This window comes from Roseovarius halotolerans, from assembly GCF_900172255.1.
Classification (GTDB): Bacteria; Pseudomonadota; Alphaproteobacteria; order Rhodobacterales; family Rhodobacteraceae; genus Roseovarius; species Roseovarius halotolerans.
Genome location: NZ_FWFU01000002.1, coordinates 549,994 through 605,732, shown reverse-complemented (window position 1 = coordinate 605,732; position 55,739 = coordinate 549,994). Strand labels below are relative to the sequence as shown.

53 protein-coding genes, 1 tRNA gene and 1 pseudogene (1 of these 55 running past the window's edge) are annotated in these 55,739 nt (G+C 62.9%); 30 read left to right on the top strand and 25 right to left on the bottom strand.

The window, feature by feature from the left end; translation table 11 throughout:
* Positions 1-475: 475 nt before the first annotated feature.
* A complete protein-coding gene (locus ROH8110_RS10005) occupies positions 476-1,168 on the top strand; it encodes a sugar transferase (RefSeq protein WP_085817598.1) in 693 nt (230 codons plus the stop codon).
* 237 nt (positions 1,169-1,405) lie between these two features.
* A complete protein-coding gene (locus tag ROH8110_RS10000) occupies positions 1,406-3,748 on the top strand; it encodes a tetratricopeptide repeat protein (protein WP_170156483.1) in 2,343 nt (780 codons plus the stop codon).
* A gap of 307 nt (positions 3,749-4,055) precedes the next feature.
* On the opposite strand, the gene ROH8110_RS09995 is transcribed toward ROH8110_RS10000, so the two are convergent.
* Both ROH8110_RS09995 and ROH8110_RS09990 read right to left on the bottom strand, forming a co-directional pair.
* Complete coding sequence (locus ROH8110_RS09995; protein ID WP_085817596.1) at positions 4,056-4,709, bottom strand: VPLPA-CTERM sorting domain-containing protein; 654 nt, start codon at positions 4,707-4,709, stop codon at positions 4,056-4,058.
* 345 nt (positions 4,710-5,054) lie between these two features.
* Complete coding sequence (locus ROH8110_RS09990; protein ID WP_176236591.1) at positions 5,055-5,279, bottom strand: hypothetical protein; 225 nt, start codon at positions 5,277-5,279, stop codon at positions 5,055-5,057.
* Positions 5,280-5,593: 314 nt separating this feature from the next.
* Between ROH8110_RS09990 and ROH8110_RS09985 the strand changes: the two genes are divergently transcribed.
* From ROH8110_RS09985 to ROH8110_RS09975, 3 genes are all read left to right on the top strand, one after another.
* Positions 5,594-6,208 (top strand): polysaccharide biosynthesis/export family protein, encoded by a 615-nt coding sequence (locus tag ROH8110_RS09985; RefSeq protein ID WP_085817594.1) that lies wholly within the window; start codon positions 5,594-5,596, stop codon positions 6,206-6,208.
* Between the two features lie 49 nt (positions 6,209-6,257).
* A complete protein-coding gene (locus ROH8110_RS09980) occupies positions 6,258-7,625 on the top strand; it encodes a porin family protein (RefSeq protein WP_085817593.1) in 1,368 nt (455 codons plus the stop codon).
* Positions 7,626-7,712: 87 nt separating this feature from the next.
* Positions 7,713-8,378: a rhomboid family intramembrane serine protease gene (locus ROH8110_RS09975; RefSeq protein ID WP_085817592.1), complete on the top strand. Its 666-nt coding sequence runs from the start codon at positions 7,713-7,715 to the stop codon at positions 8,376-8,378.
* Between the two features lie 21 nt (positions 8,379-8,399).
* Here the strand turns inward: ROH8110_RS09975 and ROH8110_RS09970 are convergent, their stop codons facing one another.
* The 3 genes from ROH8110_RS09970 to ROH8110_RS09960 all read right to left on the bottom strand — a co-directional run bounded on the left by ROH8110_RS09970 (position 8,400) and on the right by ROH8110_RS09960 (position 13,024).
* Positions 8,400-9,803, bottom strand: coding sequence for an efflux transporter outer membrane subunit (locus tag ROH8110_RS09970; RefSeq protein WP_085817591.1), 1,404 nt, complete (start codon positions 9,801-9,803; stop codon positions 8,400-8,402).
* Positions 9,804-9,974: 171 nt separating this feature from the next.
* On the bottom strand, positions 9,975-11,288 hold the full coding sequence (locus tag ROH8110_RS09965) for an HlyD family type I secretion periplasmic adaptor subunit (RefSeq protein ID WP_085817590.1): 1,314 nt from the start codon (positions 11,286-11,288) through the stop codon (positions 9,975-9,977).
* Positions 11,285-13,024 carry a type I secretion system permease/ATPase gene (locus tag ROH8110_RS09960; RefSeq protein ID WP_085817589.1) on the bottom strand — a complete coding sequence of 580 codons (1,740 nt, stop codon included), beginning with the start codon at positions 13,022-13,024 and terminating at the stop codon, positions 11,285-11,287. The genes ROH8110_RS09965 and ROH8110_RS09960 overlap by 4 nt, the downstream gene beginning before the upstream one ends.
* A gap of 201 nt (positions 13,025-13,225) precedes the next feature.
* Between ROH8110_RS09960 and ROH8110_RS09955 the strand changes: the two genes are divergently transcribed.
* Complete coding sequence (locus ROH8110_RS09955; protein ID WP_085817588.1) at positions 13,226-13,972, top strand: metallophosphoesterase; 747 nt, start codon at positions 13,226-13,228, stop codon at positions 13,970-13,972.
* A 15-nt stretch (positions 13,973-13,987) separates the two neighbouring features.
* Here ROH8110_RS09955 and ROH8110_RS09950 read toward each other — a convergent pair whose 3' ends face one another.
* Positions 13,988-14,581: an HD domain-containing protein gene (locus tag ROH8110_RS09950; RefSeq protein WP_085817587.1), complete on the bottom strand. Its 594-nt coding sequence runs from the start codon at positions 14,579-14,581 to the stop codon at positions 13,988-13,990.
* A 106-nt stretch (positions 14,582-14,687) separates the two neighbouring features.
* Here ROH8110_RS09950 and ahcY point away from each other — a divergent pair, with 106 nt between their 5' ends.
* Together ahcY and ROH8110_RS09940 are read left to right on the top strand one after the other, a co-directional pair.
* Positions 14,688-16,082 carry an adenosylhomocysteinase gene (gene ahcY, locus ROH8110_RS09945; RefSeq protein WP_085817586.1) on the top strand — a complete coding sequence of 465 codons (1,395 nt, stop codon included), beginning with the start codon at positions 14,688-14,690 and terminating at the stop codon, positions 16,080-16,082.
* Positions 16,083-16,294: 212 nt separating this feature from the next.
* Positions 16,295-16,636 (top strand): DUF2853 family protein, encoded by a 342-nt coding sequence (locus ROH8110_RS09940; RefSeq protein WP_085817585.1) that lies wholly within the window; start codon positions 16,295-16,297, stop codon positions 16,634-16,636.
* A 226-nt stretch (positions 16,637-16,862) separates the two neighbouring features.
* Here ROH8110_RS09940 and ROH8110_RS09935 read toward each other — a convergent pair whose 3' ends face one another.
* Genes ROH8110_RS09935 through tsaD form a run of 4 tightly spaced genes read right to left on the bottom strand, consistent with a single transcriptional unit; the run spans position 16,863 to position 19,605 of the window.
* On the bottom strand, positions 16,863-17,282 hold the full coding sequence (locus ROH8110_RS09935) for an EVE domain-containing protein (RefSeq protein ID WP_085817584.1): 420 nt from the start codon (positions 17,280-17,282) through the stop codon (positions 16,863-16,865).
* Positions 17,283-17,285: 3 nt separating this feature from the next.
* Positions 17,286-17,555 carry a YciI family protein gene (locus ROH8110_RS09930; RefSeq protein WP_085817838.1) on the bottom strand — a complete coding sequence of 90 codons (270 nt, stop codon included), beginning with the start codon at positions 17,553-17,555 and terminating at the stop codon, positions 17,286-17,288.
* Positions 17,555-18,514, bottom strand: coding sequence for an NAD(P)H-dependent glycerol-3-phosphate dehydrogenase (locus ROH8110_RS09925; protein WP_085817583.1), 960 nt, complete (start codon positions 18,512-18,514; stop codon positions 17,555-17,557). The genes ROH8110_RS09930 and ROH8110_RS09925 overlap by 1 nt, the downstream gene beginning before the upstream one ends.
* Positions 18,511-19,605: a tRNA (adenosine(37)-N6)-threonylcarbamoyltransferase complex transferase subunit TsaD gene (gene tsaD / locus ROH8110_RS09920; RefSeq protein WP_085817582.1), complete on the bottom strand. Its 1,095-nt coding sequence runs from the start codon at positions 19,603-19,605 to the stop codon at positions 18,511-18,513. Before tsaD ends, ROH8110_RS09925 begins: the two co-directional genes overlap by 4 nt.
* A 71-nt stretch (positions 19,606-19,676) precedes the next feature.
* Here tsaD and ROH8110_RS09915 point away from each other — a divergent pair, with 71 nt between their 5' ends.
* From ROH8110_RS09915 to ROH8110_RS09900, 4 genes are all read left to right on the top strand, one after another.
* The gene (locus ROH8110_RS09915; RefSeq protein ID WP_085817581.1) at positions 19,677-20,408 is read left to right on the top strand and encodes a uroporphyrinogen-III synthase; all 732 of its coding nucleotides are present in this window, start codon (positions 19,677-19,679) and stop codon (positions 20,406-20,408) included.
* Between the two features lie 49 nt (positions 20,409-20,457).
* Positions 20,458-21,750: a COG4223 family protein gene (locus ROH8110_RS09910; RefSeq protein WP_139837399.1), complete on the top strand. Its 1,293-nt coding sequence runs from the start codon at positions 20,458-20,460 to the stop codon at positions 21,748-21,750.
* 19 nt (positions 21,751-21,769) lie between these two features.
* Entirely contained in the window at positions 21,770-23,272 is a 1,503-nt protein-coding gene (locus tag ROH8110_RS09905; RefSeq protein WP_085817837.1) for a heme biosynthesis protein HemY, read from the top strand.
* Between the two features lie 45 nt (positions 23,273-23,317).
* A tRNA-Thr gene (locus tag ROH8110_RS09900) sits at positions 23,318-23,393 on the top strand.
* Between the two features lie 51 nt (positions 23,394-23,444).
* Here the strand turns inward: ROH8110_RS09900 and ROH8110_RS09895 are convergent.
* Positions 23,445-24,221 carry a class I SAM-dependent methyltransferase gene (locus ROH8110_RS09895; RefSeq protein WP_139837398.1) on the bottom strand — a complete coding sequence of 259 codons (777 nt, stop codon included), beginning with the start codon at positions 24,219-24,221 and terminating at the stop codon, positions 23,445-23,447.
* A 205-nt stretch (positions 24,222-24,426) separates the two neighbouring features.
* Between ROH8110_RS09895 and ROH8110_RS18915 the strand changes: the two are divergent.
* Positions 24,427-24,528: pseudogene (locus ROH8110_RS18915) on the top strand (chemotaxis protein MotB); the annotation flags it as partial.
* Between the two features lie 207 nt (positions 24,529-24,735).
* On the opposite strand, the gene flgN reads toward ROH8110_RS18915, so the two are convergent.
* Positions 24,736-25,095, bottom strand: a complete 360-nt coding sequence (flgN, locus tag ROH8110_RS09885; RefSeq protein WP_085817577.1) for a flagellar export chaperone FlgN — start codon at positions 25,093-25,095, stop codon at positions 24,736-24,738.
* The gene (locus tag ROH8110_RS09880) at positions 25,082-25,312 is read right to left on the bottom strand and encodes a rod-binding protein (RefSeq protein WP_306372207.1); all 231 of its coding nucleotides are present in this window, start codon (positions 25,310-25,312) and stop codon (positions 25,082-25,084) included. Before ROH8110_RS09880 ends, flgN begins: the two co-directional genes overlap by 14 nt.
* 182 nt (positions 25,313-25,494) lie before the next feature.
* On the opposite strand from ROH8110_RS09880, the gene fliK reads away from it, so the two are divergent.
* From fliK to ROH8110_RS09865, 3 genes are all read left to right on the top strand, one after another.
* A complete protein-coding gene (fliK, locus tag ROH8110_RS09875) occupies positions 25,495-26,961 on the top strand; it encodes a flagellar hook-length control protein FliK (protein ID WP_085817575.1) in 1,467 nt (488 codons plus the stop codon).
* A 12-nt stretch (positions 26,962-26,973) separates the two neighbouring features.
* On the top strand, positions 26,974-27,654 hold the full coding sequence (locus tag ROH8110_RS09870; protein ID WP_085817574.1) for a flagellar hook capping FlgD N-terminal domain-containing protein: 681 nt from the start codon (positions 26,974-26,976) through the stop codon (positions 27,652-27,654).
* Between the two features lie 74 nt (positions 27,655-27,728).
* Positions 27,729-28,610, top strand: coding sequence for a phosphotransferase family protein (locus ROH8110_RS09865; protein ID WP_085817573.1), 882 nt, complete (start codon positions 27,729-27,731; stop codon positions 28,608-28,610).
* A gap of 33 nt (positions 28,611-28,643) precedes the next feature.
* Here ROH8110_RS09865 and ubiB read toward each other — a convergent pair whose 3' ends face one another.
* Together ubiB and ubiE are read right to left on the bottom strand one after the other, a co-directional pair.
* Positions 28,644-30,176, bottom strand: coding sequence for a 2-polyprenylphenol 6-hydroxylase (gene ubiB / locus ROH8110_RS09860; RefSeq protein ID WP_085817572.1), 1,533 nt, complete (start codon positions 30,174-30,176; stop codon positions 28,644-28,646).
* Positions 30,177-30,920, bottom strand: coding sequence for a bifunctional demethylmenaquinone methyltransferase/2-methoxy-6-polyprenyl-1,4-benzoquinol methylase UbiE (gene ubiE / locus ROH8110_RS09855; protein ID WP_085817571.1), 744 nt, complete (start codon positions 30,918-30,920; stop codon positions 30,177-30,179).
* Positions 30,921-31,018: 98 nt separating this feature from the next.
* Here ubiE and mutM point away from each other — a divergent pair, with 98 nt between their 5' ends.
* The 9 genes from mutM (at position 31,019) to gyrB (ending at position 41,422) form a co-directional block, all read left to right on the top strand.
* Complete coding sequence (gene mutM / locus ROH8110_RS09850) at positions 31,019-31,870, top strand: bifunctional DNA-formamidopyrimidine glycosylase/DNA-(apurinic or apyrimidinic site) lyase (protein ID WP_085817570.1); 852 nt, start codon at positions 31,019-31,021, stop codon at positions 31,868-31,870.
* 65 nt (positions 31,871-31,935) lie between these two features.
* Positions 31,936-32,712, top strand: coding sequence for an enoyl-CoA hydratase (locus ROH8110_RS09845; RefSeq protein WP_085817569.1), 777 nt, complete (start codon positions 31,936-31,938; stop codon positions 32,710-32,712).
* Positions 32,713-33,199: 487 nt separating this feature from the next.
* Positions 33,200-33,463, top strand: coding sequence for a 30S ribosomal protein S20 (rpsT, locus tag ROH8110_RS09840; RefSeq protein ID WP_085817568.1), 264 nt, complete (start codon positions 33,200-33,202; stop codon positions 33,461-33,463).
* Positions 33,464-33,957: 494 nt separating this feature from the next.
* Positions 33,958-35,325 (top strand): chromosomal replication initiator protein DnaA, encoded by a 1,368-nt coding sequence (gene dnaA, locus ROH8110_RS09835; protein WP_085817567.1) that lies wholly within the window; start codon positions 33,958-33,960, stop codon positions 35,323-35,325.
* A gap of 164 nt (positions 35,326-35,489) precedes the next feature.
* On the top strand, positions 35,490-36,608 hold the full coding sequence (dnaN, locus tag ROH8110_RS09830) for a DNA polymerase III subunit beta (RefSeq protein ID WP_085817566.1): 1,119 nt from the start codon (positions 35,490-35,492) through the stop codon (positions 36,606-36,608).
* Between the two features lie 70 nt (positions 36,609-36,678).
* On the top strand, positions 36,679-37,791 hold the full coding sequence (gene recF, locus ROH8110_RS09825) for a DNA replication/repair protein RecF (protein ID WP_085817565.1): 1,113 nt from the start codon (positions 36,679-36,681) through the stop codon (positions 37,789-37,791).
* Positions 37,788-38,219 carry a VOC family protein gene (locus ROH8110_RS09820; RefSeq protein WP_085817564.1) on the top strand — a complete coding sequence of 144 codons (432 nt, stop codon included), beginning with the start codon at positions 37,788-37,790 and terminating at the stop codon, positions 38,217-38,219. Before recF ends, ROH8110_RS09820 begins: the two co-directional genes overlap by 4 nt.
* Positions 38,216-38,836: a LysE family translocator gene (locus ROH8110_RS09815; RefSeq protein WP_085817563.1), complete on the top strand. Its 621-nt coding sequence runs from the start codon at positions 38,216-38,218 to the stop codon at positions 38,834-38,836. Before ROH8110_RS09820 ends, ROH8110_RS09815 begins: the two co-directional genes overlap by 4 nt.
* Positions 38,837-39,004: 168 nt before the next feature.
* A complete protein-coding gene (gene gyrB, locus ROH8110_RS09810; protein WP_085817562.1) occupies positions 39,005-41,422 on the top strand; it encodes a DNA topoisomerase (ATP-hydrolyzing) subunit B in 2,418 nt (805 codons plus the stop codon).
* An 89-nt stretch (positions 41,423-41,511) separates the two neighbouring features.
* Here gyrB and ROH8110_RS09805 read toward each other — a convergent pair whose 3' ends face one another.
* The 7 genes from ROH8110_RS09805 to ROH8110_RS09775 form a co-directional block, all read right to left on the bottom strand.
* Positions 41,512-42,825 carry a M16 family metallopeptidase gene (locus tag ROH8110_RS09805; RefSeq protein WP_176236590.1) on the bottom strand — a complete coding sequence of 438 codons (1,314 nt, stop codon included), beginning with the start codon at positions 42,823-42,825 and terminating at the stop codon, positions 41,512-41,514.
* Positions 42,822-44,156 carry a M16 family metallopeptidase gene (locus ROH8110_RS09800; RefSeq protein ID WP_085817561.1) on the bottom strand — a complete coding sequence of 445 codons (1,335 nt, stop codon included), beginning with the start codon at positions 44,154-44,156 and terminating at the stop codon, positions 42,822-42,824. The genes ROH8110_RS09805 and ROH8110_RS09800 overlap by 4 nt, the downstream gene beginning before the upstream one ends.
* Positions 44,157-44,246: 90 nt before the next feature.
* Positions 44,247-44,771 carry a DUF3035 domain-containing protein gene (locus ROH8110_RS09795; RefSeq protein WP_085817560.1) on the bottom strand — a complete coding sequence of 175 codons (525 nt, stop codon included), beginning with the start codon at positions 44,769-44,771 and terminating at the stop codon, positions 44,247-44,249.
* A 52-nt stretch (positions 44,772-44,823) separates the two neighbouring features.
* Entirely contained in the window at positions 44,824-45,297 is a 474-nt protein-coding gene (gene lspA / locus ROH8110_RS09790) for a signal peptidase II (RefSeq protein ID WP_085817559.1), read from the bottom strand.
* 10 nt (positions 45,298-45,307) lie between these two features.
* Entirely contained in the window at positions 45,308-46,897 is a 1,590-nt protein-coding gene (gene purH / locus ROH8110_RS09785) for a bifunctional phosphoribosylaminoimidazolecarboxamide formyltransferase/IMP cyclohydrolase (protein ID WP_085817558.1), read from the bottom strand.
* 27 nt (positions 46,898-46,924) lie between these two features.
* Positions 46,925-48,685, bottom strand: a complete 1,761-nt coding sequence (locus tag ROH8110_RS09780) for a heparinase II/III family protein (protein WP_085817557.1) — start codon at positions 48,683-48,685, stop codon at positions 46,925-46,927.
* 112 nt (positions 48,686-48,797) lie between these two features.
* On the bottom strand, positions 48,798-50,081 hold the full coding sequence (locus ROH8110_RS09775) for an RsmB/NOP family class I SAM-dependent RNA methyltransferase (protein WP_085817556.1): 1,284 nt from the start codon (positions 50,079-50,081) through the stop codon (positions 48,798-48,800).
* A 67-nt stretch (positions 50,082-50,148) separates the two neighbouring features.
* Here ROH8110_RS09775 and ROH8110_RS09770 point away from each other — a divergent pair, with 67 nt between their 5' ends.
* Positions 50,149-50,328, top strand: a complete 180-nt coding sequence (locus ROH8110_RS09770; protein ID WP_085817555.1) for a DUF1674 domain-containing protein — start codon at positions 50,149-50,151, stop codon at positions 50,326-50,328.
* A 9-nt stretch (positions 50,329-50,337) separates the two neighbouring features.
* Here the strand turns inward: ROH8110_RS09770 and dapB are convergent, their stop codons facing one another.
* Entirely contained in the window at positions 50,338-51,156 is an 819-nt protein-coding gene (dapB, locus tag ROH8110_RS09765; protein ID WP_085817554.1) for a 4-hydroxy-tetrahydrodipicolinate reductase, read from the bottom strand.
* Between the two features lie 115 nt (positions 51,157-51,271).
* Between dapB and rbfA the strand changes: the two genes are divergently transcribed.
* From rbfA to ROH8110_RS09745, 4 genes are read left to right on the top strand one after another with little or no spacing between them, the layout of a single operon-like run.
* Positions 51,272-51,667: a 30S ribosome-binding factor RbfA gene (gene rbfA, locus ROH8110_RS09760; protein WP_085817835.1), complete on the top strand. Its 396-nt coding sequence runs from the start codon at positions 51,272-51,274 to the stop codon at positions 51,665-51,667.
* Entirely contained in the window at positions 51,654-52,415 is a 762-nt protein-coding gene (locus tag ROH8110_RS09755) for a phosphodiester glycosidase family protein (protein WP_085817553.1), read from the top strand. Before rbfA ends, ROH8110_RS09755 begins: the two co-directional genes overlap by 14 nt.
* A gap of 55 nt (positions 52,416-52,470) precedes the next feature.
* On the top strand, positions 52,471-53,376 hold the full coding sequence (gene truB, locus ROH8110_RS09750) for a tRNA pseudouridine(55) synthase TruB (RefSeq protein WP_085817834.1): 906 nt from the start codon (positions 52,471-52,473) through the stop codon (positions 53,374-53,376).
* The gene (locus ROH8110_RS09745) at positions 53,373-53,933 is read left to right on the top strand and encodes a DUF1643 domain-containing protein (RefSeq protein WP_085817552.1); all 561 of its coding nucleotides are present in this window, start codon (positions 53,373-53,375) and stop codon (positions 53,931-53,933) included. The genes truB and ROH8110_RS09745 overlap by 4 nt, the downstream gene beginning before the upstream one ends.
* An 86-nt stretch (positions 53,934-54,019) precedes the next feature.
* On the opposite strand, the gene ROH8110_RS09740 is transcribed toward ROH8110_RS09745, so the two are convergent.
* Both ROH8110_RS09740 and ROH8110_RS09735 read right to left on the bottom strand, forming a co-directional pair.
* Entirely contained in the window at positions 54,020-55,423 is a 1,404-nt protein-coding gene (locus ROH8110_RS09740) for a Do family serine endopeptidase (RefSeq protein WP_245962833.1), read from the bottom strand.
* 226 nt (positions 55,424-55,649) lie between these two features.
* Positions 55,650-55,739 carry the 3' end of a DUF2065 domain-containing protein gene (locus ROH8110_RS09735; protein WP_085817550.1) on the bottom strand. 108 nt of this gene lie beyond the right edge of the window, so only the last 90 of its 198 coding nucleotides appear in the window; its start codon lies off the right edge, out of view; the stop codon is at positions 55,650-55,652.

Sequence of the window (55,739 nt, the reverse complement as noted above, 5' to 3'; positions counted from 1 at the left end):
AGAAAACTTACAAATTCCCATTCAACTCCTAGATCACCGCTTTGTCCACAAAAGGCCGGCTCTGCGGTGATTTCATGTCGCCGTCGGGGACGCATGCGGTTGGTTCGTGGAAATACTGACATGATTCGGATCTGCGCGCCTGAATTTGGCCATATTGATGTTCGCAACTTGCCACATTCGCGACACAATCCCCGCTCATGCTAGTATTTGTCACAAGTGTTGAACAATAATACACTTGAAGTTGTCAGGGCGGGTGCAATACTCAGCCTTGAGGACGTATTTCTCCGTTAATCCTTTGCGCGACTCTTCCTCGGGTGCTAGCCTGTGTTCATTCACGAGTGCTGCCCCGTTTTCAAATATTTAATTCTCGGTCTGTCTGCCCCCCGAGCAAAAATTTCTAGTTCGAGCAGGCTATTGAACCTTTCGCCAAGGATCGCGTTTGAGGTCCGAAGCTATTTTGAGGAAGCGTATTGTTATGACTATTCAGGAAAAGAACTTTTCCACGGATCTGAGCGTTATCAGAATTCGCCCTCGCATTGCCGGCTCTCAAAAAGGCCAATCCAATCTCTATCGTCGATTTCTGAAAAGCGCTCTCGATATTGCGTTCGTCATTGCGGCGGCTCCGATTGTCGTTCCCTTTGTTGCAATTCTGGCTCTGGCAATTTCGCTGGATGGTCGGAACCCGTTCTACAAGCAGGCGCGGATCGGCAAAGATGGACGCCTGTTCTACATGTGGAAGCTGCGCAGCATGGTGCATGATGCCGATGCGCGGCTCAACGCGCATCTCGAAGCCGATGCCGAGGCCCGTGCCGAGTGGGATCATAAGCAAAAGCTGACCGAAGACCCCCGTGTAACGCGCCTTGGGCGCCTCCTGCGGAAGACTTCCTTGGACGAGTTGCCGCAGCTGTGGAACGTATTTGTCGGTGATATGAGCCTGGTGGGGCCGCGCCCGATGATGCCCGACCAGAAGGCCCTTTATCCCGGGGTTGCCTATTACGCCATGCGACCGGGTATTACCGGCTACTGGCAGATTTCGGACCGCAACCAGTCCACGTTCGCGGCGCGCGCTGACTTCGACGACCGCTACTTCGAGGATGTAAGCCTTGGTACCGATATGTCGGTCCTCGCATCGACCGTAGCGGTGGTGTTGCGTGGGACCGGATGCTGACAATCTCCTGGCGAAAGCCGGAGGGCCGCTTGCGAAACCGTCGTGGGCGGCCTTATCCTGTTCTACGCCTCGAAAATGCCAATTTGAGTTGGCAGTAACCAGAAAACACTTTTGAACATGGAACCCCCAATGCGTCGACGTTCCGCTACATTGACAGCCCTTGTATTGACATCCGCGCTCGTGCTTTCCGGGTGCGAGACCTCGGAAGAGCGCGCGCAGCGGCATTTTGAAACGGCAATGGAACTTCTTTCCGAAGGTGACTTCAGTCGCGCCTTTGTCGAATTCCGCAATGTCTTCAAGCTTGATCCGCAGCACAAGGATGCGCGCATGGCCTATGCGCGGACCCAGATGGAGCGGGGGAATCCCTCCGAGGCCTATGGTCAGTTCCTGCGTGTGGTAGAACAGTATCCCGACACGGTCGAAGCCAGGATTGCACTGGCTGAGATGGCCATCAACGGTCGCAACTGGGAAGAGGCCCGCCGCCATGGCGACGCCGCGATCAAATTGGCGCCCGATGACCCGCGGGTGAAGGTGATCGAAACCGCCTTGGCTTATGGCGATGCGACCCGCAGCGAGAATGCCGACGCCCGCGCCGACGCCGCAGAGGACGCGCGTAACCGGCTTGATGAAGCGCCGGACAATTTCATCGCCCGGATGGTTGTCATTGATTACCTGGCCAACAGCGGCAAGATCGAAGAAGCGCTTCCCGTTATAGACGAGGGCCTCGACCAGCGACCCGAAAGCTACGAACTGCACCGGATCAAGCTGAGCGCGAATGTGCAGGCTGGCGATATGGATGCGGTCGGGGAAACCCTCGAAAAGATGGTCGAGGCCTTCCCCGACGATGAAGAAGCCCGCCGGATGCTGATCACCTGGTATATCAAACGGGGTGACATGGAGGGTGCCGAGCGATTCCTGCGTGAACTCGCACAGCGGCCCGACGCCGAAGACGGCGCGAAGCTAGCCGTCGTGCAATTCCTGCGTCGCACAAAGGGGAATGACGCCGCGCGCGACGAGCTGGAGAACTTGATCGAAAGCGAAGAAGATCCGACCACCTATATCGCCGTTCTCGCATCCATGGATTTCGACGACGGCAAGCGCGACGAGGCGATCGCGACGCTTGAAGAGCTGTTGGACGGGATCGAGGAAGCGACCGGTGACAGCAACAGAGCGAAATTTGTGCTGGCACAGATGTTGGCTGCAACCGGCAACCATGTTGGCGCCCGCGCCCGGGTGGAAGAGATTCTCGCAGACGACCCCAGCAACGTGCAGGCGCTCAAGGCGCGCGCGAATTGGCTGATCGAAGAGGACAAACCCGGCGCGGCGATCATCGATCTGCGCACTGCCCTTTCACAAGCACCCCGCGACCCTGAGGTCATGACCTTGATGGCGCGCGCCCACGAACGGGCGGGCGACAGATCCCTGGCTGGTGAAAGATATGCGCTTGCTGTCGAACTTTCCGAAGGGGCGCCCGAGGAATCCCTTCGCTATGCCCGGTTTCTTTCTGCCGAAAATCGGAACGAGGCGGCCAGTGCGCTTCTGACAGAGGCGCTCAACAAGTCGCCTGACAATCTCGAACTGCTTCAGGCGAGCGGAACGCTTCACATCCGGAACCAGGAGTGGAACGAGGCGCAGCGCGTCATCTGGAAGCTCCGCTCGTTTGAAACAGCCGAGGCGACGGCGGCCGCCAATGGTCTCGAGGCCGAGATGATGCTCCAGCAGGACCGGCTGGACGATACGGTCGCTTTCCTGGAAGAACTGTCCGAAACATCAGGAGATGCCAAGGCGATTACGGCACTGGTTCAGACCCAGCTGCGTGCAGGTAACACCGATGCGGCGATTGAGACGTTGGAAGAGAAGCTTGCCGAGTCGCCCGATGATCCCGCCTTGCGCTTCTTGCGCGCCGGACTACACGTTATTTCGGATGAACGCGGCGAGGCCGAAACGATTTATCGCGCGTTGCTGGATGAGTATCCGGGTAATGATGCGGCTATTCGATCGCTATATACGCTTCTCCGCGCCGAGGATCGACTGGATGATGCGCGCGCGATCTTGGACGAACAGATCGAGCGGGCCCCCGAGGCGTTCAATGTCCGTATGCTCAAGGCCGAGCTGCTGGAGCAGGACCGCGATTTCGAGGGCGCCATCGCGATCTATGAGGCGCTTTACGAGGAAAACAGCAACAACATGATCGTTGCCAACAATCTTGCCAGCTTGATCAGCACTCACCGCAACGACGATGAAAGCCTTGAACGCGCCTATGCTGTCGCACGTCGTCTTCGTGGAATCGAAGTGCCGCCATTGCAGGATACCTATGGTTGGATCGCCTTCCGCAGGGGTGACTTGAACGAGGCGCTTACGCATCTGGAACCGGCGGCCGAAGGTCTGCCCACGGATCCGCTCGTGCAGTATCACCTGGGCCGCACCTATCTGGAGCTTGATCGTCCGGAAGACGCCCGGGCGACCTTGCAAAAGGCGATCGAACTGTCAGGTGACAACCCGCTGCCGCAGATCCAAGAGGCCCGTGAGTTGCTGAAGACCATTCAGAATGGCGAGGGAAGCTCGGGCTCTGCTGAATGATCGCTGCGCTTCGGGTAAACACCAGGATAAACAGCGACCAGTGACCACGGCGCTTCCGCGCGCGAACAGGTCTGCGGGTTCCGATCTCTTCCGTCGTTCCTGCTGAAAGCGCTTAGTCTTTCGCGCGCACTTGCAGAGTCAGGTCGCCCATCGTGTGACATGGAAAGCTGCCGCTCAGTCAAGATGGGTGTGCCCCTTCGGATCTGTTCCCTTGGTTGGCGCGGCCGCGCCATCAATTCCGTAAGACAAAATAAAGGGGGGCCGAAAGGCCCCCCAAATGCGTTCAATCAAACCGGTGGTTTCCGGTTCAGGCTGCTTTCTTCTTGCGGCGCGCGACGGCGAACCCACCAAGCGCGGTCAGCAGAAGAACACCACCTGCCGGCAGCGGAACGATCGAAATCCGAACGACCATGTCGTCGAAATCCGTGTCGCCGCGACCGTCGCCGAAGAAGGCGATGACGTTCTTCGAATCTTCCTGGAAGAATGCCATGGAAAGGCCGGCGTAGGTCTGACCTGCGGTGTTGTTCTCGATCGTGCCCAGGCTGCCTCCGTTCTTGTCGAAGGTTTCAAAGACCAGTGCGACCCAGTCAGGATCATCATTCGTGCGGAAGAAGCTGCCGGCGAGATCATTGTTGGAGATGGAACCCGTGCCATAGTTCATGGCGACGTTGGTCGCGTTCGCCTCCTTGCCCAGGAAAGTGACCTGGATGATGGAATTTTCGCTCAAACTGAGCCCGTTGCTTCCGTCGAAATTCGTGAAGCCGTCGCCAAATGCGAGAACGGAATCGCCGTTTCCGACGCTGGGTGCGATGCTTGGATCCCCATAAGTCGGATCATGCGGATCACTTCCGCTTCCCAGGACGAACGACGTTCCCCCGCTAATCGAGAGTGATGCAGCTGCAGCGGCCGAAACCATCATGACCGATGCGATAGCTGCGCTAATTGCAACTCTAAATTTCATTTCAATCTCCTATATCCATAAACTGGTGACGAACTCCCCCCAGAGGGTTTCTCGACGGCCCAGCTCCATAAAGAAATTTACATCAATCGGCGTTCAAAAAAAAGCCTTCTAATTGCCATAATCGTGAATCGCTGACTGTCTGCAGAGAAATCAGCCAAGTCGACAGTCCAGCACTCGGGAAGCGCGTCGCGATGGCCCAATATTGTTTCCAATAAGGCCATATTTGATCTCAAATATGAGAAATGTTCACAACCCGAACATACATAAATGCATGCGGCTCATAAAAACGAGCCTGATTCGCAAGTCCGGTTTGCGCTTGTGGCTATGTCAGTTTGGAGATTGAGATCAAACGCTGTGGTTTGTCTTGGGCTTCGTTCCTGCATTTTTGCCGGTCAACCCAAACTCTTGAAGCACATCGCATATGAAGGCCCGCAGCAACACCAGAAGCAGCGCGCCCATCCCCGCGCCGACATAGAGCGCCAGCGCGGCCCAGACCGACGACCCTGCGAGCAATGCCGCGATCGATGCGAGCATTCCAGTGGCTGCTGCTATCAGGATGAAGGCGAGCATCAATGCGAGTCCCTTGCGGTTCGGTTGCAATCTGTTGATCGCGCGTTGCGATATGACGCGTCACACCCAGTTTGAACAGACGAATCTTACCGATCTTTGGCCGAAAAGGGGCACAAAAAAGGTGAACATTGCGTTAATCCGCCTCAAATGTGGCAACAGAGAGACCACGAGCGCTGCTTGTTGCATTGGTGGCACGGCTTCCGTACCGTTTGCTTGATTTCTTGGCGGAATCCGAGAATTCCCTTCCGAAACCGGCTTTTGGAGCGTAGTTTTCAGTAACGCTAATTCAACGTCATTAAATTCGAGAGCCCGGCATGAAACGCATTATCACCCTCCTCGCCGCTCTGCTCGTCACACCGCTGATGGGCCATTCCGCAAACGCTCAGGATAGCTATCGAATCAAACCTGGCGATGTCGTGCGCGTCGAGGTGCTTGAGGATTCCAGCATCAACCGCGATACACTCGTGCTGCCTGATGGGCGCATCTCTCTGCCGCTGGCAGGAAGCGTCACGGCAGGCGGTCGCACCATCGAACAGGTTCGCAGCGAAGTCAGCAGCAAGCTGGCTCCGAATTTCGCGGCTGAGCCGACGGTCTTCGTGACCCTGAGTAGCCTCGCGGCCCCCCGGGCATCGCGCGCTGCCGCGGCGCCCCCGACAGACACGATCTACGTTCTGGGCGAAGTTGCCAGCCCCGGCGCCGTCAAGCTGGAGCAGGGAACCACCCTGTTGCAGGCACTGGCCGCAGTTGGCGGGTTCTCGAAATTCGCCGCCACGAAACGCATTCAGTTGCGCCGCACGGACAAGTCGCGCACCGAGCGGATTTACAACGTCAACTACGACGCAATTCTTCAAGGCAAGACCAGCATCGGCACGACCATCCTCTCTTCGGGGGACGTGATCATCGTGCCGCAAAGACGACTTTTTGAATAACCCTGTTTTCGAGGGGGCAGTTTTGAACAAGACGAGATTAGTCCAGGCCATGGTATCAGGCGGGCTTGCCTGTGCTGTCGTGCCGGCGGTCGCGCAGGATGGCGCGACCGGCATGCGCGTGATCCTGGGCGTCGAGCAGGAAATCGAGGCCGGTGACAACCTTGCGCTCGAGAACCCCGAGGAGGGTGCGACCGCGCTGTCGACGACCACGCTGTCCCTGGGTCTTCTGTCGGAAACCAGCACTCAGTCCCTTTCCCTTGGCCTTGCCGGTAAGTTGCGGTTCGGAGAATTACCCAGCAATAGCGATATCGGCACCGGTTTTGTGGAGCCGAGCGTGAGCCTGTCCTATGGACGAGAGGGCGCAAACTCGCGGCTGTCGATGACCGGCAGCTACAGGGAAACCGATGCCGCGTTCTTCGAGCCGCTATCCAGCTTTGCCGATGAAACCGGCGTGATCGTGTTGCCCACTAATTTCGAGGATCGGCGAAACACAGGCACCCGGCAGAACTACAGTTTTAGCACTCAGTTCGAAACCGGGATCGACGCGCCCCTCGGATTTGTCTTTGATGCCAGCGTGAGCGGCATCACCTATTCGGATGGCGCGGGGGCCACCAATGACGACTCGTTCCGATATGCGTATGGGATCGAATCCCGGTTGCGCCTGTCGCCTGTTTCGACCGCATTCGTGGGGTACGATTTCAGCCATTATGAGTCCGATGATCCGGCCGATACAGAGCGTGACACCGATATAGTCGAGATTGGCATCGCCCATGAATTGTCGGAGCGCGCCACAATCGAGGCCGCGATCGGATATAGTCAGACCGAGGAGGAAGAGTTTGGCATCATCAGCAAGGAAGACGGTCTGACCGGTCGCCTGATCTATGGCCTCGCCATGCCAAACGGGACGCTCAACGTGTCTTATCGGACTACGCGCGACCAGAATGGCGCGCGTAACTTCTTGCGTTTCGGGCGCGCGCTGGACTTGCCCCTGGGTTCGCTGAGCTTCAACATCGGGGCCACCCAGAAGGAAAGCGGAGATCCAAAGCTGATCGGCGGCATCAACTGGCAGCATGAGCTGCCTACGGGTCGGATCACATTGAGCGCGAACCGCGACGTCTCGGTCAATGAAGACGATGACGAACGCATCACGACCACCGCGGCGTTTGGCTATGTTTATCAGATCAATACCCTTTCAAGCCTTGCTTTCGATGCATCCTTCGGCCTGTCCGAAGACGAGGCAACGTCGAACGACACCCGGCGCACAGATCTGACCGCAAGTTACAATTACGCTTTGACGCCCGATTGGTCGCTCAGGACCGGGATCGCCTATCGCGTCCGCGACGAGGATCTCGTCGGAACGTCGGACTCGACCTCGGTGTTCGTGCGTATCGGGCGTGACTTCACACTGTTCCAGTGACACGCGCGCCCTGCGCCATTCGGGCATCTGGATAATGCGGCCAAGCAGCTTGTCTTCGCGTTTGCGACCTGTGTATCGAGTGGCGTGATGCGCAGTCTGTCTCATATAGGCCGCTGGCCATTGGCGCTTGTGCTGTTGATCCTGCCCTGTGTCTGTATCGAACTGGTGCTGCAAGGGGCGGATCATGGGCTTTGGGGCGCGCCGCGATGGCGCGCGCTGGCCTATCAGTTCGGGGCGTTCTGGCCCGGCTTGCTGTCGGGGTGGCGTCCGAACTTCGGCGCGCAGCCCTGGCTGATGTTCCTTTCCTACGCTTTTCTGCATGGCGGCCTGATGCATCTGATCGTCAATATGATCACGATGGTGTCGCTTGGCGGTGCGGTGATCAACTATGTCGGGCAACGGCGGTTCCTGGCGATCTATGTGGGGGCGACCATCTTGGGGGGCGCTGCTTTTGCCTTCCTGGCAGCGAGCGGATTTCGTCCGATGGTGGGTGCATCGGGCGCACTCTTCGGGCTGGCCGGAGCGCTGATCGTCTGGAACAGCCGCTTGATCCTTCGCCAACGTCCTGGCTGGATGCGGGCAACGGCAACAATCGCCTGGCCGCTGGGTATTCTGACGGTGCTCAATGTTCTGATGTATGTCGGCACCGGTGGAGCAGTCGCATGGGAGACCCATCTGGGCGGCTTCCTGGCCGGTGCCGTAATGGCGCTGCCGATGGAACCGCGCGAAACGGACCACCCTCGCGGCGGTTAGAGCGGCGAAGACTGCGCCGCGCTATTCCTGTAGGGACGCGATCAGCCCCCCCGCCGCGCGTGCGATGTCGTCGCGGGTGACAAGGCCCGTATCGTCGATCACAGCGTCATGCCCGATGCCGAGCGCGACCCGCAGGTCGATATAGGCCATTGCCAGATCACGTATCGTGCGCGCCAGAGTGAAGCGGGCTGCGGAAAGCGAGCGCTCGCGATCGATCACGTCGAGAACAGTGGCGTCTCCGCCTTCGACGATCAAGCGCCGGGAAAGATCCAGCGAACGTTCGTTGAGGCTCACCAGTTCGCGTGCGGAACCGACGGCTTGCCGCGCGGCCTGCAGTGCTGCCAAGGCCGTCTCGACCTCCTCTACTGCGTCGAGCACAGATTTACGCCATTGCAGATAGGCCTGCCTTGCACGAGATTCCGCAGCATCGGCCGAAGCCGCAAGAGCGGGCTGCGAAAATACCGGCACGGTCAGCCCGGCGAGCAGGCTCTCGTTCCAGGCGCCGCCACTGAGCGGCGCGGTGACAAGACCGCTCAGGGTCAGGCTCGGATAACGCGACGCCTGCGCCACGCCCATATCCGAGACCGCAGCGGCATAGCGCCTCTCGGCGATGCGAATGTCGGGCCGTGCGCGCAACAGGTCAGCGGGTACGCCAAGATCGCCGCCGACCACGGGAAGGGGCTGCCCTCCCTTGTACCCTAGGTCGATGCCGAGCTGTCCGACGGGTTGGCCCAGAAGTGTCGAAATGCGGTTGCGCTGCTGGATGATCTCGGCCTGAGTGCCAGGCATCTCGGTCTGGGTCTCTGACACCAACGCCCGAGCGCGCAGCACGTCTAGCTGCGTCGCCGCACCGGCATCAAGTTGCGTACGAAGGTCGCGCAGGGTCCGTTGCCTCGATGCCAGATCCTGCTGGCGCGTCTGGTAGCTGCGCTGAAGGAAACGCATCTGCACATAGGTCTTACTCAGCTCGGACAAGAGCAGGCGGAGGGCCTCGCCCTCGCCCAGCCGTGCCGCGTCAAGGCGCTGTCTGGCGGCGCGGCTTGCCCACTGAGTCCGCCCCGCGAGCCCGATTTCGGCCTCCAGTTCAACCGAACCGGTATTCGCCCCATTGCTGTTGCGTCGCCCGGACACTGTGCCGTCGCCGCTGGGAGTGACGCTGTCACGCCGCACCAATGCTTCGGCTTCCTCGACCCGCTCACGCGCTTCAGCGACGCTCAGGTTGCCTTGCGTTCCCGCGCCAATCAGCTGGTTGAGAACCGGGTCGTTGAAATCGCGCCACCAATGAAGATCGCTTCTGCTGGCCTTGCTGACCGGCGCCAATAGTGAATAGCGGTCGGGAAGCTCCATTTCCGGATGCTTGTACTGCGGGCCGACCGTGCAGGCCGACAAAAAAAGTCCCGCGCAAACGCTTAGGAAAATACGCATTGAAATATGCTCGTTCTCTGCCTCGCGGGCCTAGTCTCGCACGTGTTTTCACGTGTCATTAACAGCCCTTAGGTCCGACCTTATCAGAATCCGGCTAATTTTTCCACTGTCGCTGAAGTGCGCCACAGGTTCGGGCCGACTGTTGCGATTATGCGTCAGCCCGTTGTCCGGCTATTCTCGGAACGCGCGGCTGAAAAACCCTGCCATCGGCTCGATCATGTAGACCAGCGGCGAGCGTGCGCCGGTCTGGATGAAGGATTGCACTGGCATCCCCGGCAGCAGGCTGTGGCCCTGCAATTTCGCGATCTCATCGCTGTCGGGCAGGATCTCGACCGAGTAATAGGGCTGCCCGGTCGCCTGATCCTGCAAGGCATCGGCCGAGATGCGCTGCACCTTGCCTTTAAGTTCCGGGATCTTGCGCTGATCGAAGGCCGAGAACTGAAGCGAGGCCTCCTGACCGGCATAGACCTCGTCGATATTGATCGTATCGACGCGGGCGGACACGACGAGCGGCTGATCTTGGGGAACGATATACATCAAAGGCTGCGCGGCCTGCACGACGGATTGAACCGCGAAGACCTGGAGGCCGTAGACGATGCCATCCACGGGCGCGCGGATATCGAGCCTCGAGATCGTGTCGCGCAGGCTGTTGCGCCGCGCGATCAACTCGATCTCGCGAAACTCGAGGTCTCGCAGTTGAGAGACGGCGTTCTCGCGGCGTTGCGTTTTCAGCTGCAACAGGGCGATGCCGTTGCTTGCCTTCTGACCCCGCAGTTCGGCCATTTCCGCCTCGATCCGCCCGACCTGACCTTTCAGTCCCGCCAGTTCGCGCATCAGGTCACTGACCCGCGCCGCGCGGGTGAGGTTCTGGGTCAGAAGATCGCGCTCGGATTCCAGGTCGGTCTGAACCAACGCCACCTGCTCGTTGAGTGCATCGAGCTGGGCTTTCAGCCCGCCGATCCGGTTCTCGATCTGCAGGTTCTGTTCGTTCAGAAGGCCGACCTCCTGAGACAAGGATTCCTTGCGTGACTGAAACAGTGTTCGCTCGCCCTGCATGAGGCGGGCGATCTCAGGGGCATCTGCGGCAGCGGCGACCAGATCGGGGTCGAATTCGATCACTTCCAGATCGTCACGCTCACTCTGAAGGCGTGATTTGCGCACCGACAATTCCCGCATCTGGCCTTCGATGATGCTCAGCTCATTGCGTTGGCGCCGGCCGTCGAGCCGGATCAGGACATCGCCCTTTTCGATGCGGTCACTGTCCTTCACAAGGATATCGCCGACGACACCGCCTTCGGGGTGCTGGATGACCTGCCGGTTGGATTCGACAGTGACTTGGCCCGGCGCAACCACGGCACCGGAGAGCTCGGCGCGCACCGACCAGAAACCGAGACCGCCAACCAGCGCGATCATAGCCATGAACCCTGCCATCAGTGGCACGGTGCCGCTCCAGTTGGGCTCTTTCTCGTCAGGGGTTTCGGTCACATCGCCACCTTGCCGGGCGCCGCGGTTGCAAGGCGCGGCTTGCGCGGGTCCATCACGGTTTTCTCAAGAACATCGTCGCGCGGCCCAAAGGCCAGCACGTTGCCCTTGTCCAACACCATCAGCAGATCGCATTCGGCGATTGCGGTGGGCCGGTGGGTCATCACGATCACCGATTTGTTCTTTTCCTTGAAACTTTTCACCGTCTGGTTCAGCGCATCCGAGCCTTCCGCATCCAGCATCGAGTTGGGCTCGTCCAGGATCAGCAGCACGGGTTCGCCATAAAGTGCACGTGCCAATGCGATCCGTTGGCGCTGTCCTCCCGAAAGCATGTTCTCGTTGCCGTCGAGATAGGTGTCATAGCCGCTGGGTAGTTGCATGATCATGTCATGCGCGTTGGCTTGTTTGGCCGCTGCCACGACGCCCTTGGAATCAGGTTCGAGTGCCATGCGGCGGATATTCTCTGCGATGGTGCCACCGAACAGGCTGACGGTCTGCGGCAGGTAGCCGATATGCGCGCCCAGATGCATCGGATCGTACTGATCAAGGGTGGCTCCGCCCAGACGCACCTCACCGGCAGCCGGCGGCCAATACCCGGAGAGCACCCGCGCCAGCGTCGACTTGCCCGAGCCGCTCTTGCCGATCACGCCAAGAGCCTGACCCGGCTCGAGAACGAAGTTGACATTCCGCACCGTGGGCCGTTTCGAAGCCGGAGGCACGATGGTGAGCCCCGAAACGCGCAGACGCGCCTCGGGCACCGGAAGCTCGGTGCGCTCTTCCTGAAACGGCACGGAGGCAAGGAACTTCTCAAGCGTCTTCCAGCCGGCGCGCGCACGTTGCAACACGGGCCAGTTGCTCATTGCCTGCTCGACCGGGGCCAGCGCCCGCCCAAGCAGGATCGAGCCGGCGATCATCGACCCCGGCGTCAGCTCGCCCAGGAGCACGAAATAGGCACCAAGCCCAAGGATCGCGGATTGCAGGAAGAGCCGAAACGCCTTGGTCATCGAGGTAAAGACCCCGGTCCAGTCGTTGGCGCGCATGGTTTGCTTCAGTGCGAGGTTCCGTAACCTTTTGTAGCGGCTTTCCAGGCTGTCACCCAGCCCTTGGCTCAGCGCGACTTCGCTGGCCTCTTGGGCGTGTTCGGCAAACGAATGCGCCCGCTGCGTCGCGATCTGGGAGATGCGCACGCGATGCGCCGTCACGGTCTGGTTCAGAAGCGCCAGCACGACGATGATCAGCCCCCCTGCAACCGAAACCCAGCCCAGCACCGGGTGAAAGATAAAAATCGCGGCGATGAAGATCGGCGTCCATGGCATGTCCATGATCGCCAGCAGCACGGGCGAAACGAACAGGTTCTGAAGCGAGTCGAGATCACGAAGCGCGGCGTTACAGACGGGGCGGTCGTGCGGGTTCTTGGAGCGCTGCAGTGTCGCGTTGAAAAGGCGCGCATCCAGCACGCTTTGGAACCGTGCTCCGATCCGTGCCATGACGCGCCCGCGGGCATAATCCAGCACAGCCATCAGCGCGTAAAGCATGGTTACCAGAAGCGAGAGGGCCACGAGGGTCTCGACCGATTTCGAGGCAAGCACCCGGTCATAGACCTGCAGCATGTAGAGTGGACCGGTCAGCATCAGGAGGTTGACGAAAATCGAAAACACGAAGGCCCAGAAAAATAAGACACGCCCCTTGCCACGCGCGGCGCGCAACTCCTGAATACCCGGTCTTTCGACACTTGACATGATTGTCCCGACGCCTGTGACTATTTGGTTTTATGAAACCAGAATACTAGATGGAACTTAAATCGAAACAGTTACACGAGTCTTATACGCTTTTTCGGCGCATGTTTCCAATTCAGGATCAACTGCATCTCTCAGCTTTTCGCGCCGCCGGACGCATCGTTACCCCTTGCCCACGAGCACGAACGGCTTAATGGTTGTGCAATGGCCCGATTTCGCGCTCTCATCAACCGCTTTGACCCACGCAAACCACGTTTTGTCGCTCCGATCACTCCCGATCGGCCATTTGTCGCCGTTGGCGACATTCATGGCCGTCTGGATCTTCTGGAGGCGCTGCTTGTCATGCTGGAGAGCGAGGCGCCCAAGCTGCCGCTGGTCTTTCTTGGCGACTATGTCGACCGTGGTCCTGACAGCGCCGGCGTTCTGCGAAAGCTGATGACGCTTGAGCAGGATGGCGCGCGCGAGGTGGTCTGCCTCATGGGCAACCACGAGGCGATGATGCTGGAGTTCCTGGATATGCCGGGCGCCAAATGGCCGCTCTGGACCCGGAACGGCGGTAGCGCGACATTGCGCAGCTTCGGTCTCGATCCAGACAGCGGCTCGCCTGCCGAGACCCGTGACCGCCTTCGTGACCGTGCCGGGCTGGCCTTGCTCGAGTGGATCGATGAGCGTCCGTTGATCTGGCAAAACGGCAATGTCGTGACCAGCCATGCCGGGGGTGATCCGACCCGGCCAATCGAGCCTCATCGTGGCCATGGTCTATTGTGGGGCCACCCCAAGATATTCAGCACACCCAGGCAGGACGGACTGTGGATGGTGCATGGACATTTCATCAGGGACAAGCCCGAGATGAAGGACGGCAGGATCGGTATAGACACCGGGGCCTGTCACACCGGCCACCTGACCGCCGCGATCATCGAACCCGGCTTCGTGCGCTTCGTTTCAACCTGAGCGAGTGGAGCGGCCTCAGCCCATTTCGGACAGCAGCTCGTGGTGGCGGGCGGTGTAGTCGGCGCGCGCCTCCATCGGTGGACGCAGCAAAATCGCGAGCCCTTCCATCATCGCCGTGTCGGGCTTGCCGAAAAAGCGGTTGGCCTCGGCCTCGGTAAAGCCGGCAATCCGCACGGCTTCCATCCACGCGCTGATCCGATCTGCATTCTTGATCTGTTTCTTGACCTGCGCCGGGATCGTCGCGGGCAGGCCGAAACGGATATGGATCGCCGCGCATAGCCGTTTGTCCAATTCGTCGTAGCCCGGCCCGACCGCGGATTTCACTGGTGAGATCATGTCTCCGATCACGTATTCCGGCGCATCGTGCAGCAATGCGGCCAGTTTCCATTTTGCAGGCGCAGACGGGTTCAGCCGAGTGTACAGCCGTTCCACCAGCAGGGAATGCTCGGCCACCGAATAGGCATAGTCACCCAGTGTCTGCCCGTTCCAGCGCGCGACAAAGGCAAGGCCGTGGGCAATGTCCTCGATCTCGATGTCCACAGGGGTCGGATCAAGCAGATCGAGCCGACGGCCTGAAAGCATCTTCTGCCATGCGCGAGGCTGTTTCATGGTCTTCAAATCGTCCTTGGCGTGATGAAACAGGAGGTGGCGTTGCCTAAGTCGGGTGTCAGTGCTATCTGCACCTCAACGTGTAGATTTGCAAGGAGCCACGCTGATGGCAAAGGACTATATCATCAAGGATATCAACCTGGCCGAGTATGGGCGCAAGGAGCTTGATATCGCGGAAACCGAGATGCCCGGCCTGATGGCGCTTCGCGAGGAATATGGCCAAAGCCAGCCGCTTAAAGGCGCCCGCATCGCCGGCTCGTTGCACATGACCATCCAGACCGCTGTTCTGATTGAGACGCTTGCGGCGCTGGGCGCGCAGGTCCGCTGGGCCAGCTGCAACATCTTCTCGACACAGGATCATGCCGCTGCTGCGATCGCTGCGGGCGGCACGCCGGTCTTCGCCATCAAGGGCGAGACGCTCGAGGAATATTGGGATTACTGCGACCGCATCTTCATGTTCGAAGAAGGTGGCGCGAACATGATCCTGGACGATGGCGGCGATGCCACGCTCTATGTTCTGATCGGTGCCCGCGTCGAAGAGGGCGAGGAAGACCTGATTGCCACTCCGACCAGCGAAGAGGAAGAAGCGCTGTTCGCGCAGATCCGCAAGCGCATGGCCGAAAGCCCCGGCTGGTTCACGCGTCAGCGTCACATGATCCAGGGCGTGTCCGAAGAAACCACGACTGGCGTGCATCGTCTCTACAAGATGATGGAAAAAGGTCATCTGCCGTTCCCCGCGATCAACGTGAATGACAGCGTGACCAAGTCGAAATTCGACAATAAATATGGCTGCAAGGAATCGCTGGTCGATGGTATCCGCCGCGCCACCGACACGATGATGGCCGGCAAGGTCGCCGTGGTTTGCGGTTATGGCGACGTGGGCAAAGGCAGCGCGGCATCGCTGCGCGGCGCTGGTGCGCGTGTCAAGGTGACCGAAGTCGACCCGATATGCGCGCTTCAGGCCGCGATGGACGGGTTCGAGGTGACGCGGCTTGAGGACGAAATCGCGAGCGCCGACATCTTCATCACAACCACCGGCAACAAGGATGTCATCCGCATCGAGCATATGCGCGAGATGAAGGACATGGCGATTGTCGGAAATATCGGCCATTTCGACAACGAGATACAGGTTGCGCATCTCAAGAACCACAAATGGACCAACATCAAGGATCAGGTGGACATGATCGAGATGCCCTCGGGCAATCGGTTGATCCTGTTGTCCGAAGGCCGTCTGCTGAACCTCGGGAACGCGACGGGGCACCCCAGTTTCGTGATGTCGGCGTCCTTCACCAATCAGGTTCTGGCGCAGATTGAGCTGTGGCAACGCGGCGACCAATACGAGAACGAGGTCTACATTCTGCCCAAGCATCTCGACGAAAAGGTCGCGCGTCTGCATCTCGACCGCATCGGCGTCAAGCTGACCGAACTGAGCGCCGATCAGGCCGACTATATCGGCGTGAAACCCGATGGCCCGTTCAAGCCCGAGCATTACCGCTACTGAGCGACATGCCGCGTCTCGTCAGAAATCGCACAACAAGGCCCCGACAGCAGTGTCGGGGTCTTTTTCTTATGCGCCTGCGGCAGGGGAGCGCGGGTGAAGTTTTCCCTTTGTTGACCGGGAAACAGCCGCTACCATTGAAAATGGCGCCGAAATGGGGCTGTGGTATCAACACGGATATCCGGCAAACTGGCCGGACTGGTGGGAGAGACAGTATGGGAAAGCGTGACGACCTGATTGCGCAATACGCCGACGATCTGCGCAACAAGTGTGGCATGGAACCGGATATGGGCCTTCTGACGAAGGTGACTATCGGATGCGGCCCCGCGATCTACAATGCGGATGCGTCGACTGTGGCAGCAAGTCAGCCAGGCGAACTGGAAACCGTCAAGGACAACTTCCTCGTCAAGAAGCTGGGTCTCGCGGATGGACCGCAGCTGATGGACGCGATCAATCAGGCGATGGACACCTATGGGCGCTCGGAGCGCAACAAGTACCGCGCCGTGGTGTATTACATGCTGACCAAGCATTTCGGGAAAGAGGCTGTTTACGGCTGACATCCCCGCAAGCAATGGAGCGGCGCCCGCCTTGAACGGCGGGCGTTTTTCATTTGAAGGGTATTCTAGATATTCCGGGTTTGGCTCCGGGCGCGCGACACGCTAATGTCATCGCAACAGGCCAGTAGGCCGAGACCTTTTCCAGTTACACGTGTGGTGCCAAGGGAGCACGTGGGGTGACGGAGGGTGTCGGCAAATCGCTGGCATCCTCCGTTTTTATTGTGGTTCAGTCGTCAATCCCCGCCATCTCGCAGACAATGCCCCACTCGGTCTCGCTGACCGGCTGCACCGACAGACGAGAGCTTTTTACCAGCACCATCTCGGAAAGCCGCGAGTCGGCCTTGATCATCTCCAGTGTGACCGGAGTCCGCACCGGCGCAATCGCCTTGATGTCGACGCATTCCCAGCGGTCATCGTCGGTGGTGCTATCTGGATGGGCCTCGGCGATGACCTCGACGATACCGACCACGGCTTTTTCTTTTTGGCTGTGGTAAAAGAACCCGCGATCACCGATTTCCATCTCGCGCATGAAATTGCGCGCCTGGTAGTTGCGCACGCCGTCCCATTCCTCACCGGCGTCGCCCTTGGCGACCTGATCGTCCCAGCTCCAGGTGGAGGGTTCGGATTTAAACAGCCAATAGCGCATCCCTCAGATCACCTTCTTCCATTCGATCAGCTCGACCGACACGAACAACCCGGCCTTGGCATAGGGGTCATTTTCGGCCCAGTCCTGCGCCTGCGCCATGTCGGCGACATCTAGGATCACCAGCGACCCCGCCATGTTTCCCGCATCGTCCAACAGCGGGCCGGCCTGGGCGACAATCCCGGTTTCCTTGATATAGGCCAGATGTGCATCTCGGTTGCCGAGGCGGGTTTGCAGGGCACCGGGCTTGTCTCGGGCAATCAGGGCAATCAGCATCATTCTTCCTTCAATGGGCGTGACAAAAGCATATCCATCGCCTGCTCAACCTGCAATTCACCGTTGATCAGGGCCGTGATCGCGCGGGTGACCGGCATGTCTATGCCCAGATCGGCAGCACGCGCGACGACGGCGCGCGCGGTGGCGGCCCCTTCTACGGTCACGTTGGGATCGAAACGCTCATTTCGACCCAAACTCACCCCGAAACGTGTATTCCGGGACTGTTCCGAGGTGCAGGTCAGGACAAGATCGCCAAAGCCCGAGAGGCCCGACAACGTCTCGGGACGCGCCCCGACAGCTGCCGCCATTCGTGACATTTCGGCAAAGCCGCGCGTCATCAGCGCCGCGCGCGCACTTTCGCCAAGCCCCGCACCCATGACCACACCGGTCCCGATAGCCATGACGTTCTTGAGCGCTCCGCCCAGTTCCGCGCCGCTGGTATCGGTGGTGCGATAGAGCCGCAAATTCGCGGTGCTGAGCGCGCTCTGAAGCGCTTCGCCGACCTTGTCATCTGTGCAGGCCAGCGTCAGCGCGGTGGGCAGGCCTCGCGCAATATCGGCTGCAAAGGACGGTCCGGTCAGGATCGCCGTCGTCGTGCCGGGCAGCATTTCGTCAATGATGCGAGTCGGTCCGAGGCCGGTCGCCAACTCCATCCCCTTGCAGCAGGCCACAAGATGACCTTGCGACAGGGCATCCCCATGCGTTTCAAGCGCGCCCCGAAGACGTTGCATTGGCACGGATAACAGGGCGATCTGACCCTTTGAAACAGGCTCTAATTCAGCCGAAATCGCGATATTATCGGGCAACTCGACGCCGGGCAGGCGGCGCGCATTCTGTCGGGTCGCACGCATCTCGGCGACGTGGTCAGGGTCGCGTGCCAAAAGCGTGACGGGACCGTTGCGCGACAAGGATATGGCGAGAGCTGTGCCAAACGCACCTGCGCCGAAGATCGTGATCATGCCTTGGCCCCTTTCTTTCCGCCACCCAGAAGCGCCGGGCCGGAGCGGTCAAGAGGCCATCTCGGACGGGCGGCGAGTGTCATGTCATCGCATTGTCCTGCCCGCAAAAGCTCGGCTCCGGCATAGGCGATCATGGCCGCATTGTCGGTGCACAGGGCCAGCGGCGGTGCGACGAATGCGGTCTGCGCAGCGTCGGCGGCTGTCTGCAACACGGTACGAATGGCGGAATTCGCCGCAACACCTCCAGCCACGGCAAAAGCTGGCACAGGGGGCGCTTCGCCAAGATATGTCTCAAGCGCGCGGCGGGTTTTCTCGGCCAGCACATCGGCCACAGCGGCCTGAAACCCGGCGCACAGATCCGCGCGGTCCTGGTGCGTGAGGCCACCTTGCGCTGCGATCAGGTCGTCACGTGCCCGCAACAGTGCCGTCTTGAGCCCGGAAAAGGACATGTCGCATCCGGGCCGGTCCAGAAGCGGCCTTGGAAACCGGAACCGCGCTGGATCGCCCTGCATGGCCTCGCGCTCGACAGAGGGGCCGCCGGGTTGCGGCAATCCCAGAAGGCGCGCTGTCTTGTCGAAAGCTTCGCCGGGCGCATCGTCGATCGTGCCGCCAAGACGGTTGAAATCCTCGCAGCCGCGCACGATCAGAAACTGGCAATGCCCGCCCGAAGCCAGCAGCATGAGATAGGGATAGGCAATTCCATCGGTCAGGCGCGGCGTCAATGCGTGGCCGGCAAGATGGTTCACTCCGATCAACGGCAATCCTGCGCCCGCCGCGATGCCCTTGGCGCACATGACGCCCGAAAGCACGCCGCCAATCAGCCCCGGCCCTGCGGTGACTGCAACGGCGTCAATCTTTGAAAGGGGCGTGTTCGCCTTGTTCAGAGCCGCTTTCACGCAGATATCGAGCTTCTCTGCATGGGCGCGCGCTGCAATCTCAGGCACGATACCGCCATAGGCAGCATGCAGATCATTTTGCCCGTGAACGATCGAGGACAGGATCGTTGGCGCGTCTCCCTCAATGCGCAGAACGGCCGCTGCCGTATCGTCGCAGCTGCTTTCAAGGCCGAGAATGGTAAGGCTGGTGCGCATGGGCCGCCCGTTGCGTGTTGGTTCACTGGCAGGTAACACCGGATGAACAAGCAAACAACTGTGGACAGATCATGTCGCCAACGATCCTGATCACCCGGCCCGGTCACGGGGGTGCCGACTTCGCGGACCGGCTGAGGGCTGAGCTGGGCGCGGACCTCTCCATCGTTCTTTCGCCTGTCATGCGGATAGAACAGTGCGGCGCGCTACCGGATCTCACGCGATACCGCACTCTGATCTTCACCTCTCGCCACGGGGTCGAGGCTTATGTGGCCAAACGCGGCCGTTGCGATCTGCCCGCGTTTGGCGTCGGCGGAGCCACGGCGGCCGCCGCGCGCGCGGCAGGGATCGACGTGACCGCATGTGGCGGTGATGCGCCGGACCTGATCGCGCGTATGCTGGCCACCAAGGTCGGGCAGCCCTGCCTGCATCTGCGCGGAACCCATGCCGCAAGAAACATCTCGGGGGCGCTGAGTTCGGCTGGATTAGAGACTGATGAAGCCGTGATATACCGTCAGGCTCCCGCGGCGCTGACGGATGAGGCCCTTGCCGTTCTGGACGGGAATGCGCCGGTAGTGGTGCCACTTTTCTCGCCGCGCAGCGCGCGACTGTTCTTTGACCAAGCGCGCGGTGACGCCCCGCTTCTGGTTGCCGCGATCAGCGATAACGCCGCTCAGGAGGTGCCGGATTGCCGCGTCGCGGCTATCGAGATTGCGCATGATCCTTGTGCAGAGGCGATGCTTGAAGCGACAAAGAGGCTATTGGACGCGGCCAAGCGGCTTGAGGGTCGAAACGCGGCAAAGTAAGGTCATCGGGTATGCGCCGAGGTGACAGGATTCGAAAGGGTGGTTGAGCGTGACTGAAAAGAAGAGCTCTGACAGCAAATCGGACGATGTCACCGAAGCGGCAAGCGATCCGACGACTGCGGATTCCGCAGAGACAACTCAGCCGGAGTCCGAGCTCAATACCAAACGCGATAGCCGGGACAATGGCGATCAGGCAACCGGGCCGGGCAGTGCCTCTGATTCCGATCCAGAGCCGAAGGACACTGTTGCGGACTCGCATGAACCCCTCTCTGGCTCCGAGAAACCGGACAACACCGAAGCAGCACATGATGTCGATCCGTCAGATGAGCTGCCCGTTGCATCGCAACCTGTCCCTGTGGAGCAGGTCATCGTTCAAAAGGGTGGCTTCGTTCTGACATTCATGGGCGGTGTCGTTGCTGCAGTTATAGGCTTTGGCGTGGCGCAGTACCTGTCGGGCGACTGGCCCTTTTCGGCCATGACGGATGACGGCGCGGAACAGGCAGTGACCCAGCGGCTTGATGCGCAATCCGCACAGATCGAAGAGCTTCAGGGGCGGTTCGATGCATTGAGCGAAGGTCCCGACCTCAGCGGGCTGGAAGAGTCCCAGGCGGGACAGGCGGCGGCGATTGACACGATGTCGCAACGCGTGGATGACGTCTTGATGCGGCTCGACGATATGGAGGCCCGGCTCGACGACGTCGAAAGCCGGCCCGCAGGCGCAGGCGACTCGCAAGCCATCGCAGCGGAGTTTCAATCCGAACTGAACGCCCTGCGCGACTCTCTCGCGCAACAAGGCGACGAGATCGCAAGCATGGTCGAAGATGCCCGCACCATGGAACAGAACGCCGAGCAGACCGCCCAGGACGCGATGCAGCGGGCTGCATTGACACGGGTTCAGACCGCACTTGATGCCGGGACGGGCTTTGACGCGGCTCTTGCCGACCTAGACGCCGCCGGCATCGCCGTGCCCGATGCGCTGACCAAGGTCGCGCAGGATGGCGTGGTCTCGCTGGCACGGCTGCAAGACCGGTTCCCGGACGCGGCACGCCGGGCATTGGCCGCCTCGCGCCAGGCCACAGATGAGGGCGCTAGTGGTTTCGGGAGCTTTTTGCGCACGCAGCTTGGTGCGCGCTCGCTCGAACCGCGTGAAGGGGATGACCCGGATGCCATCCTGTCGCGCGCCGAGGCCGCCGCCCGCGAAGGTCGCTTGAAAGACGCACTGGCCGAGATCGAAACACTGCCCGAAGAGGGCCGCGCCGAGCTGAAAGCCTGGTCAGAGGATGCCACGCGCCGCCTCGAAGCCGTAGCCGCTGCCGAGGCGCTCGCCCAGGATATGAATTGAAACCGAAAGGGCACGCATGATGCTTTGGTCGATCACCAAGATAGTTGTTTTCATCGCCCTTGTTGCGGCGGCGGCGTTCGGAGCGGCCCACCTGCTCGAGATGGAGGGCGGCGTCCGGATCGTCATGGCAGGACAGGAGTTCAACCTGACGCCGCTCAAGGCGGTGATCGCGCTGGTTCTTCTGGTGATCGCGATCTGGCTGTTCTTGAAACTCGCGGCCTTCGTGATCGCCTTGCTGAAGTTCATCAATGGCGACGAGACCGCGATTTCCCGCTATTTCGACCGCAACCGACAGGAGAAAGGCTACCGCGCCCTGACCGAGGGCATGATGGCGCTCGCGTCGGGCGAGGGCGAGCAGGCCATGTCCAAGGCCAACAAGGCCGAGAAATACCTGCGCAAGCCTGAGCTTACCAATCTGATCACTGCGCAGGCCGCTGAAATGGCGGGTGACCACAAGCGTGCCGAAAAGGTCTACAAAACGCTTCTCAAGGATGACCGCACGCGGTTTGTCGGGGTGCGCGGCCTCATGAAACAGAAGCTTCTGGCTGGCGATACCCAGACCGCCTTGCGGCTGGCACAGACCGCCTTTGCGCTCAAGCCACGCCATCAAGAGGTTCAGGATACGCTGCTGCAACTTCAGGCACGGCAGGAAGACTGGAAGGGTGCGCGCGAAACCCTCAATGCCAAATTGAAATACGGCGCCTTGCCGCGCGACGTGCACAAGCGGCGCGATGCCGTTCTGGCCCTGTCCGAGGCGCGCGGCGTACTGGACGAGGGCAACGATATCGAAGCCCGCGAGGCGGCGATCGAGGCGAACCGCAAGTCACCCGATCTGATCCCCGCCGCTACGATGGCCGCGCGCGGCTACATCGAACAGGGCGCCAAGCGCCATGCGATCCGCGTCATCACGAAGGCGTGGGAGGCTCAGCCTCATCCCGATCTGGCTGCGGCCTTTGCCGAGCTCGAGCCGGATGAAACCCCCGAGCAACGGCTCAAGCGCTTTGGCAAGCTGCTCAAGCTGCACCCGGATCACCGCGAGACGCGTCTGCTCGAAGCCGAGCTGCATCTGGCGGCCGAGGACTTTCCCGGTGCCCGTCGTGCGCTGGGCGACATGGTTGAAAATGACCCGGACGCCCGCGCCCTCACCATCATGGCGGCGGTCGAACGTGGCGAAGGTTCGTCGGATGCGGTCGTCAAGGGCTGGCTGGCGCGCGCCCTGTCGGCGCCGCGCGGACCGCAATGGGTATGTGAGAACTGCCATCACATTCACGCCGAATGGGTGCCGGCCTGCGAGAACTGTCATTCCTTCGACACGCTCTCATGGACAAGCCCGCCGTCATCCGCCATGTCCACCTCGACCGGTATCGAGATGCTGCCGCTGATTGTCGGCGCGCTCGAGGATCGGCGCGAGGATCACGACATCGAGGACCCTGGCGCGGACCCGGATGACGATAACATCCTCGACGCCACGCCAGTTGCGGAAAACGGCACTGACCCCGAGCGGGAAGCAACCGAAAAATAGGTCTTTCCCCTTGGGTGGGGCGGTGCTATAGGCCCGCGTCACGGGGCCGGTGTAGCTCAGCTGGTAGAGCACGTCATTCGTAATGATGGGGTCGTAGGTTCGAGTCCTATCACCGGCACCACGACTTTCAGCGATCATTTATCAGGCTTGCGCCACAGTCGCCTCGCTCCGCTCAGGAGACAGTCGAATGCACTGGAGGGTGCTGCGCCGATTTTTCCAGCACCACGATCGAATCGTAGATATGGATCGAGGCGCAGGAGCCGGCGATCTCGGGGCGCTGCATATCGCTTTCATGATACCAATGATGCATGTCATCCACCAGGCCACGGACATAGGTGAAGAAGTTCGATTCTGCCTTCAGGCCGCCACCGAACCCTGTCCAATAGGCGGTATGAAGATCCTCGATCATGTAGACGCCATTGTTGTTGAGAAGCGGAAACAGGGTCTCGAGCGAGGCTTTGATATCGTCCATCCGGTGACTGCCGTCATCCAGGATGATATCGACGCCGCCCATCTCTTCGATCACCGACCTGAGAAATGCCGGATCGTCCTGCGACCCGATACGGACCTGGCCATCGATACCGTCATACCGGCGGCAATCCTCGTCGATATCGATCCCGTAGATGATCGCGTCAGGGCCAAGGAACTTGCGCCAGATGGCAAGCGAACCGCCCTTGGATACGCCGATTTCCAGCATCTTTGGGGCGCGTCCGCGGAAAGGGCCGAAATAGCGGTCATAGATCGGAATATAGTGGTGCCATTTGTGAACCAGATGCCCGGAGTGCTCTGAATAGATCTTCAGAAGGTCGCCATCATAGCTGTATTTACTTGTGATATCGTCAAGCACGCTCGGCCCGTTGAACGCATATTCATCGATGCCGCGTGGCGCGTATCTCGTGCCTCGTGTACCTCCCAGAACGCGAGGCAGGATGCGTCGCAGTCGTTGCACGAGGGAAGTCCTTTTCTCAGACACGTCGAATATCCTTGGATCAGCCGGGCAGCCGAGAGAGTGCTAGCCCGCCCCGAAGAGCTTGCGCAAGTGAATAATGACCGACCCAAGCGTGCGAAACTCTATCGTTTCAAGTTTAAACGTCAAAGGTTCGGTAATCTCTTCTCTGATAGACCTTTCCTCGGGTGAGTTGAAAGGTGGTAGGATGAGCGCGCCGGGTGAAAACGCCGCGCCAGTTATCATCAAACGGAAAAAGATCGTCGCCGGCGGGGGCCATCATGGTGGTGCCTGGAAGGTTGCTATAGCATGTTCCTTTAGCCTTTGGTGCTTTTGCACCGGTTTCAAGATCCGCCCCCTCAAGGCGCGGTACAGGCCCAGTTCTGGCGCTTGCGGGTGGTGGTCTTTCTTCCGCCCCCGCGCCATCCGCTTGCGAATGCCCTGCCAGCATCGTCTGAAAATCCTAACCCACTCCTAAACCGAAAGACCGAGTTGGGGTGAATTAGAGACAAATATCTCAGGCCCGCTTCTCGACCTTGCGCAGCACGGTGCCGTCGATTGTGTGGCGCTTTCCGGTCTCGTCATAGGTTGCAAGCGAGCGTCTCACCTGGCGGATCGCCGCCATCCGGTTGGCCACGCGGCGGATGCCCTCAAGCGCGCCATCCAGCAGCACCTGATTGCGCTCCACCTTGCCTTGCAGTCCGGCAAGATCGGGCTCGCGCGCACCTTCGAGCGCGTTGAACCTGTCGATCAGCTGCTCCTTTTGCGCCAGCAGCGCGCCGATGGCCTCCAGATCGCCTGCCAGCAGCGCCGTGCGCTCGGTCTCAAGCAGCTTGTCCAGCCGGTCGATCAGTTTCTGCATCTCATCCTGCGTCATCATATGTCTCCGTCATTGCGCGATAGAACGCCTCGGCCAGGCCGATTCCGCCGCTTGCCGCCATCCGCTCGGCGATGGCCTGCCTGTGAAACGAGGCGAACTGGTCTTCGCCCGCGCCGCCCGAAAAGCTGTTGCTCTGTTCGCCGAAACCGGCGGATTTCAGCATTTCGGCGAGGAAAGTCGCCTCGAGCCGCTCTGCCGCGTCGCGCGCCGCCATAGCCGCCATAGCCGCCAGTGGCGCCTGCCGTGGGCCAGCGTAAGAGCCGATTGGTAAAGAATCCGTCACTGTTTCACCTTGAATTGAAGATAGAGATCCTCATTGGACGGCATTTTGGTAAAGAAGCAGTAACCAGCCTCGGGCATCTTTCCACAAGATTGGAATGATCGCCGGAGAAGCCGATGATGCTTGCGAAAACGGGTGCGCCCCTGCCGGTGCCCGACATGACCCCGGGGCTGCCCGCCAATGACAGCCTCGCATCCGATGGCGCGCCCGCGTTCAGCTTTCAGGCCGTGCTTGAAGCGCTTCAGGTGGCCACCCTGGCGCAGGCGCAAGAGGGCATCGCCACCGAAGCCCAGCCAAACGACGAAACGCCGCCCGACACCCCACCCGAATCGCCGCCTCAGGACACCATGACCGGGGCCGCACATCCGTTCGACGAAGCGCCGGCATCTGATGCGCCGCAGCCCGACGCACCCCACGCCGCCCGGCCCGTGCAAACGGCCGCTCCGGCGTATCCGCCCGCCATCCCCGCCCCAGAGGCGCAGCATGCGCCCCCCATCATGCCGCAAATGGCCGGTGACCCGGCTGAACCCGTGGATCAGCCCCCGCTCAGACCCGATGCCGCGCCTCGCAACGGCCCCGGTTTCGCGCCAGCGCCTCCCGTCGCGGCCCTGGCCGATGCGCGCCAACAGCCCGCAGCGGTGAACGGCGTGGACCCGCCCGGCGCTGTGGCGGCTCCGCCAGCCGATCGGGTTGCGCGCGCCGCCTTGCCTGCGCAGCCGCCCCGGCAGGCCCCGTATCCCGTGGCAGAGCCGCCCGCGCCCGGCCCGTCCCAGGCGCAACCGGCACAGCCCGCGCCGCCGGCACAGCCCGCGCCACAAGCGCCGTCCGAGGTGCGCAGCGCATTCCGCGCCCCCGCACCGCCCGAGCCCGCGTCCGTCGCGCCCCCAACGGTCGTCGCGCATGACCCGCCCGCGCCCGTGCCGCAGCACAGGCGAACCGGTTTGGCCGATGCGCCCGTCTTGCATGGCGCGGGCGTTGCGGTTCCGTCCCCTCCCATCGGCGGCCTTTCAGACAGGCCAGCTCTGGCCGATCTGGATGAACCGATCAGAATCGTCTCTGATACAGCCCGGAATGGCCCTCTTCGCCCGTCTGACGATGGGATCGCCTCGCTTCATGCCAATGTCGATATCCGCCATTCTCCCGATCTTCCGCGCCATATCGCAACGCAGATCGGTGCCGCTGTGCAGCGCGCCAATCCGCTGCCCGGCGGCGTCGCAACGCCCATCGGTGGCGGGGGCGGTGAACAGGCCATCGACCTCACCTTGAATCCCGCCGAGCTTGGCCGCGTGCGCATAAGCATGACGCCGGGCGAGGGCGCGATGACCGTCACCGTCATCGCCGAGCGGCCCGAGACGCTCGATCTCATGCGCCGTCATGTCGACATGCTGGCACAGGACTTCCGCAATCTCGGTTTCGGCAATACCGCGTTCTCGTTCGGGCGCAGCCCCGATCAGGCGGGCGGCGGCACCGGCCATCCCGATGCCGCAACCACGCCCGAGGATTCACCCCCGCCCGATGCCGCGCCCGCGGCTGCACCCACCGCGCTGTGGATCGCTGCGGATCGCGTCGATATCAGGCTCTGAAAAGGCAAGAACATGATAGAATCCACCTCATCAACAGCGCCCAACCCGGCGCAATCCGTGGCCAATGCCGCTTCGTCGAAATCCGCTGAAAAGCCCGTGCTCAGCTCGGATTTTGAAACCTTTCTCAAGATGCTGACCGCGCAGATGCGCAACCAGGACCCGCTCAACCCGGTCGAATCCGCGGATTTCGCCGTTCAGCTGGCGGCCTTCTCGACAGTCGAACAACAGGTGCGCACCAATGACCTTCTGGAGTCGCTCGGCGCGCGGGTCGGGGCCTTGGGCATGTCGCAGTTGGCTGGCTGGGTCGGGATGGAGGCGCGCGCCGCGACCCCGGTGCAGTTCGACGGCGCACCCCTGACCCTGACCCTGCGCGCCGATCCGCTGGCCGACTCCGCTCAGATCGTCGTGCGCGATACCGGGGGCAACGTGGTGCAACGCCTCGATGCGGCCGCTGAAACCGGGCCGGTGCTTTGGGCCGGGGTCGGCGACACCGGCGCGCCGTTGCCCGCCGGGCGCTACGACATCGCGCTCGAATCTTATCGCGCCGGCGACCTTCTGGGCGCGCGAGCCGCCGAACTGCACGGCCGCATCGTCGAGGCGCGCAACGATGGCGACCGCATCACACTGGTTTTTGCGGGCGGCGAGGAGGTGCCTTCAGGCGAAATCCTGGGTCTGCGCGCCCCCGAGGGATGAGCGCCCTTGTTTCGCCTGCCGCGCTGGCCTAGCGTCCGGCGATTCGCCGACGCATCGCAGGTTTGGCCCCGTTCATGACCGCAGCAGACATTCTTCCGCCCGAACCGCTGGCCCAGACGCTGGCGGATGCGGGCGTGCTGCCCGAGGGTTGCGCATGGACGCCGCTTGCGGGCGGGCGCACCAACCGTCTCTGGCTGGTTTCGCCGCCTTCGGGCGCCGCTGCCGTCGTCAAGCTCTACACCCGCGCCGCGCCCAACCCTCTGTTTCCCAACGATCCGGCGGTGGAACTACGCCTGCTGCGCCACCTTTCGGGCCACGGCATCGCGCCGCATCCCCTCTATTTCGGCGAAACCCCGGCAGGGATCTGCCTGGTCTACGCTCACCTTCCCGGCGCTCCCTGGGTTCGCGGCGCCTACCTGGCCGCCGCCACGCTCAAGCGTCTCCATGCGATTGCGCCGCCACCGGGCCTGCGCAACGCCCCGGATGGCAGCCTGGCCCTCTCGGAACAGACCGAGGCGATCCTCGCGCGCTGCAAGTCTCACGCCGCCCGCGCTGCCGAGGCCCTCAGGCCGCGCCAGGAGGTGCCCGCCCTTGGCCGCGCGGCGCTTCTGCATGGCGATCCGGTGCCCGCCAATATCGTGGTCGACGAAACCGGCGCGCGGCTGATCGACTGGCAATGCCCCGCCATCGGCGACCCTTGCGAGGATATCGCGCTGTTCCTCTCGCCCGCCATGCAGCTCAGTTACCGTGGCGCAGCGCTGGACGCGCCCGAGCGTGCCGCGTTCCTTGCCAGCTACCGTGACCCCGAGATGATCGCGCGCTACCGGCGCCTTGCGCCCTGGTATCACTGGCGGATGCTGGCCTATTGCCTCTGGCGCCATGAAAGCGGCGATCCCGATGCCCGCGCCGCCGCCGATCTCGAGCAGGCCGCCCTCACCGCGCTGTCTCGCGCCTGACACGCGAAACCCGGTCCGACTCGTCGCGCGGCATCAGACCAGCCAGAACACCGCCACTGTCGCCGCTGCCCCCGCCAGGCCGCCGCCCAGCGCCCAAAGCGCGCCCGCCCCGCGCTGACCGCGCGGCGCTGTCTCCACCGGCATCGACTGCCGGATCAGCGCGTTCTCCACGATCGCCGGCAATCGCGGCCCGTATCGCGTCAACACCGCCAGCGTCTTCTGCAGGTCGCGCATCGCCGCGCGCGGCCCGATATTCTTGCGGATGTAATCCTCGACCACCGGCCGCGCCGCCTGCCACACGTTGATCTGCGGATCAAGCGACCGCGCCACCCCCTCGACCACGACCATCGTGCGCTGCAACAGGATCAGCTCGGTGCGGGTCTCCATACCGAAACGCTCTGTCACCTCGAAGAGATAGCTCAGCAGGTTGCCGATCGACATATGCGAGGCATCCATCCCGAAGATCGGCTCCCCCACGGCGCGCAGCGCCCGCGCGAACTCGTCCACATCCCGGTCGGCAGGCACGTAACCCGCCTCGAAATGCACCTCCGCCACGCGCCGGTAATTGCGCTTGATGAACCCATAGAGAATCTCGGCGTAAACCTTGCGGGTATATTCGTCGATATGCCCCATGATCCCGAAATCATAGGCAATGATATCCCCCGACGGCGCCACCTTCAGGTTGCCCTGATGCATGTCGGCATGGAAATACCCGTCACGCAGCGCATGTTTCAGGAACAGCTGCAACACCCGCTCGGCCAGCTGCGCGCGGTCATGCCCGGCCGCATCCAGCGCCGCGTTGTCGCCCAGCGGCACGCCATCGGCCCAGCCCATCGTCATCACCCGCCGCCCCGAAAGCGGCCAGTTCACCCGAGGCAGGGCGAACCCCTCGTCGCCAGCGGTATTGGCGGTGAACTCGCTGGCCGATGATGCCTCCAGCCGCAGATCGAGCTCGCCCATCACCACGCCCTCGAAATGGGCGATCACATCGGTCGGCCTCAACCGCCGCGATCCCGGCGACAGGAACTCGATCGTCCGGGCCGCGAAATAGAAGGCGTCGATATCCTTGCGAAAGGCCCGCTCGATCCCGGGGCGCAGCACCTTCACGGCCACTTCCTCGCCGCCCTCGCGCAGCCTGGCGCGATGCACCTGCGCGATCGAGGCCGCCGCCACCGGCGCGCTGAAATCGTCGAACACCTCTTCCACCGGGCGCCCCAGCTGCGCGGCGACCGATGCCTTGGCCACGGCCACCGGGAAGGGCGGCAGCTTGTCCTGCAACACGCGCAGCTGCGTCGCCAGGTCGTCCCCCACAAGATCCGGCCGCGTCGACAGGATCTGCCCGAACTTGATATAGGCCGGCCCCAGCGCCGTCAGCGCCCGTGTCGCGGGCGGCATCGCCGGATCGCCGCGATAGCCCAGCCACTGGAACGGCCATGCGAGGAACCGCATCGTCATCCTGACCAGGCGCGGCGCATCGAACGCATCCATCACCACCGCCATCGCGCCGGTGCGCTCCAGCGTGGCGCCCGTGCGGATCAGGCGCAGAATATTGTGTGGCCCCCGCATTCAGATCTTCCAGCCCGAATGAAGACAGGCGATGCCCATGCTCAGATTTCTGTATTTCGCATTCCCGAACCCGGCCTCCCGGATCATGCCCAGGAAGGTTTCCTGATCGGGAAAGCGGCGGATCGATTCCACCAGGTATTGATAACTCTCGCGGTCATTCGCGATCGCCTTCCCAAGCCGCGGAATGATGTTGAACGAATAAAGGTCATAGGCCCATTGCATCAGGTCATTGGGAATCTGGCTGAATTCCAGCACCATCAGGCGCCCGCCAGGGCGCAGCACCCGGAACGCCTCGTTCAGGGCCTCTTGCGGGCGCGTCACGTTGCGGATGCCGAAACTGATCGTGTAGACATCGAAACTGTTATCCGCGAAGGGCAGGGCCATCGCGTCGCCCACCAGCCAGTCAAGGCTGTCCGCCATCGCCGCCGCCTCGGCGCGCTTGCGCCCCTCGATCAGCATCGGTTCGGTCAGGTCCAGCACCGTGGCATGACCATGCCCCGCACGCTTGAGGAACCGGAACGCGATATCGCCCGTGCCCCCCGCCACATCGAGCAGGCGCTGGCCGGGACGCGGCGCCAGCCAATCCATCATCGCGTCTTTCCAGATGCGGTGGATGCCCAGCGACATCGCGTCGTTCATCACATCGTATTTCGATGCGACCGACCCGAACACGCCCTGCACGCGCCCGGCCTTCTCCGCCTCCGGCACGCTCTGAAATCCGAAATGGGTGGTTTTCTCGTTCATGTTCCGCCACCGGGGCCTTGCCGTTATGTGTTGACGCCCTTCTTATAGGGCGCATGGGGGCGGATACAATGCGCCCCATTCGTCACAGGATCGTACCGATGCCCGAACTCCCCGAGGTCGAGACAGTTCGCCGCGGCCTTCTTCCCGCGATGGAAGGCAGCGTGATCGCACACGCAGAGGTCAATCGCCCCGACCTGCGCTGGCCCTTTCCCGAAAACATGGCCGCGCGCCTTGCCGGGCAGCGGGTCATCGCGCTGCGGCGGCGCTCGAAATACATCCTCGCCGATCTCGCATCCGGTGAAACCCTGCTCATTCACCTTGGCATGTCGGGGCGCATGACCGTTTCGGGCGACCCGCTCGGGGTCTTTCAGCACGACCATCCCGCGGCGCAGAAACACGATCACGTCGTCTTCGACATGGATAATGGCGCGCGCGTCACCTTCAACGATCCGCGCCGCTTCGGGGCGATGGACCTGATGGAGACCGCCACCGCGGACGCCCACCCGTTGCTGGTGAAACTCGGGCCCGAGCCACTGGGCAACAGCTTTGACGAAACCTACCTCGCCGATGCGCTGGCGGGGCGCAAGACGCCGGTCAAGTCGGCGCTGCTCGACCAGCGAATCGTTGCGGGCCTCGGCAATATCTATGTCTGCGAAACGCTTTACCGTGCGCGTATTTCCCCGAACCGGCGCGCGGGCAATCTGTCGCGCCAACGCGCCGGGGGGCTGGTGACAATCATCCGTGACGTTCTCCTGGATGCCATCGAGGCAGGCGGGTCCTCCCTGCGCGATTTTCGTCAGGCAGACGGGGAACTTGGTTATTTTCAACATCGCTTCGACGTTTACGACCGCGAGGGCCAACCCTGCCGCAGCGCGGGCTGCAACGGCACCATCCGGCGGATCGTGCAATCAGGGCGATCCAGCTTCTACTGCGCCTCCTGCCAAAGATGAGGTTGATCCGCGCGCAGACAGTGGTAATGAATCCGTTCTGACAGAAACAAGCGAAAGCAGATTTCATGGCCTATGAGACGATCATCGTCGAAATAGAAGACCACGTCGCCCTCATCAAACTCAATCGCCCCGATGCCCTGAATGCGCTCAACGCCCAGCTCATGACCGAGCTGTGCACCGCGCTCAAGGACGCGCAGGCGAATGAAAAGGTGCGCTGCATCATCCTCACCGGCTCCGACAAGGCGTTCGCAGCCGGTGCCGATATCAAGATGATGAGCGGCAAGAGCTTCGTCGACGTGTTCTCCGAAGATCTCTTCGGTCCCGAAAGCGATGCGATCATGCGGGTCCGCAAACCGATCATCGCCGCCGTCTCCGGCTATGCGCTGGGCGGCGGCTGCGAACTGGCGATGATGTGCGATTTCATCATCGCCTCGGACACTGCCAAATTCGGCCAGCCCGAGATCAATCTCGGCGTCATGGCCGGGCTTGGCGGCAGCCAGCGCCTGACCCGCTTCATCGGCAAGTCCAAGGCGATGGACATGAACCTCACCGGCCGCTTCATGGATGCCGAAGAGGCCGAACGCTCCGGTCTCGTCAGCCGCGTCGTTCCCGTCAAGAAGCTGATGGAGGAGGCGCGCTCGGCCGCCGACAAGATCGCCGAGAAATCCATGATCAACGTGATGGCGGTAAAGGAATCGGTGAACCGTTCCTACGAGACCACCCTGCGCGAGGGGCTGCTGTTCGAGCGCCGCGTGTTCCACTCGCTCTTCGCCACCGAAGACCAGGCCGAAGGCATGGCCGCCTTCATCGAAAAGCGCGAACCCCAGTTCCGCGACAAGTAACCGCCGCCTGAACCCGGCTTCTCAAGGGCGCGCCCCATCGCGGCGCGCCCTTCGCTTTTCCTCCGCCCGCCCGCCCTTCATCTGGCCTCAAATACCTCGGGGGGTCCGGGGGGCTGGGGGGGGTCCGGGGGGCTGGCCCCCCGGCGCTGCCTGCGCGGATTTTGTACGAAATCCGGGTGCTTTTGTACCTGCAAGCACCGCGCGCCGCGTTGACCGGCCCGTTTCGGGCCCCGATACCGATGCGATACCGACGCGATACCGACATATTGCCGCGGCCCTCTCGGCCTTGTTAACAAGGCCCCCGGGTCGAATCGCACCGTTCCGCCCAGTTTCGGCTTTGCAAAACCGCCAAACTTGGCTATACGCCCCCGCTATACATGCGTGTGCAGCCCGCTCTGGCTAGAATCACCTCCGGTCGATCCGTCGTCCGTTCGGGTTTGCTCCACCGCATTCAAGACAACGCAAACCTGATAGAGGTCTGATTTAAATGGCAAATACGCCCCAGTCCAAGAAACGCGCCCGCCAGAACGAAAGCCGTCTGGCCGTCAACAAGGCCCGCCGTTCGCGGATCCGCACCCATCTGCGCAAGGTCGAAGAGGCCCTCGCCTCTGGCGACAAGGACGCAGCCCAGGCCGCCCTGCGCGCCGCCCAGCCCGAACTGATGCGCGGCGTCACCAAAGGCGTCTTCCATAAGAACACCGCCTCCCGCAAAATCTCCCGCCTCGCCGCCCGCGTAAAAGCGCTCGGCTAAGGCTTTCGGGCTAAATCATTGATACAAAAGGCGCCGGTCAGTCCGGCGCCTTTTTGCGTTTGTGGCCTTCCTGACGAGGGCAGGGATTCTTTTCGCGCAAACATCCTGTCAAGCGCGAAGTTCGGTTGCCGTGGCGCGCGTGAACTTGCTAGCTTCAGCCAGCGATTCACGCTTGGGGGGACATGTAGCACAGGTTCGGGCAGCCATTCGCGGTTGCTTGATCTAGGTCAATGACCGCTCTGTGATCTTGTCCGACAAGACGGCACGCAAATGCAATGACGGCGCGGTGATGTGGGGACAGTCCGCGTTTGACATTCTGTTGCGACCTTTGGAAGTTCGGCTCCGGGCAGGGGCTTGGCAACTGCTGTATTCATGCAGCGGATTTGTTGATCTTTGCCCGTGCTTACTTCATCCCTGCAGCGATCGGATCGCCCGCTCCGGTTGAGCGTGTAACGAGTTCAGACAGGAAGATCCGATTCCGAGACGGGGGAAGAATGACGCAGGAACAATGGGGCCAACTCAAGCAGCGACTTCTGAATACAGTCGGCAAGAACAATTATACGAACTGGATAGAGCCTCTTGAACTCTCGGGTGTGAAGGACGGCGTCGCTACCTTCAGTGTGCCGACCAGCTTTCTTGGCAATTACGTCTCGCAGAATTTCGGCGACCTGATCCTCTATCAGGTGAATTCCATCGCGCCCGAAATTCGCCGGATCCAGTTCCGGACCGCGGCCAACACCGCGCGCGATCCCGCGGCCACCAAGACAGGCCCGGCCCCTCAAAGGGCCGCGTCCGGCAACGGGGCGGAAACGGATATCCGCCTCAACACTGCACCGCTGGACGAGCGGTTCACCTTCGACACCTTCGTCGTCGGCAAACCCAACGAGCTGGCCCATGCCGCTGCCAAGCGCGTCGCCGAAGGCGGCCCGGTCACCTTCAACCCGCTCTTTCTTTATGGCGGTGTCGGGCTGGGCAAGACGCACCTCATGCATGCGATCGCATGGGAGCTGACCTCGCGCCAGCCGGAGCTGAGCGTGCTCTACCTGTCGGCAGAGCAGTTCATGTATCGCTTCGTGCAGGCGCTGCGTGACCGCAAGATGATGGATTTCAAGGAAATGTTCCGCTCGGTCGACGTGCTGATGGTGGATGACGTTCAATTCATCGCCGGCAAGGAAAGCACGCAGGAGGAATTCTTCCACACCTTCAATGCGCTCGTTGATCAGAACAAGCAGATCGTCATCTCGGGCGATCGCGCCCCCGGCGAGATCGAGAATCTCGAGGACCGCATCAAGTCGCGCCTGCAATGCGGCCTGGTCGTGGACCTGCACCCGACCGACTACGAACTGCGCCTCGGTATCCTCCAGTCCAAATGCGAGCAATATTCCCGCCAGTATCCTGACCTGCAGATGTCGGATGGCGTGCTTGAATTCCTGGCGCACCGGATCAGCACCAATGTCCGCGTCCTGGAAGGGGCGCTGACCCGGCTGTTCGCCTTTGCCTCGCTTGTGGGCCACGAGATCACGCTGGAACTGACGCAGGACTGCCTTGCCGACATCCTGCGCGCTTCGGAACGCAAGGTCAGCGTCGAGGAGATCCAACGCCAGGTGGCGGATCACTACAATATCCGCCTCAGCGACATGATCGGCCCCAAGCGCCTGCGCAGCTTTGCGCGCCCGCGTCAGGTGGCGATGTATTTGTGCAAGCAGATGACCAGCCGCTCCCTCCCCGAAATCGGCCGTCGTTTCGGGGGGCGTGACCACACCACCGTGATGCATGGTGTGCGCCGCATCGACGAGCTTCGCGCCCAGGATGCGCAGATCGCCGAAGATCTCGAAATCCTGCGCCGGACGCTTGAAGGCTGAGCATTCCGGCGCGCCGTGCCGTCCTTGGCCCCGCCTCGTGCGGGGCCGCACTTGACGGCCAGATGAATAACGCAGAAAAACAACAACAAAAGGCTTGAGCCGAAAGGGGAAGTTGCTAACGTGCCCCTCCGGCACGACGCCGGCACCTATTCGGGAGCGAGGGCATGAAACTCAGCATCGAACGCGGAACGCTGCTCAAGGCCGTGTCGCAGGCGCAATCTGTGGTGGAGCGGCGCAACACCATTCCGATCCTCGCCAATGTCCTGATCGAGGCCGAAGGTGACGAGGTTCATTTCCGCGCCACCGACCTCGATATCGAGGTGGTGGACAAGGCCCCGGCCAAGGTCGAGCGCGCCGGTGCCACCACCGTCAGCGCCGTCATGCTGCACGAGATCGTGCGCAAGCTGCCCGACGGCGCACTTGTGACGCTCAGCGATGACGGCACCGCGGGCCGCCTCACCGTCGAGGCAGGGCGGTCGCATTTCAACCTCGCGACCTTGCCCAAGGAAGACTTCCCGGTCATGGCCTCGTCGGAATATTCCAGCAATTTCAGTGCTCCGGCCCCGGTTCTGCGCCGCCTCTTCGACAAGTCGAAATTCGCCATTTCCACCGAGGAAACCCGCTATTACCTCAATGGTGTCTACATGCATGTCGCAGAGTCGGAAGGCGGCAAGGTGCTGCGCTGCGTCGCCACCGATGGCCACCGGCTGGCCCGGATCGACGCCGACCTGCCCGAAGGCGCCGAGGACATGCCCGGCGTGATCGTCCCGCGCAAGACCGTGGGCGAGCTGCGCAAGCTCCTGGATGACGACGACATGAAGATCGCGGTCTCGGTCTCGGAAACCAAGGTGCGTTTCGCCACCCCCGATATCATGCTGACCTCCAAGGTGATCGACGGCACTTTCCCCGATTACACCCGCGTCATTCCCCAGGGGAACACCCGCAAGATGGAAGTGGACGCAGCCGAATTCGCTCAGGCCGTCGACCGCGTGGCGACGGTGAGTTCCGAACGCTCTCGCGCAGTCAAGCTGTCGCTCGACGAAGACCGCCTGATCCTGTCGGTCAACGCGCCCGACAGCGGCGCCGCCGAGGAGGAACTGGCCGTCGCCTACGGCGACGAGCGCCTCGAGATCGGCTTCAACGCCAAGTACCTGCTCGAAATCGCCAGCCAGGTGGACCGCGAGAACGCCGTGTTCCTGTTCAACTCCTCGGGCGACCCGACGCTGATGCGCGAAGGCAACGACACCAGCGCCGTCTATGTCGTCATGCCGATGCGGGTGTGACGACGGGGTTTCAAACCGGCTTCGCCGATGCCTTCGGCGAGAGTATTTCCGGAACGATGAAGGGCGCCTGATGCCCGGTCTTTTCCTGTCCCGCCTTACGCTCTCGCATGTCCGCTCGCATAAATCTGCGCGGCTGGATCTGGATGCCCGGCCGGTGGCCATCCACGGCCCCAACGGCGCGGGCAAGACCAACATCCTCGAAGCCGTGTCTCTCCTGTCGCCGGGGCGCGGACTGCGGCGCGCGGCGGCGCAGGATATCGCCCGCCGCCCCGAATCCCTTGGCTGGAAGGTGACAGCGTTGCTTCAGTCGCTGCACCAGCTGCACGAGGTCGAGATCTGGTCCGAGGAGGGCGCCGCGCGCCAGACCCGGATCGACGGCAAACCCGCCCCCCAGACCGCTTTGGGACGGATCGCGCGGGTGCTGTGGCTGATCCCGGCGATGGACCGGCTCTGGATCGAAGGCACCGACGGGCGCCGCAGGTTTCTTGACCGGATGACGATGAGCTTTCGCCCCGATCACGCCGACGCATCACTCGCCTATGAAAAGGCCATGCGCGAGCGGAACCGGCTGCTCAAGGATCAGGTGCGCGATCCGCATTGGTATATCGCACTGGAGCGGCAGATGGCCGAACATGGCGCGGCGATCCACGCCAATCGGATTCACGCGCTGGAGCAGCTTGGTGCGGCGCAGGCCGAAGCCCAGACCGCCTTTCCCGTGGCTGAACTGGACCTGATCGCCACCGAGGGTGAGATTCCAGACACCCCCGCCGACCTGGCCGAGGCGCTGGCCGAAAGCCGCTTTCGAGACCTTGCGGCCGGGCGCACTCTGGTCGGGCCGCATCGCGCCGATCTCTACGGTGTCTACGCGGCCAAGGGCGTGCCCGCGCGCGATTGCTCCACCGGCGAGCAGAAGGCGCTTCTGGTGTCCCTGATTCTGGCCAATGCCCGCGCGCTGGCGCGCGACTTCGGGGCGCCACCGCTTTTGTTGCTCGACGAGGTCGCCGCGCATCTTGACGCCGCCCGCCGCGCGGCCCTCTATGACGAAATCTGCGCGCTTGGTGCTCAGGCCTGGATGACGGGTACGGGGCCGGAACTGTTCGCTGAACTGGGCGACAGGGCGCAGAATGTGAACGTGACGGAAACCGACGGCATCAGCCAGATCAACGAAAGGCCCGGCCCATGACACCGCAGCGCGTGACGCTCATCACCCTTGGCGTTCGGGATCTGGATCGTGCGCGTGCGTTCTACCGCGCGCTTGGCTGGACCCCCGCCGAAGAAACCGAAGGCGTCAGTTTCTACCAGATGAACGGGCTCGTCCTGGGGCTTTTCGGGCTCGAGGCCCTCGCCGCCGATCAGGGCCGCCCCGACGCCGCGCTGGGCACGGGCGCGATCACGCTGGCGCAGAATTTCAGTACCGAGGCCGAGGTCGACGCCGCATTCGCGCAGGCGCTGGACGCGGGCGCGACGCCGCTCAAATACCCCGAAAAAGTGTTCTGGGGCGGGTATTCCGGCTATTACGCCGACCCCGATGGTCACGTCTGGGAATTGGCGATGAACCCGTTCTGGCCACTCGGCGGGGACGGATCGCTGACGCTGCCGGTGCAGGAATGACCCTGTCGCTTTCCGATCTGGCGCTTTACGCGGGCGCGTTGCTGGTGCTGTTCCTGACGCCGGGGCCGGTTTGGCTCGCGATGCTGGCGCGCTCGATGTCTGGCGGCTTTCACGCCGCCTGGCCACTGGCGCTTGGCGTTGTGGTGGGCGATGTGCTTTGGCCGTTCCTCGCCATTCTCGGGGTCACTTGGATCCTGTCGGTCTTTTCCGGCTTCATGCTGGCACTCAGGATCATTGCCGTATTGATGTTCGTCGGCATGGGCGTCCTCCTGATCCGCAACGCCGACCGGTCCATCGCCGCTGACAGCCGCCTGACCCGTCCGGGCACCTGGGCGGGGTTCATGGCCGGGCTGGCGGCGATCCTGGGCAATCCCAAGGCGATCCTGTTCTACATGGGCGTCCTGCCGGGCTTTTTCGATCTCACGCGCATCACCCCGGCTGACATCGCCGCCATCGTGTTCCTGTCATTCGCGGTGCCCTTGGTGGGCAACCTCAGCCTCGCGTTTTTCGTGGACCGGATTCGCCGGGTGATGAGCTCGCCCGATGCGATCCGGCGCACCAATGTCGTGTCGGGCTGGCTGCTGATTGTGGTCGGCGTCGTGATCGCCTTCACCTGAGTGCTTGCAGCCTCTTTTCAGGATGCGACCGGCCCGGTTGCACCCGCCCCGGTCCGCGCCCGCGCCCCTTGCGGAACGCCGCCGCCGAACCACAAAATATTGGGGTAAACGCGTGACATCCCCCCCGTAAAATCGTATAAAATCAAAAAAGTGCGAAGGAATTCCCACATGGCCGAAGCTGCACCGACGCCTGACGATTATGGCGCCGATTCCATCAAGGTTCTCAAAGGCTTGGAGGCCGTCCGCAAGCGACCGGGCATGTATATCGGTGACACCGATGACGGCTCTGGTCTGCACCATATGGTCTACGAAGTCGTCGATAATGGCATCGACGAGGCCCTCGCCGGTCACGCCGACGCGGTGAACGTCACGATTCACGCCGATTCCAGCGTTTCCGTCAGCGATAACGGTCGCGGTATTCCGGTCGAGATCCACGAGGAAGAAGGCGTTTCCGCCGCCGAGGTCATCATGACCCAGCTTCACGCCGGCGGGAAGTTCGACCAGAACTCCTACAAGGTGTCGGGCGGTCTGCACGGCGTGGGCGTGTCGGTGGTGAACGCGCTGTCCGATTGGCTGGAGCTGCGTATCTGGCGCAACGGCAAGGAACATTACGCCCGCTTCGAGCATGGCGATACCGTCGAACACCTGCGCGAGGTCGGCCCGGCAAATGGCCGCAAGGGCACCGAGGTGCGCTTCATGGGTTCGACCGATACGTTCTCGAACCTCGAATACAGCTTCGAGACCCTTGAAAAGCGCCTGCGTGAACTCGCTTTCCTCAATTCCGGCGTGCGGATCATCCTGCGCGACGAACGCCCTGAAGAGCCGCTTAAGTCGGAATTGCACTATGATGGCGGCGTCATGGAGTTCGTGAAATACCTCGACCGTCACAAGAGCTCGATGATCCCCGATCCGATCTTCATCACCGGCGAGCGCGATGATATCGCCGTCGAGGTGGCGATGTGGTGGAACGACAGCTACCATGAAACGGTTCTGCCCTTCACCAACAACATCCCGCAGCGTGATGGCGGCACCCATATGGCGGGTTTCCGTGGCGCGCTGACCCGGACCATCCAGAAATACGCCCAGGAAAGCGGGATCGCCAAGAAGGAGAAGATCAGCTTCACCGGCGACGATGCCCGCGAGGGGCTGACCTGCGTTCTTTCGGTCAAGGTGCCCGATCCCAAGTTCTCGAGCCAGACCAAGGACAAGCTGGTCAGCTCCGAGGTCCGCCCCGCCGTCGAAGGGCTGGTCTATGAGAAACTGACCGAATGGTTCGAGGAAAACCCGAACGAAGCCAAGCAGATCGTCGGTAAGATCGTGGAAGCCGCGCTGGCCCGCGAAGCCGCCCGCAAGGCCCGCGAACTTACCCGCCGCAAGACAGCGATGGACGTGAACTACCTGGCCGGCAAGCTCAAGGATTGCTCCGAGAAAGACCCCTCCAAGACCGAACTGTTCCTCGTCGAGGGTGACAGCGCCGGTGGCTCGGCGCAGACCGGGCGTGACCGCTCGACCCAAGCGGTTCTGCCCCTGCGCGGTAAAATCCTGAACGTCGAACGCGCCCGCTTTGACCGGATGCTGGGCAGCCAGGAGATCGGCAACCTTGTGATGGCCTTGGGGACCGGGATCGGGCGCGACGAGTTCAACCTGGCTAAACTGCGTTACCACAAGATCGTCATCATGACCGATGCCGATGTCGACGGCGCGCATATCCGCACGCTGTTGCTGACCTTCTTCTACCGGCAGATGCCCGAGCTGATCGAGAACGGTCATCTCTACATCGCGCAGCCGCCGCTTTACAAAGTGTCGCGCGGCAAGTCCGAAGTCTATCTCAAGGACGAGCCCGCGCTTGAAGATTACCTGATCCAGCAGGGTACCGATGATGCGGCGCTGCGTCTGGGAACCGGCGAAGAAATCATCGGCCAGGATCTCGTGCGTGTCGTCGAAGAGGCGCGCCAGACCAAGCGCATACTCGAGGCCTTCCCCACGCATTACCCGCGCCACATTCTTGAACAGGCCGCCATTGCCGAAGCCTTCCTGCCGGGTCGGGTCGATTCCGATCTGCAGGGCGTGGCCGATACAGTGGCCGAACGTCTGGACCTGATCGCGCTTGAATATGAGCGCGGCTGGCAGGGCCGGCCGACCCAGGATCACGGCATGCGCATGACCCGCACCGTGCGCGGTGTCGAGGAAATCCGCACGCTTGACGGCCCCGTGCTGCGCGGTGGCGAGGCCCGGCGCCTTGGCCAGCTGACAAAGGGCCTGCGCGAGATCTACACCTTGCCTGCGAAACTGGTGCGCAAGGACCGGGCGCAGAACATCTATGGCCCGCTAGACCTGTTGGATGCGATCCTGAAAGAGGGCGAAAAGGGCCTTCAGTTGCAGCGCTACAAGGGCTTGGGTGAAATGAACCCGGGCCAGCTCTGGGAAACCACGCTCGACCCCGAGGCGCGCACGCTGTTGCAGGTCAAGGTCGATGACGTGGCCGAGGCGGATGATCTCTTCACCAAGCTGATGGGCGATGTCGTCGAACCAAGGCGAGAGTTCATCCAGCAGAACGCGCTGAACGTCGAAAACCTCGATTTCTGAACGCTGCCGACGCGATCAGCCTCATTGAAAGAAACCGGGCGGTGCATGCAAGCACCGCCCATTTCATTTCAACAGGCGGGTTGCCGCCCTCAGTTGATCGTCGATGTGACGCCTTCGGGTTTTCCGACCACCACGAAGGTCAGTTTGTCGGGCGACAGCAACTCCCTGGCGACACGGTTCACATCCTCCAGCGTCACGGCATTCACCATGTCGTTCCGGTTCGAGATGTAATCCGTGGGCAGGTCCTCCATCTGCATGTTGACCGCGATATTCGCGATCGGTGCATTGCCGTCGAACCGCAGCGGATAGGCTCCCGTCAGATAGGTCTTGGCATCCTGCAGTTCTTCGGGGGTCACACCCTGTTCTCTGATCTTCGCCCATTCCGCGCGGATCACGTCGATCGCCTCGCCGACCCTCTCATTGGCCGAAGAGACGCTGCCCATCCAGATCTCCGCACCATCGCGGTCGGCGAGATAGGAATAGACCCCATAGGTCAAGCCACGCTTCTCGCGCACCTCTTCCATCAGGCGGCTTTCAAACGATCCACCGCCAAGGATGTAATTGAGAACATAGGCGGCAAAGAAATCGGGATCCTCGCGCTTGATGCCGGGTTGGGCGAAACCGGCCACCGACTGGGGCGTGTCGAACTCGACCACCTCGACGCCGCCGGGCAGGTTCAGGTCGGCCCGTCCGGGCAGGGGCGCGCCTTCAGCGGGCAGGTCCAGCAGCAGCTCGTCCAGAAGCGCGGTCAGTTCCTCGGCGGTGATATCGCCCACGGCGCTGACATAAAGCCGGTCCCGCGCCAGTGCCGCGTCATGTGCTGCGACGATATCCTCGCGCGTCAGGCCGGCGATGCTTTCCAGCGTGCCATTAAGCGAACTGCCATAGGGATGCGCCCCGTAAACCAGTGAATCGAGAGTTTCGCCAGCGATCCTGCGCGGATCGGTCTGGTTCGAGCGGATCACCGAACTCACTTGCTCACGTACCCGGTCAATCGACGGCTGGTCAAAGACCGGATCGACCAGGCTTGCGCGCAAGAGCGCCACCGCCTCGTCCCGGTTCTCGGTCAGGAATCGCGCTGACACGCTGACCGTATCGTCCGAAACGTCATAGCGGAACGATGCCGCCAACGCTTCGGTGGCCCGCGCAAAGGCGCGCGAATCCATGTCGCCCGCGCCTTCCTCCAGCAATCCGACCATCAGGTTGGTCACGCCGCGCTTCCCCTCGGGGTCAAGCGATGCGCCACCGCGAAACCGCAGCTCCAGAGCAACGAAAGGATTGGTGTGGTCCTCCACCAGCCAGGCATCTATCCCGCCGGGCGTGGTGATCTCGTCGATCTCCACTTCGGCCAGCGCGGGCAGGGCAATCACACAGGCGACAAGGGCCAGAACGTAACGGATCATTGGGTCACCTCCGGTGCGGTCAGCCAGCCGGTTACCGAATTGTCGCTTTCGAACAATTCCCTCGCGGCGGTCATGATGTCTTCCTCTGTCACGGCCTCAAGGATATCGGGCCATGCCTGCACATCCTCGACGGTCAAGCCCTGCGTCAATGCCCGGCCATATCGGTTCGCCAGACTGCCCACATCGTCGCGGGCATAAATTTCGGCGGCGCGCACCTGCATCTTGATGCGAGCAAGCTGTTCACTGTCCACGCCCTCCTCGAGGAAGGTCGTGATGACCTCGTCCATGGCCTCCTCGGCCTGTTGCAAAGTGACACCGGGCGCAGGCACCACCGCAAGGCCGAACGTCGTGTCGTCAAGCGAAGTGGCGCCGTAATAGGCCGAGGTGCTGACCGCCCGTTGGGTCTCGAATTGCAGCTTCTCGGCCAACAGCGAGGTGGTTCCGCCACCAAGGATTTCTGCCAGAAGGTCCAGCGCTGCGGCCTTTTCCTGCGCGCCGCTGTCGCGCTCGGGCGCAAGGTAGGAGCGGATCACATAGGGCTGAGCCACGCGCGGGTCCTCGAAAACGAGCCTGCGCTCGGCCATCTGCCGGGGTTCCTGCGGGCGGGCGCGTTCGGGCAGGTCGGGGTTGGCGGGCAGCTTGCCGTAGTGCTCCTCGGCAAGCGCGCGCACGTCGTCGGGCAGCACGTCTCCGGCTACGATCAGGATCGCGTTGTTGGGCGCGTAGTAGGTCTTGTAAAAATCCAGCGCCTTTTCCATGTCGAGCGTGCGCATTTCGTGCCGCCAGCCGATGATGGGCGTGCCATAGGGATGGTTGAGATACTGCGCCGCGTTCGCCTGTTCCCGAAACAGTGCGCCGGGGTTGTTCTCGACCCGCTGGTTGCGTTCTTCCAGGATCACGTCCCGCTCTGCGGCGATGTCCTCTTCGGTGAGGCGCAGATTGACCATCCGGTCGCTTTCCATCTTCATCATCAGCCCAAGCCGGTCGGCGGCGACCCGCTGGAAATAGGCGGTATAATCATAGCTGGTAAAGGCGTTGTCCGAGCCGCCATTGCGCGCCACCACGGCCGAGAATTCCCCCGGCGCCATCGTCTCGGTGCCCTTGAACAGCAGGTGCTCGAGGAAATGCGCGACACCCGAGACGCCCGGCGCCTCGTCTGCGGCCCCGGCGCGATACCAGACCATGTGCATGGCGACCGGCGCGCGGTGATCCTCGATCACCACGACATCCATCCCGTTATCAAGCGTGAAAGTCGTGACCTGATCCTCTGCAGCGGCTGCCGGCAAGGCGGCAGCCAGGGCAAGGATCAGACAGGCGATGAACTGACGCATCCCGTCTCTCCAGATTTCCGGCGGTTGTCACGCCAAAACATACGTCGGCAAGGCCACGATGCAAGCGCGCTGACAGGGTTGTGATGCGTCTCAGTCGCTGGGCGGCGGGGCGCTCGGCGTTTCGACACCGGCACGGCGCATCCGCATCTCTTCGCTGTCCGCGTCAAGCCACTGACGCTTGTAGGCGTTGGTGTAGTCGTCGACCGGCCCAAGTCGCAGGATGTTCACCCGGCCATGCTTGCGGCGGGTTTCGGCATCCTCTCGCGCCAGGGTCTGGCGAATACCCGGCTGCGCGCCGTAACGTCCGGCATGGCGCACGAGCCCGCTGTCCGCGGCGGCAGGGGCGGTTCCGGTCAGCGCGGCGGGATTGCCGCCAAGCGCAGCGACGCCTTCGGCCTTGGGATTGGTGTCGACAAGGTTCGCGGAACCCGGCGCAGGCGCGGGCAGCGCCGAATAGCTTTCGGGCGTCTGCAAGGGTCTGGTCGGCAGAACCGTGAACTCGTCAGGGCCTTCGCCCGTGTGCTTGATATTGGTCAGCGTCACATCCTCGCCCCGGCCGCCACAGGCGGCAAGGCCAAGACTGAGGATCAATACTGTCACGCGCGGCACGCTCATCGCCCGTCTCCTTCGGTTTCGCGAACAGATGTATCGCATCCTTTGCCCAAGGTCACGAGGCGTTTTTCGCAGGCGGGCTGAACAGGACCAGCCCGATCGCCCCGGCGAAAACCGCGATATCCGCGACATTGAACGAAAACGGATTGTTGATCCCGCAACAGGACATGTTGATGAAATCCGCAACCGCCCCGTAGAGGACGCGATCGATCACATTCCCAAGCGCCCCGCCGATCAGCAGGCCGGCGGAAAGCATCTGCCAGCGCCCGCCCTGATCGCGATGGACCCACCACAGCACAAGGGCGGAAATCAGCAGCGCAACTGCGATCAGGACCCACCGCATGATCGGGTTGGCCCAGGACATCAGCCCGAAATTGATCCCGTAATTCCACGCCATACGCAGGTTCAGGAAAGGCGGAAACACGTCCAGCGACGCCAGCTCGCGCAGGTTCAGTGCATGCACGATCCAGTATTTCGTCACCTGATCCAGCAGCAGGGTCCACAGACCCGCCCAGAAAACCAATCGCATTGCTTGTCCCCTAGTGGCGGAAATGGCGCATGCCAGTCACGACCATCGCCAACCCGGCGTCATCGGCGGCGGCGATCACCTCGTCATCGCGCATCGAGCCGCCCGGCTGGATCACTGCCGTCGCCCCGGCCTCCGCTGCCGTCAGCAAGCCGTCGGCAAAGGGAAAGAACGCATCCGACGCTACCACGCTGCCGCGCGTCAGCGGCGCATCGAGACCCAGCGTCGCGGCCATGTCCTCGGCCTTGCGCGCGGCGATGCGGCAGCTGTCGACACGGCTCATCTGTCCGGCGCCGACGCCCACCGTGGCGCCGTCCTTGACATAGACGATGGCGTTCGACTTCACATGCTTGGCGACGCGCCAGGCAAACAGCAGGTCGGCCAGTTCCTGGTCGCTCGGCGCCCGCTTGGTCACGACCTTCAGATCCGAGACATCCAGTCGCCCGTTATCCTTGTCCTGTACCAGGTAGCCGCCCGACACCTGCCGCAGCATCAGCCCCGACTCGGCGGGATTGGCAAGGCCGGGGGTGGTCAGCAGGCGCAGGTTCTTCTTGCGCGCAAAGACCTCCTTGGCCTCCCGGTGCGCACCGGGGGCGATGACCACTTCGGTAAAGATCTCGCAGATCTCCTCGGCGGTCTCGCGATCCAGCGTCGAGTTCAGCGCGACGATCCCGCCGAAGGCCGAGGTCCGGTCGCAATCGAAGGCGCGCGCATAGGCTTCCTTGAGGGTCGTGCCCCGCGCCACCCCGCAGGGATTGGCATGCTTGATGATCGCGCAGGCCGGGCCATCCTTGGGCAGGAACTCACTGACCAGTTCGAAGGCAGCGTCGGTATCGTTGATGTTGTTGTAACTTAGTTCCTTGCCCTGGTGCTGCGTGGCCGTGGCCACGCCGGGGCGGTTCGTGCCATCCACATAGAAGGCCGCGCTCTGATGCGGGTTCTCGCCATAGCGCAGGGTTTGCGCCAGCTTGCCGGCCACGGCGCGGCGGCGCGGTGCGGGCTCGTCGAGGGCTCCGGCCATCCAGCCAGAAACCGCCGCATCATAGGCGCCGGTGCGCGCATAGGCGGTCAGCGCAAGCCGCTGGCGGAAGGCATATGTGGTCTGACCGTCATGCGCGGCCAGTTCATCCAGCAACGGCTGGTAATCCTCGACATCCACGACGACGTTGACAAACGCATGGTTCTTGGCCGCCGCGCGGATCATTGCCGGGCCGCCGATGTCGATATTCTCGATGCAGGTGGCGTAATCGGCGCCCTTGGCGACGGTCTCCTCGAAGGGATAGAGATTGACCACCAGCAGGTCGATCGGCTTGATCCCGTGGGCGGTCATCGCCGCCATGTGCTGATCGTTGTCGCGCAGCGCCAGCAACCCGCCATGCACGCCCGGATGCAGGGTCTTGACCCGCCCATCCATCATCTCGGGAAAGCCGGTGACATCCGCCACATCCTTCACCACCAGCCCCGCATCGCGCAGCGCCTTGGCGCTGCCGCCGGTCGACAGCAACTCGACCCCGCGATCGGCCAGGGCCTGGCCCAGCTCGACCAGTCCGGTCTTGTCGGAAACGGAAAGAAGGGCTCGGCGCACGGGGGCGAGATCGGTCATGGGCAGCGGATCCTCGGGTCAGTCGGTTCAGGTCTGTTCTGTCTCGGTGTCACCGGCCAAAGGCTCCATCTCGTCCTGTGTCAGGTCGCGGATGCCGATCGGCGTATCCTGTGCCTTGGCCAATGACCACCTTGTGCGGGTCGCATACTCCATCACGCGACCGGATAGAACGATTTGTTTGGTCGCACGCGGCTTGAGCCGGTTTTTTTCGAGGTAGACGCTGGGTTCAAGCGACAAACTCACACGCCCGTCGCTGCGAAACACCCAGATTTCCCCGCTCTTGAGCGCCATCGACACCGCCGCGCCGCCCATGTCGAGGCTGGCATCCACATCCGGGTGCAGGTGAAAACGGATGTCGAAGGGGATGCCCTGCAAGGTAGCCGCATCCATCGCCCTGTCGAAGCGGCGCCGGTCGCCATCGCCCAGCGTCAGGAGCATGTCCTCGCCCGCCACCCCGCGCCCGTCGAATGTCAGGTCCAGCGTGCGGGCATGGGTCAGGCCGTGGCTGCGCAGGTAGCCATCATGCCCCCCCTCGAATCGCAGCCCGTCCGGTGCGTTGCTGACCTTGACCGGCACGTTGCGCGGCGCATCGGTCAGCCAGCCTTCGCGCTTCGCGCCAAGGTCCAGCCGTGCACTGGAGCGCCCCGCCAGAACCAGTGTGGAATGCGACGGCGTGGCGCGCCCGGCGCGCCTCCATTGCGCCCCGAAACTGACCCCCGACCCGCAATTCACGATCAAGGGCCGCCGTCCCGATGTCAGTTCGAACGCCAGCGTCGAGGCATGTGCATTGAGCGATGCGCGCCCCGTCGGCGGCGGTGCTGCGTCAATGATGATAGAGGTCCGCCCGGCACTGATCCGGGCATAACCCATCGACAGCCCGTCAGGCTGGCGCGTCTTGACGCCACTATTGGCCAGCGCATTGTCGAGCCGCCCCTCAAGCCCGCGCCCGCCGCCGTGAAACCGCGCCAGCGCGCCGTCGCTGTGGCGCAGCGTGCGCAGGGTCGGCGCGATCCGCTCGATGGCGTTCCAATGCGATTCGGCGGGCGAGCGCCCGGATTCCGTCAAAGCGACCGAGGCCCAGGTCAGCAAAGCGAAGACATCCAGCAACTCTTCCGGGTTGCGGGTGGCGATGCCCCCGGCACCGTCGATCTGCGTATCGCAATCGCGCGCCAGCACGCGCAATGCGGGCTCCACATGCCCCTCCATCCCCTTCAGCGACAGGCCGGCATAGACAAGACCCGTCAGGGCCTCGAACCGGGGCAGGCCGGGGCAGGAGGCGCGCCAGCGGCGGCCAAGGAAATTGGTCTGCTGCGCCAGCGATTTGAAGAAAAGTTCGGCCTCCTTGCGCCCGATAAAGCCAAGTAGGAAGGGCGCATGGTTGATCCAGCGGATCAGCCGTCGTCCGGTCAGGTCCGGTGTCCAGCCCGGCCCGCGCCCCGCGCCATAGCGCTCGATCCAGGACCAAAGCCACGCCTGCGCGCATTGCCGCGCATTCGCATCGCCAAGCGCCGCCAGATCGTCAAGCCAGCCAAAGCCGTGGATCTCCTCGGCAAAATCGTTGTCCGGCCAGGTCAGGTCCCAGATATTGCTGCCCGGTTCCTGCACCAGGTGCCCGGCAAACAGGAAGTTGCCCGCCACAAGCTGACGACCGCGCGCATAGCTGCCGATGGTGCGCGGTTCGGGTTGCGATACAAAGGCCGTGGCCGCGCGCGTCAGCGTCGCGCGCCGGGCGGCGACGCGGTTCATGAGGCGCGTCCAGCGCGCCGACAGCTTGTCGGACTTTGACATATGCCTTGCCTCTGCACGCTCTTCCTGGCGTTGTTGGGGACACTATAGCTTCCCCCTGCCGCCAAGTCACCGGACAATCCGCCCCAATGCGCAGAAGGTCCCCTGAGCGGGGTCAGGCCCCGGCGGGCAAGCGCAGGCTGGCGATATAGAACCCGTCCATCCCGCCCAGTTCGGGCCAGTAATCGGGACGCAGGCGCAGCCCGCCCTCTTCGGTGATCCACGCGGCTTCGATCCCCGGCAACTCCAGCGCCCCGCGCTCCACGATCAGCTCCGGATGGCGCTCGCATGCCTCCTCGACCTGGCATTCGCCCTCGTCGGGCAACAGCGAGCAGGTGCAGAACACCAGCCGCCCGCCGGGTTTGAGCAATGTCAGCGCGTGGTCGATCATCGCCGCCTGCAACCCGATCAGCGCCGCGAACTCGGCGCCATCCTTGGCAAAGGGCAGGTCGGGGTGACGCCGTATCGTGCCCGTCGCCGAACAGGGCGCATCCAGCAGCACCGCGTCATATGGCCCGCCCGCATGTTCCAGCGCATCGCCGATCACGCAATGCGCCGAGAGCCCGCAGCGCTCAAGGTTCTCGCGGACCCGCGCCATCCGCTTTTCGGAAATGTCGAGCGCGGTCACATCCGCCCCCGCCGCCGCCAGTTGCAATGTCTTGCCACCCGGCGCCGCGCAGAGATCCAGTACCGTTTCTCCCGGCTGGGGCGCCAGCACCCGCGCGGGAATCGCGGCGGCGGCGTCCTGCACCCACCACGCGCCATCGTCGAAACCGGGCAGTGCCGAGACCTGCCCCGCATCCGACAGCCGCACGCTCCCGGTCGGAAGCAGCGTTCCGGTTCCAAGCATGGTCAGCAGTTCATCCGCATCCCCCTTGGCCGTCAGGTCCAGCGGCGCACCCGCGAAATGCGCCCGCTCCATCGCCCCGACCGGCCCCGCGCCCCAGGCGGCGACCAGCGGCTCGCGCAGCCAGCGGCGCAGGCGCGGCACACGCAGGTCGTTCCATGTCTTCGTCCCGTCATCGGCGATCTTGCGCAGCACCGCGTTGATCAACCCCTTGAGGTTGCCATACCGCTTGTGACTGCCGACGATCCCCACGAGATCGTTGACCACCCCATGCGCATCGCCCCCTGTGCACAGCTCGACCGCGCCAAGGCGCAGGATGTTGAACACATGCAGCGGCGGCGGCTTGCGCAGATGGCGTTGCAGCAGCCGGTCGGCCCGTTCCAGCCCGCGCAGGGTGTCGCTTGCCAGGCGCTGGGCGCGGGCGCGATCCGCCGGTTCAAGCCGGTCCAGCGCACCCGAGGCGATCATGTCGGACATCAACCGTCCTTCGCCCATCACCTGATCCAGCAGGTGAACAGCGCTGCGGCGGGCTGAAGGGGTGGGTTGTGACATCGGAAATCCTTGGCTCGGAGGCAATGCGGGCATATATCAAGGCTCAAGCACCAAAGGAAGCCCGACGATGACCGACCCGAAACGCGATCTCCCGCCCGAAGCCATCCGTGCCCTGGCCGAAGCCGAAGAGCGCCGCCGCAACGCCGCCGAAACCGAGCTCCCCAGGGAACTTGGCGGCCGCCGCGAAGGCCTTGAGCCCGTGCGCTACGGTGATTGGGAGAAAAAGGGCCTCGCCGTCGATTTCTGAACGGCGCGCTCAGCCCTCCTTGAGGCCCAGCACATCCAGCATGTCATAGGCGCCCGGCTTGCGGCCCTGACCCCACAGCGCTGCCTTGAGCGCGCCGCGCGCAAAGACCGCCCGGTCGGTGGCGACATGGCGCAGGATCACCCGCTCGCCCATCGCGGCGAACATCACGTCATGCTCGCCCACGATATCGCCGCCCCGTATGGCAGAGAACCCGATATGCCCGCGCTCGCGCTTGCCGGTGATGCCGTCGCGGCCCCGGTCCTCGACGTTCTCAAGGCGCACGCCCCGGCCTTCGGCAGCGGCCTCGCCCAGCATCAGGGCGGTGCCCGAGGGCGCATCGACCTTCTGATTGTGATGCGCCTCGATCACCTCGATATCGTAATCTTCGTCCAGCGCGGCGGCGACCTTCCTGGTCAGCTGCACCAGCAGGTTGACGCCAAGGCTCATGTTTCCGGCGCGGATGATCGTGGCATGGCGCGCGGCGGCGTCGATCTTGCCGATGTCCTCCGCCGTCAACCCGGTCGTGCCGATCACATGCACGCAGCGCGCCTGCGCCGCCAGTCCGGCGATCTCCACCGTTGCGGCGGGTGCGGTGAAATCAATCACCGCATGGGCACGCGACAGCGCCTCCAACGGGTCGTCGGTGACGCTGACCCCGATCGCCGCGCCGCCCATCGCCTCGCCGACGTCCTTGCCGATCCAGTCATGGCCCGTGCGCTCCAGCGCCCCGACCAGCCTGGCGCGGTCGCTTTCCAGGACGGTGCGGATCAGCATCTGGCCCATGCGCCCCGATGCGCCCGTCACCACGATACCCGGCAGATCTGTCATGTCGCGGCCTCCTGCGAATGTCCGGCGCTGTGTAGCCCGTGGCAGGGGCATCGCACAATGGGCAACTGCGCGCATTGATCTTGGCAAAGCAGCGCGAAGCGATTAGATGCGGGACATGGCCAGAAACAAGTTTCACGAAGGATCCGGGCCGTCGCAACGGCAGCTTCGCGTCGGCGAACTGATCCGGCGCACCCTGTCCGAGGTCCTGATGCGCGGCGACGTGCATGATCCCGAACTCAACCGCCTCTCGGTGACGGTCGGCGAAGTGCGCGTTTCGCCCGACCTCAAGGTCGCCACCGCCTATGTGCTGCCCCTTGGCGGCGAGGGGCAGGAGGACGCCATCGCCTTTCTCGCCCGCAACAAGGGCGAACTGCGCCGCATGGTGGGCAAGAAACTCGATCTGAAATACGCGCCCGACCTGCGATTTCGCATCGACGAGACATTCGACCGGATGGACGAAACCCGAAGGCTCTTTGCGCAGGACAAGGTGCGCCGGGATGTCGAAGGCTGACCTGCTTCGCCTCTGCGTGGCCCTCTGGGCGCTGATCGCCGCCGCTGCGCCCGCCGCTGCGGTTGAATGCGGCACGCGCGACCACGACGGCCAGTCCTTCACCATCTGCCGCGTCGACGCCGCCAATGAAGATCTGCGGCTGTTTCTGAACGACGACAGTACCGGCAATCCCCTCGCGAGCTTCGACAATATCGACAGGATGCTGGGCGGCAGCGATGCGCGCCTCGCCTTCGGCATGAATGCCGGCATGTATCACACCGACCGAAGCCCGGTCGGGCTCTATGTCGAAGATGGCAAGACCCTTGCCCCGGTCGTCACCTCGGCGGGGCCGGGCAATTTCGGGCTTCTGCCCAATGGCATCCTGTGTATCCGCAACGGGCGTGCCGATGTGATCGAAACCCTGCGCTTCACCGAAGATCCGCCCGCCTGCCGCTTTGCCACCCAATCGGGGCCGATGCTGGTGATCGACGGGGCGCTGCACCCGCGCTTCCTGCCCGACAGCGACAGCCGCTATCGGCGCAACGGCGTGGGCAGTTCGGCCGACGGCCAGACGCTCTGGTTCGCGATCTCGCAAGCGCCGGTGACCTTCCACCAGTTCGCCACGCTGTTTCGCGACGTGCTCAAGACGCCGCAGGCGCTTTACCTCGATGGCAACATCTCGCGGCTCTACGCACCATCCATCGGGCGCCATGACGGCGGCTTCCCGATGGGGCCTATGGTGGGCGTGGTCCGGCGCGGGGCGAATTGACAGCGCGCGGGGCTTGAGCTACCCCGCCGCCTTCACCGGTCAAAAGGGCAAACGCATGGCACGCAAACGCAAGGGGCGCGATATTTCCGGCTGGCTGGTCGTGGACAAGCCCGCGGGGCTGACCTCGACAGCGGTCGTGAACAAGGTGCGCTGGGCCTTGCAGGCCAAGAAGGCCGGCCATGCCGGCACGCTCGATCCCGAGGCGACAGGCGTTCTTGCCGTGGCGCTGGGCGAGGCGACCAAGACCGTCCCCTACATCACCGACGCGCTCAAGGCCTATGAATTCACCGTCCGGCTGGGTCAGGCCACCAATACCGACGACGCCGAAGGCGAGGTGATCGCCTCCAGCGACGCGCGCCCTGATGAGACCACCATCAAGGAAGCGCTGCACGCTTTCGTTGGCGAGATCATGCAGGTCCCGCCCAAATATTCCGCCGTCAAGATCGACGGCCAGCGCGCCTATAAACTGGCCCGCGACGGCGAGGATTTCGAGGTCGAACCCCGCCCTCTCTGGGTCGAGGAACTGGTGATGCTGGATCGCCCGGATCCCGATCATGTCGTTCTGGCGATGACCTGCGGCAAGGGCGGCTACGTGCGCGCCATCGCCCGCGATCTGGGCGAGGCGCTGGGTTGTTTCGGCCATGTGACCTGTCTGCGCCGCATCTGGTCGGGGCCGTTTCGCGCCGAGGACGGGCTGACGCTCGACCAGATCGATGCGCTGGCCCATTCGCCCGAGCTCGACAGCCACATCCGCCCCCTTGAAGAGGGGCTCGAAGACCTGCCCCAGGTGCGCTGCACCGATGCCGGGCTGGCGCGGCTCAAGAATGGCAATCCGGGCATGGTGGTCGCCAGCGACATCGACTACGGCGAGGAATGCTGGGCCTCCCATGACGGGCGCGCCGTCGCTGTGGGCCGCTTCAAGGCGGGCGAGCTACACCCAAGCCGCGTTTTCAACCAATGAGCGGTGCGGGCGCTCATGATCCCGGCGGCAAGGTGCGCCTCAAGCTGCCCGACGGGGTGATCGGCGGCGCGCGGTTCTCGGAATGCGGCCGCTACCGGCAATCGCTGACGCGCGACTGGACGCCGGCGGGCACGGCGCCCCGCGCCGTGCTCTTCATCGGCATGAACCCCTCGGTCGCCGCCGCCGAGATATCCGATCCCACCTGTCACCGCGAACTGATCTTCGCCCGCGACTGGGGCTTTACCCGCTATCTCAAGGGCAACATGCTCGACTGGCGCGCAACTTCGCCGCGCGACATCCCCGCCGATCCTGGGATCGCCTGCAGCCCTGCCAATATCCCCGCTCTGCTTGAAATGGCACAGGAATCCGAGCTGATCGTCATGGCCTATGGCAGGTTGCACAAACGCTTTCAGCCCGTTGTGCGCGACGTGATCGGCGCGATGATCGCAAGCGGCAAGCCGCTGAAATGCCTCGGCCTCAATCAGGACGGCTCGGCCAAGCATCCGCTATACCTGCGCAAGGACACGGCGCTGATGGATTTCCCGCGCCCCGCCTGACCTCGCAGTCACGCCCCGACACGAAAAAGGGCGCCCCCGGAAAGGGGCGCCCCGATCTTTGCCTTGCCCGTGTTTCGGGCGCGGGCTTATTCGCTGGTCTCGGCGTCGACCGGCAGCGCCACGAAACGGGGCTCACCGGCGCGGCGCACCAACAGCAGGATGGACTTGCGCCCGGCCTCGCGGGCCTCGGCGATACGGTCCTCGAGATCGCTCATGCTGGTCACTTCCTGTTGCCCGGCCTCGGTGATCAGATCGCCTGCGCGCACACCCTTTTCATAGGCCTCCGACAGGTTGTCCACATCGGTCACCACCAGCCCGGTCGCATCGCTTTCCAGCTCCAGCTGGCCGCGCAGCTCTTCGTTCAGCGGGCTGATCGTCAGGCCGAGGATCTCCTGGCTCGAGGTCTCGCCGCCATTGTCAGCGCCCGGCTGGGCTGCGGGCACCGCGCCTTCGGCCTCTTCGCGCCGCCCCAGGGTGATCTTCAGCGACTGGGTCTTGCCCTCGCGGAACACCATCACCCGGACCGATTTGCCGACCTCGGTATTGCCGACCTGGCGGACCAGTTCGCGGGTGTCCTGAACCTGCGTGCCGTCAAAGCTCAGGATCACGTCGCCCGCCTTCATGCCGCCGTCAGCGGCGGGGCCTTCGGGCACATCCGTCACCAGCGCGCCGCGCACCTCTTCGAGGCCGATCGCTTCGGCAACGTCGTCGGTGACGTCCTGGATGCGCACACCCAGCCAGCCGCGCCGCGTCTCGCCGTATTCCTTGAGCTGGTCAACGACGCGCGTCACAACGTTCGACGCCATCGAGAAACCGATCCCGATCGAACCGCCGGTCGGCGACAGGATCGCAGTATTCACGCCGATGACCTGCGCGTCCATGTTGAACAGCGGTCCGCCCGAGTTGCCCCGGTTGATCGCCGCGTCGGTCTGGATGTAATCGTCATAGGTGCCGCTGAGCGCGCGGTTGCGCGCCGAGACGATGCCCGCGCTGGCCGAGAAACCTTGGCCCAGCGGGTTGCCCATCGCCATCACCCAATCGCCGACGCGTGCGGTGTCGCTGTCGCCGAAGGTGACAAAAGGCAGGGGCGCGTCGGTCTCGACCTTCAGCAGGGCGATATCGGTCTTGGGGTCTGTGCCGATCACTTCGGCCGTCAGCTCCTTGCCCGAAAAGAACTCGATGATGATCTCATCGGCGGATTCGATGACGTGGTTGTTGGTCACGACAAAGCCATCTTCCGAGATGACGAAGCCTGAACCAAGCGCAGAGGTGCGGCGCGGTCGGTCGCCGTCACCGTTGCGATCACGGAATTCGCGGAAGAAATCCTCGAAAGGCGAGCCTTCGGGCACGATCGGCGAGGGGCCTGCGCCCCGTGCAACGACCGTCGAGGTGGTGATGTTCACCACCGCCGGGCTGACCTTGTCGACCAGGTCCGAGAAACTGTCGGGCCGGGCCTGCGCCATCAGCGCCTGTGCGATGACAAGCGCCATCGTCAGCGCCGTCAGCCACAGTGCGCGCAGCGCGCCGGTTTGCTGTTGCGGGAGTGTTGCGGATTGGACTGTCACTGGAATCGTCTCCTTGCCATTGTCCGGTCTGGCATCTGCAAGACGTGTTGCCGTCTGCGTTGCTCTGACATCCATGTAGGTGCTGCATACGCGATCTCAAAAGGCCTGCAACCGTCTGTCACGCTCATGTGAAACCCAACTGCGCCGGAAATCAAGCGCCGAGCGTCTTCGCAGCCCAGACCATCACCAGCCCGATCGCCATGGCAGCCAGCCCCAGCAGCCGGCGATTGTCTTCCGACAG

Excerpts from the sequence above, each read along its gene's own strand:
- ROH8110_RS10005 (WP_085817598.1), top strand. The coding sequence starts at position 476 with ATGACTATTCAGGAAAAGAACTTTTCCACGGATCTGAGCGTTATCAGA.
- ROH8110_RS10000 (WP_170156483.1), top strand. The coding sequence starts at position 1,406 with ATGGAACTTCTTTCCGAAGGTGACTTCAGTCGCGCCTTTGTCGAATTC.
- ROH8110_RS09995 (WP_085817596.1), bottom strand. The coding sequence starts at position 4,709 with ATGAAATTTAGAGTTGCAATTAGCGCAGCTATCGCATCGGTCATGATG.
- ROH8110_RS09990 (WP_176236591.1), bottom strand. The coding sequence starts at position 5,279 with ATGCTCGCCTTCATCCTGATAGCAGCAGCCACTGGAATGCTCGCATCG.
- ROH8110_RS09985 (WP_085817594.1), top strand. The coding sequence starts at position 5,594 with ATGAAACGCATTATCACCCTCCTCGCCGCTCTGCTCGTCACACCGCTG.
- ROH8110_RS09980 (WP_085817593.1), top strand. The coding sequence starts at position 6,258 with ATGGTATCAGGCGGGCTTGCCTGTGCTGTCGTGCCGGCGGTCGCGCAG.
- ROH8110_RS09975 (WP_085817592.1), top strand. The coding sequence starts at position 7,713 with ATGCGCAGTCTGTCTCATATAGGCCGCTGGCCATTGGCGCTTGTGCTG.
- ROH8110_RS09970 (WP_085817591.1), bottom strand. The coding sequence starts at position 9,803 with ATGCGTATTTTCCTAAGCGTTTGCGCGGGACTTTTTTTGTCGGCCTGC.
- ROH8110_RS09960 (WP_085817589.1), bottom strand. The coding sequence starts at position 13,024 with ATGTCAAGTGTCGAAAGACCGGGTATTCAGGAGTTGCGCGCCGCGCGT.
- ROH8110_RS09955 (WP_085817588.1), top strand. The coding sequence starts at position 13,226 with ATGGCCCGATTTCGCGCTCTCATCAACCGCTTTGACCCACGCAAACCA.
- ROH8110_RS09950 (WP_085817587.1), bottom strand. The coding sequence starts at position 14,581 with ATGAAACAGCCTCGCGCATGGCAGAAGATGCTTTCAGGCCGTCGGCTC.
- ahcY (WP_085817586.1), top strand. The coding sequence starts at position 14,688 with ATGGCAAAGGACTATATCATCAAGGATATCAACCTGGCCGAGTATGGG.
- ROH8110_RS09940 (WP_085817585.1), top strand. The coding sequence starts at position 16,295 with ATGGGAAAGCGTGACGACCTGATTGCGCAATACGCCGACGATCTGCGC.
- ROH8110_RS09935 (WP_085817584.1), bottom strand. The coding sequence starts at position 17,282 with ATGCGCTATTGGCTGTTTAAATCCGAACCCTCCACCTGGAGCTGGGAC.
- ROH8110_RS09930 (WP_085817838.1), bottom strand. The coding sequence starts at position 17,555 with ATGCTGATTGCCCTGATTGCCCGAGACAAGCCCGGTGCCCTGCAAACC.
- ROH8110_RS09925 (WP_085817583.1), bottom strand. The coding sequence starts at position 18,514 with ATGATCACGATCTTCGGCGCAGGTGCGTTTGGCACAGCTCTCGCCATA.
- tsaD (WP_085817582.1), bottom strand. The coding sequence starts at position 19,605 with ATGCGCACCAGCCTTACCATTCTCGGCCTTGAAAGCAGCTGCGACGAT.
- ROH8110_RS09915 (WP_085817581.1), top strand. The coding sequence starts at position 19,677 with ATGTCGCCAACGATCCTGATCACCCGGCCCGGTCACGGGGGTGCCGAC.
- ROH8110_RS09905 (WP_085817837.1), top strand. The coding sequence starts at position 21,770 with ATGCTTTGGTCGATCACCAAGATAGTTGTTTTCATCGCCCTTGTTGCG.
- flgN (WP_085817577.1), bottom strand. The coding sequence starts at position 25,095 with ATGACGCAGGATGAGATGCAGAAACTGATCGACCGGCTGGACAAGCTG.
- ROH8110_RS09880 (WP_306372207.1), bottom strand. The coding sequence starts at position 25,312 with ATGGCGGCGCGCGACGCGGCAGAGCGGCTCGAGGCGACTTTCCTCGCC.
- fliK (WP_085817575.1), top strand. The coding sequence starts at position 25,495 with ATGATGCTTGCGAAAACGGGTGCGCCCCTGCCGGTGCCCGACATGACC.
- ROH8110_RS09870 (WP_085817574.1), top strand. The coding sequence starts at position 26,974 with ATGATAGAATCCACCTCATCAACAGCGCCCAACCCGGCGCAATCCGTG.
- ROH8110_RS09865 (WP_085817573.1), top strand. The coding sequence starts at position 27,729 with ATGACCGCAGCAGACATTCTTCCGCCCGAACCGCTGGCCCAGACGCTG.
- ubiB (WP_085817572.1), bottom strand. The coding sequence starts at position 30,176 with ATGCGGGGGCCACACAATATTCTGCGCCTGATCCGCACGGGCGCCACG.
- ubiE (WP_085817571.1), bottom strand. The coding sequence starts at position 30,920 with ATGAACGAGAAAACCACCCATTTCGGATTTCAGAGCGTGCCGGAGGCG.
- mutM (WP_085817570.1), top strand. The coding sequence starts at position 31,019 with ATGCCCGAACTCCCCGAGGTCGAGACAGTTCGCCGCGGCCTTCTTCCC.
- ROH8110_RS09845 (WP_085817569.1), top strand. The coding sequence starts at position 31,936 with ATGGCCTATGAGACGATCATCGTCGAAATAGAAGACCACGTCGCCCTC.
- rpsT (WP_085817568.1), top strand. The coding sequence starts at position 33,200 with ATGGCAAATACGCCCCAGTCCAAGAAACGCGCCCGCCAGAACGAAAGC.
- dnaA (WP_085817567.1), top strand. The coding sequence starts at position 33,958 with ATGACGCAGGAACAATGGGGCCAACTCAAGCAGCGACTTCTGAATACA.
- dnaN (WP_085817566.1), top strand. The coding sequence starts at position 35,490 with ATGAAACTCAGCATCGAACGCGGAACGCTGCTCAAGGCCGTGTCGCAG.
- recF (WP_085817565.1), top strand. The coding sequence starts at position 36,679 with ATGCCCGGTCTTTTCCTGTCCCGCCTTACGCTCTCGCATGTCCGCTCG.
- ROH8110_RS09820 (WP_085817564.1), top strand. The coding sequence starts at position 37,788 with ATGACACCGCAGCGCGTGACGCTCATCACCCTTGGCGTTCGGGATCTG.
- ROH8110_RS09815 (WP_085817563.1), top strand. The coding sequence starts at position 38,216 with ATGACCCTGTCGCTTTCCGATCTGGCGCTTTACGCGGGCGCGTTGCTG.
- gyrB (WP_085817562.1), top strand. The coding sequence starts at position 39,005 with ATGGCCGAAGCTGCACCGACGCCTGACGATTATGGCGCCGATTCCATC.
- ROH8110_RS09805 (WP_176236590.1), bottom strand. The coding sequence starts at position 42,825 with ATGATCCGTTACGTTCTGGCCCTTGTCGCCTGTGTGATTGCCCTGCCC.
- ROH8110_RS09800 (WP_085817561.1), bottom strand. The coding sequence starts at position 44,156 with ATGCGTCAGTTCATCGCCTGTCTGATCCTTGCCCTGGCTGCCGCCTTG.
- ROH8110_RS09795 (WP_085817560.1), bottom strand. The coding sequence starts at position 44,771 with ATGAGCGTGCCGCGCGTGACAGTATTGATCCTCAGTCTTGGCCTTGCC.
- lspA (WP_085817559.1), bottom strand. The coding sequence starts at position 45,297 with ATGCGATTGGTTTTCTGGGCGGGTCTGTGGACCCTGCTGCTGGATCAG.
- purH (WP_085817558.1), bottom strand. The coding sequence starts at position 46,897 with ATGACCGATCTCGCCCCCGTGCGCCGAGCCCTTCTTTCCGTTTCCGAC.
- ROH8110_RS09780 (WP_085817557.1), bottom strand. The coding sequence starts at position 48,685 with ATGTCAAAGTCCGACAAGCTGTCGGCGCGCTGGACGCGCCTCATGAAC.
- ROH8110_RS09775 (WP_085817556.1), bottom strand. The coding sequence starts at position 50,081 with ATGTCACAACCCACCCCTTCAGCCCGCCGCAGCGCTGTTCACCTGCTG.
- ROH8110_RS09770 (WP_085817555.1), top strand. The coding sequence starts at position 50,149 with ATGACCGACCCGAAACGCGATCTCCCGCCCGAAGCCATCCGTGCCCTG.
- dapB (WP_085817554.1), bottom strand. The coding sequence starts at position 51,156 with ATGACAGATCTGCCGGGTATCGTGGTGACGGGCGCATCGGGGCGCATG.
- rbfA (WP_085817835.1), top strand. The coding sequence starts at position 51,272 with ATGGCCAGAAACAAGTTTCACGAAGGATCCGGGCCGTCGCAACGGCAG.
- ROH8110_RS09755 (WP_085817553.1), top strand. The coding sequence starts at position 51,654 with ATGTCGAAGGCTGACCTGCTTCGCCTCTGCGTGGCCCTCTGGGCGCTG.
- truB (WP_085817834.1), top strand. The coding sequence starts at position 52,471 with ATGGCACGCAAACGCAAGGGGCGCGATATTTCCGGCTGGCTGGTCGTG.
- ROH8110_RS09745 (WP_085817552.1), top strand. The coding sequence starts at position 53,373 with ATGAGCGGTGCGGGCGCTCATGATCCCGGCGGCAAGGTGCGCCTCAAG.
- ROH8110_RS09740 (WP_245962833.1), bottom strand. The coding sequence starts at position 55,423 with ATGGCGCTTGTCATCGCACAGGCGCTGATGGCGCAGGCCCGGCCCGAC.